This window comes from Marinoscillum sp., from assembly GCF_040222955.1.
Classification (GTDB): domain Bacteria; phylum Bacteroidota; class Bacteroidia; order Cytophagales; family Cyclobacteriaceae; genus Marinoscillum.
In genome coordinates, this window is sequence record NZ_JAVKCA010000010.1 from 1 (window position 1) to 57,671 (window position 57,671).

Annotated in this window: 56 protein-coding genes (1 of these 56 running past the window's edge); 32 read left to right on the forward strand and 24 right to left on the reverse strand. The window is 45.3% G+C overall.

Features of this window, described 5'->3' with window-relative positions:
• The first annotated feature begins 906 nt into the window (after nucleotides 1-906).
• From RIH33_RS09135 to RIH33_RS09160, 6 genes are all read left to right on the forward strand, one after another.
• Nucleotides 907-1,314 (forward strand): hypothetical protein, encoded by a 408-nt coding sequence (locus tag RIH33_RS09135; RefSeq protein WP_406652190.1) that lies wholly within the window; start codon nucleotides 907-909, stop codon nucleotides 1,312-1,314.
• Nucleotides 1,315-1,638: 324 nt separating this feature from the next.
• A complete protein-coding gene (locus RIH33_RS09140) occupies nucleotides 1,639-2,094 on the forward strand; it encodes a hypothetical protein (protein WP_406652191.1) in 456 nt (151 codons plus the stop codon).
• 716 nt (nucleotides 2,095-2,810) lie between these two features.
• Nucleotides 2,811-3,371, forward strand: coding sequence for a hypothetical protein (locus tag RIH33_RS09145; RefSeq protein ID WP_406652192.1), 561 nt, complete (start codon nucleotides 2,811-2,813; stop codon nucleotides 3,369-3,371).
• 354 nt (nucleotides 3,372-3,725) lie between these two features.
• The gene (locus RIH33_RS09150; protein WP_406652194.1) at nucleotides 3,726-3,932 is read left to right on the forward strand and encodes a hypothetical protein; all 207 of its coding nucleotides are present in this window, start codon (nucleotides 3,726-3,728) and stop codon (nucleotides 3,930-3,932) included.
• A gap of 280 nt (nucleotides 3,933-4,212) precedes the next feature.
• Nucleotides 4,213-4,728: a hypothetical protein gene (locus RIH33_RS09155; RefSeq protein ID WP_406652195.1), complete on the forward strand. Its 516-nt coding sequence runs from the start codon at nucleotides 4,213-4,215 to the stop codon at nucleotides 4,726-4,728.
• A 306-nt stretch (nucleotides 4,729-5,034) separates the two neighbouring features.
• Entirely contained in the window at nucleotides 5,035-5,922 is an 888-nt protein-coding gene (locus tag RIH33_RS09160) for a hypothetical protein (RefSeq protein ID WP_406652196.1), read from the forward strand.
• On the opposite strand, the gene RIH33_RS09165 is transcribed toward RIH33_RS09160, so the two are convergent.
• On the reverse strand, nucleotides 5,908-6,987 hold the full coding sequence (locus RIH33_RS09165; protein ID WP_406652197.1) for a DNA methyltransferase: 1,080 nt from the start codon (nucleotides 6,985-6,987) through the stop codon (nucleotides 5,908-5,910). The genes RIH33_RS09160 and RIH33_RS09165 overlap by 15 nt on opposite strands.
• Nucleotides 6,988-7,207: 220 nt before the next feature.
• Between RIH33_RS09165 and RIH33_RS09170 the strand changes: the two genes are divergently transcribed.
• Complete coding sequence (locus RIH33_RS09170) at nucleotides 7,208-7,996, forward strand: hypothetical protein (protein ID WP_406652198.1); 789 nt, start codon at nucleotides 7,208-7,210, stop codon at nucleotides 7,994-7,996.
• Nucleotides 7,997-8,406: 410 nt separating this feature from the next.
• On the opposite strand, the gene RIH33_RS09175 is transcribed toward RIH33_RS09170, so the two are convergent.
• From RIH33_RS09175 to RIH33_RS09225, 11 genes are all read right to left on the reverse strand, one after another.
• Nucleotides 8,407-9,189, reverse strand: coding sequence for an ABC transporter permease (locus RIH33_RS09175; RefSeq protein ID WP_406652199.1), 783 nt, complete (start codon nucleotides 9,187-9,189; stop codon nucleotides 8,407-8,409).
• On the reverse strand, nucleotides 9,186-9,884 hold the full coding sequence (locus RIH33_RS09180) for an ABC transporter ATP-binding protein (RefSeq protein ID WP_406652201.1): 699 nt from the start codon (nucleotides 9,882-9,884) through the stop codon (nucleotides 9,186-9,188). The genes RIH33_RS09175 and RIH33_RS09180 overlap by 4 nt, the downstream gene beginning before the upstream one ends.
• Nucleotides 9,881-11,095, reverse strand: a complete 1,215-nt coding sequence (locus RIH33_RS09185) for a nitrous oxide reductase family maturation protein NosD (protein WP_406652203.1) — start codon at nucleotides 11,093-11,095, stop codon at nucleotides 9,881-9,883. Before RIH33_RS09185 ends, RIH33_RS09180 begins: the two co-directional genes overlap by 4 nt.
• Before the next feature lie 33 nt (nucleotides 11,096-11,128).
• Entirely contained in the window at nucleotides 11,129-12,535 is a 1,407-nt protein-coding gene (locus RIH33_RS09190) for a nitrous oxide reductase accessory protein NosL (RefSeq protein WP_406652204.1), read from the reverse strand.
• Between the two features lie 6 nt (nucleotides 12,536-12,541).
• Nucleotides 12,542-13,609 (reverse strand): nitrous oxide reductase accessory protein NosL, encoded by a 1,068-nt coding sequence (locus tag RIH33_RS09195; protein ID WP_406652206.1) that lies wholly within the window; start codon nucleotides 13,607-13,609, stop codon nucleotides 12,542-12,544.
• 90 nt (nucleotides 13,610-13,699) lie between these two features.
• The gene (gene nosZ, locus RIH33_RS09200; RefSeq protein WP_406652207.1) at nucleotides 13,700-15,658 is read right to left on the reverse strand and encodes a Sec-dependent nitrous-oxide reductase; all 1,959 of its coding nucleotides are present in this window, start codon (nucleotides 15,656-15,658) and stop codon (nucleotides 13,700-13,702) included.
• Nucleotides 15,659-15,672: 14 nt separating this feature from the next.
• Entirely contained in the window at nucleotides 15,673-16,248 is a 576-nt protein-coding gene (locus tag RIH33_RS09205) for a fasciclin domain-containing protein (RefSeq protein ID WP_406652208.1), read from the reverse strand.
• 18 nt (nucleotides 16,249-16,266) lie between these two features.
• On the reverse strand, nucleotides 16,267-16,737 hold the full coding sequence (locus tag RIH33_RS09210) for a c-type cytochrome (protein WP_406652209.1): 471 nt from the start codon (nucleotides 16,735-16,737) through the stop codon (nucleotides 16,267-16,269).
• A 12-nt stretch (nucleotides 16,738-16,749) separates the two neighbouring features.
• Nucleotides 16,750-17,478: an iron-sulfur cluster repair di-iron protein gene (gene ric, locus RIH33_RS09215; RefSeq protein WP_406652211.1), complete on the reverse strand. Its 729-nt coding sequence runs from the start codon at nucleotides 17,476-17,478 to the stop codon at nucleotides 16,750-16,752.
• Nucleotides 17,479-17,522: 44 nt separating this feature from the next.
• The gene (locus tag RIH33_RS09220; protein WP_406652212.1) at nucleotides 17,523-17,948 is read right to left on the reverse strand and encodes an RrF2 family transcriptional regulator; all 426 of its coding nucleotides are present in this window, start codon (nucleotides 17,946-17,948) and stop codon (nucleotides 17,523-17,525) included.
• Between the two features lie 236 nt (nucleotides 17,949-18,184).
• Nucleotides 18,185-20,275, reverse strand: a complete 2,091-nt coding sequence (locus RIH33_RS09225; RefSeq protein WP_406652213.1) for a helix-turn-helix domain-containing protein — start codon at nucleotides 20,273-20,275, stop codon at nucleotides 18,185-18,187.
• A 217-nt stretch (nucleotides 20,276-20,492) separates the two neighbouring features.
• On the opposite strand from RIH33_RS09225, the gene RIH33_RS09230 reads away from it, so the two are divergent.
• The 8 genes from RIH33_RS09230 to RIH33_RS09265 all read left to right on the forward strand — a co-directional run bounded on the left by RIH33_RS09230 (nucleotide 20,493) and on the right by RIH33_RS09265 (nucleotide 27,011).
• Nucleotides 20,493-21,080 carry an ankyrin repeat domain-containing protein gene (locus tag RIH33_RS09230; protein ID WP_406652214.1) on the forward strand — a complete coding sequence of 196 codons (588 nt, stop codon included), beginning with the start codon at nucleotides 20,493-20,495 and terminating at the stop codon, nucleotides 21,078-21,080.
• A gap of 28 nt (nucleotides 21,081-21,108) precedes the next feature.
• Nucleotides 21,109-22,155 (forward strand): acyltransferase family protein, encoded by a 1,047-nt coding sequence (locus tag RIH33_RS09235; protein WP_406652215.1) that lies wholly within the window; start codon nucleotides 21,109-21,111, stop codon nucleotides 22,153-22,155.
• 47 nt (nucleotides 22,156-22,202) lie between these two features.
• Entirely contained in the window at nucleotides 22,203-23,237 is a 1,035-nt protein-coding gene (locus RIH33_RS09240) for a serine hydrolase domain-containing protein (RefSeq protein WP_406652216.1), read from the forward strand.
• 146 nt (nucleotides 23,238-23,383) lie between these two features.
• Complete coding sequence (locus tag RIH33_RS09245; protein WP_406652217.1) at nucleotides 23,384-24,199, forward strand: DUF6503 family protein; 816 nt, start codon at nucleotides 23,384-23,386, stop codon at nucleotides 24,197-24,199.
• Between the two features lie 139 nt (nucleotides 24,200-24,338).
• Entirely contained in the window at nucleotides 24,339-24,716 is a 378-nt protein-coding gene (locus RIH33_RS09250) for a RidA family protein (RefSeq protein WP_406652218.1), read from the forward strand.
• Nucleotides 24,716-25,177, forward strand: coding sequence for a hypothetical protein (locus tag RIH33_RS09255; protein ID WP_406652220.1), 462 nt, complete (start codon nucleotides 24,716-24,718; stop codon nucleotides 25,175-25,177). Before RIH33_RS09250 ends, RIH33_RS09255 begins: the two co-directional genes overlap by 1 nt.
• A 79-nt stretch (nucleotides 25,178-25,256) precedes the next feature.
• Nucleotides 25,257-26,783 carry a glutamate--tRNA ligase gene (gltX, locus tag RIH33_RS09260; RefSeq protein ID WP_406652222.1) on the forward strand — a complete coding sequence of 509 codons (1,527 nt, stop codon included), beginning with the start codon at nucleotides 25,257-25,259 and terminating at the stop codon, nucleotides 26,781-26,783.
• A gap of 21 nt (nucleotides 26,784-26,804) precedes the next feature.
• Entirely contained in the window at nucleotides 26,805-27,011 is a 207-nt protein-coding gene (locus RIH33_RS09265) for a hypothetical protein (RefSeq protein WP_406652223.1), read from the forward strand.
• On the opposite strand, the gene RIH33_RS09270 is transcribed toward RIH33_RS09265, so the two are convergent.
• Complete coding sequence (locus RIH33_RS09270; RefSeq protein ID WP_406652224.1) at nucleotides 27,008-27,580, reverse strand: NnrU family protein; 573 nt, start codon at nucleotides 27,578-27,580, stop codon at nucleotides 27,008-27,010. The genes RIH33_RS09265 and RIH33_RS09270 overlap by 4 nt on opposite strands.
• 52 nt (nucleotides 27,581-27,632) lie before the next feature.
• Here RIH33_RS09270 and RIH33_RS09275 point away from each other — a divergent pair, with 52 nt between their 5' ends.
• Together RIH33_RS09275 and rfbD are read left to right on the forward strand one after the other, a co-directional pair.
• Nucleotides 27,633-28,853: an NAD(P)-dependent oxidoreductase gene (locus RIH33_RS09275; protein WP_406652225.1), complete on the forward strand. Its 1,221-nt coding sequence runs from the start codon at nucleotides 27,633-27,635 to the stop codon at nucleotides 28,851-28,853.
• Complete coding sequence (gene rfbD, locus RIH33_RS09280; RefSeq protein ID WP_406652226.1) at nucleotides 28,850-29,698, forward strand: dTDP-4-dehydrorhamnose reductase; 849 nt, start codon at nucleotides 28,850-28,852, stop codon at nucleotides 29,696-29,698. Before RIH33_RS09275 ends, rfbD begins: the two co-directional genes overlap by 4 nt.
• Nucleotides 29,699-29,751: 53 nt before the next feature.
• Here rfbD and RIH33_RS09285 read toward each other — a convergent pair whose 3' ends face one another.
• Together RIH33_RS09285 and rho are read right to left on the reverse strand one after the other, a co-directional pair.
• The gene (locus RIH33_RS09285; protein ID WP_406652228.1) at nucleotides 29,752-30,858 is read right to left on the reverse strand and encodes a DUF2911 domain-containing protein; all 1,107 of its coding nucleotides are present in this window, start codon (nucleotides 30,856-30,858) and stop codon (nucleotides 29,752-29,754) included.
• A 164-nt stretch (nucleotides 30,859-31,022) separates the two neighbouring features.
• A complete protein-coding gene (rho, locus tag RIH33_RS09290) occupies nucleotides 31,023-32,714 on the reverse strand; it encodes a transcription termination factor Rho (RefSeq protein WP_406652229.1) in 1,692 nt (563 codons plus the stop codon).
• 248 nt (nucleotides 32,715-32,962) lie between these two features.
• On the opposite strand from rho, the gene serS reads away from it, so the two are divergent.
• Nucleotides 32,963-34,249 (forward strand): serine--tRNA ligase, encoded by a 1,287-nt coding sequence (serS, locus tag RIH33_RS09295; RefSeq protein WP_406652231.1) that lies wholly within the window; start codon nucleotides 32,963-32,965, stop codon nucleotides 34,247-34,249.
• 15 nt (nucleotides 34,250-34,264) lie between these two features.
• On the opposite strand, the gene RIH33_RS09300 is transcribed toward serS, so the two are convergent.
• Nucleotides 34,265-36,553 (reverse strand): response regulator, encoded by a 2,289-nt coding sequence (locus RIH33_RS09300; protein WP_406652232.1) that lies wholly within the window; start codon nucleotides 36,551-36,553, stop codon nucleotides 34,265-34,267.
• 184 nt (nucleotides 36,554-36,737) lie between these two features.
• Between RIH33_RS09300 and RIH33_RS09305 the strand changes: the two genes are divergently transcribed.
• The gene (locus RIH33_RS09305; protein WP_406652234.1) at nucleotides 36,738-37,181 is read left to right on the forward strand and encodes an N-acetyltransferase family protein; all 444 of its coding nucleotides are present in this window, start codon (nucleotides 36,738-36,740) and stop codon (nucleotides 37,179-37,181) included.
• On the opposite strand, the gene RIH33_RS09310 is transcribed toward RIH33_RS09305, so the two are convergent.
• Nucleotides 37,178-37,483 (reverse strand): DUF4286 family protein, encoded by a 306-nt coding sequence (locus RIH33_RS09310; RefSeq protein WP_406652235.1) that lies wholly within the window; start codon nucleotides 37,481-37,483, stop codon nucleotides 37,178-37,180. The genes RIH33_RS09305 and RIH33_RS09310 overlap by 4 nt on opposite strands.
• Before the next feature lie 55 nt (nucleotides 37,484-37,538).
• Here RIH33_RS09310 and RIH33_RS09315 point away from each other — a divergent pair, with 55 nt between their 5' ends.
• The 9 genes from RIH33_RS09315 to RIH33_RS09355 all read left to right on the forward strand — a co-directional run bounded on the left by RIH33_RS09315 (nucleotide 37,539) and on the right by RIH33_RS09355 (nucleotide 44,906).
• Nucleotides 37,539-38,174 (forward strand): carotenoid biosynthesis protein, encoded by a 636-nt coding sequence (locus RIH33_RS09315; RefSeq protein ID WP_406652236.1) that lies wholly within the window; start codon nucleotides 37,539-37,541, stop codon nucleotides 38,172-38,174.
• 71 nt (nucleotides 38,175-38,245) lie between these two features.
• Nucleotides 38,246-39,148 carry a MerR family transcriptional regulator gene (locus tag RIH33_RS09320; RefSeq protein WP_406652237.1) on the forward strand — a complete coding sequence of 301 codons (903 nt, stop codon included), beginning with the start codon at nucleotides 38,246-38,248 and terminating at the stop codon, nucleotides 39,146-39,148.
• A 237-nt stretch (nucleotides 39,149-39,385) separates the two neighbouring features.
• Nucleotides 39,386-39,898, forward strand: coding sequence for an RNA polymerase sigma factor (locus RIH33_RS09325; protein ID WP_406652239.1), 513 nt, complete (start codon nucleotides 39,386-39,388; stop codon nucleotides 39,896-39,898).
• Nucleotides 39,898-41,367: a phytoene desaturase family protein gene (locus tag RIH33_RS09330; protein ID WP_406652240.1), complete on the forward strand. Its 1,470-nt coding sequence runs from the start codon at nucleotides 39,898-39,900 to the stop codon at nucleotides 41,365-41,367. The genes RIH33_RS09325 and RIH33_RS09330 overlap by 1 nt, the downstream gene beginning before the upstream one ends.
• 7 nt (nucleotides 41,368-41,374) lie before the next feature.
• Nucleotides 41,375-42,214 carry a phytoene/squalene synthase family protein gene (locus RIH33_RS09335; protein ID WP_406652242.1) on the forward strand — a complete coding sequence of 280 codons (840 nt, stop codon included), beginning with the start codon at nucleotides 41,375-41,377 and terminating at the stop codon, nucleotides 42,212-42,214.
• Complete coding sequence (locus RIH33_RS09340) at nucleotides 42,211-42,903, forward strand: lycopene cyclase domain-containing protein (RefSeq protein ID WP_406652244.1); 693 nt, start codon at nucleotides 42,211-42,213, stop codon at nucleotides 42,901-42,903. Before RIH33_RS09335 ends, RIH33_RS09340 begins: the two co-directional genes overlap by 4 nt.
• A gap of 25 nt (nucleotides 42,904-42,928) precedes the next feature.
• Nucleotides 42,929-43,774 carry a 4-hydroxy-3-methylbut-2-enyl diphosphate reductase gene (locus RIH33_RS09345; RefSeq protein ID WP_406652245.1) on the forward strand — a complete coding sequence of 282 codons (846 nt, stop codon included), beginning with the start codon at nucleotides 42,929-42,931 and terminating at the stop codon, nucleotides 43,772-43,774.
• A 1-nt stretch (nucleotide 43,775) separates the two neighbouring features.
• A complete protein-coding gene (locus RIH33_RS09350; protein ID WP_406652247.1) occupies nucleotides 43,776-44,252 on the forward strand; it encodes a beta-carotene hydroxylase in 477 nt (158 codons plus the stop codon).
• Between the two features lie 147 nt (nucleotides 44,253-44,399).
• Nucleotides 44,400-44,906, forward strand: a complete 507-nt coding sequence (locus RIH33_RS09355) for an NUMOD4 domain-containing protein (RefSeq protein ID WP_159582345.1) — start codon at nucleotides 44,400-44,402, stop codon at nucleotides 44,904-44,906.
• A 364-nt stretch (nucleotides 44,907-45,270) separates the two neighbouring features.
• On the opposite strand, the gene RIH33_RS09360 is transcribed toward RIH33_RS09355, so the two are convergent.
• The 4 genes from RIH33_RS09360 to rplU all read right to left on the reverse strand — a co-directional run bounded on the left by RIH33_RS09360 (nucleotide 45,271) and on the right by rplU (nucleotide 47,991).
• Complete coding sequence (locus RIH33_RS09360) at nucleotides 45,271-45,906, reverse strand: hypothetical protein (RefSeq protein ID WP_406652248.1); 636 nt, start codon at nucleotides 45,904-45,906, stop codon at nucleotides 45,271-45,273.
• A gap of 395 nt (nucleotides 45,907-46,301) precedes the next feature.
• Nucleotides 46,302-47,105: a hypothetical protein gene (locus RIH33_RS09365; RefSeq protein ID WP_406650023.1), complete on the reverse strand. Its 804-nt coding sequence runs from the start codon at nucleotides 47,103-47,105 to the stop codon at nucleotides 46,302-46,304.
• 301 nt (nucleotides 47,106-47,406) lie between these two features.
• Nucleotides 47,407-47,673, reverse strand: coding sequence for a 50S ribosomal protein L27 (gene rpmA, locus RIH33_RS09370; RefSeq protein ID WP_159582344.1), 267 nt, complete (start codon nucleotides 47,671-47,673; stop codon nucleotides 47,407-47,409).
• A 6-nt stretch (nucleotides 47,674-47,679) separates the two neighbouring features.
• Nucleotides 47,680-47,991 carry a 50S ribosomal protein L21 gene (rplU, locus tag RIH33_RS09375; RefSeq protein WP_159582343.1) on the reverse strand — a complete coding sequence of 104 codons (312 nt, stop codon included), beginning with the start codon at nucleotides 47,989-47,991 and terminating at the stop codon, nucleotides 47,680-47,682.
• A 474-nt stretch (nucleotides 47,992-48,465) separates the two neighbouring features.
• On the opposite strand from rplU, the gene RIH33_RS09380 reads away from it, so the two are divergent.
• Nucleotides 48,466-49,455 (forward strand): ribonucleoside-diphosphate reductase small subunit, encoded by a 990-nt coding sequence (locus RIH33_RS09380; RefSeq protein ID WP_159582342.1) that lies wholly within the window; start codon nucleotides 48,466-48,468, stop codon nucleotides 49,453-49,455.
• A 38-nt stretch (nucleotides 49,456-49,493) separates the two neighbouring features.
• Nucleotides 49,494-51,887: a ribonucleoside-diphosphate reductase subunit alpha gene (locus RIH33_RS09385; RefSeq protein WP_406650026.1), complete on the forward strand. Its 2,394-nt coding sequence runs from the start codon at nucleotides 49,494-49,496 to the stop codon at nucleotides 51,885-51,887.
• Nucleotides 51,888-51,945: 58 nt separating this feature from the next.
• Here RIH33_RS09385 and RIH33_RS09390 read toward each other — a convergent pair whose 3' ends face one another.
• Together RIH33_RS09390 and RIH33_RS09395 are read right to left on the reverse strand one after the other, a co-directional pair.
• Complete coding sequence (locus RIH33_RS09390; protein WP_406650027.1) at nucleotides 51,946-52,362, reverse strand: hypothetical protein; 417 nt, start codon at nucleotides 52,360-52,362, stop codon at nucleotides 51,946-51,948.
• A 70-nt stretch (nucleotides 52,363-52,432) separates the two neighbouring features.
• A complete protein-coding gene (locus tag RIH33_RS09395) occupies nucleotides 52,433-53,926 on the reverse strand; it encodes a helix-turn-helix domain-containing protein (RefSeq protein WP_406650029.1) in 1,494 nt (497 codons plus the stop codon).
• A gap of 105 nt (nucleotides 53,927-54,031) precedes the next feature.
• On the opposite strand from RIH33_RS09395, the gene aceB reads away from it, so the two are divergent.
• Both aceB and aceA read left to right on the forward strand, forming a co-directional pair.
• The gene (aceB, locus tag RIH33_RS09400) at nucleotides 54,032-55,645 is read left to right on the forward strand and encodes a malate synthase A (RefSeq protein ID WP_406650031.1); all 1,614 of its coding nucleotides are present in this window, start codon (nucleotides 54,032-54,034) and stop codon (nucleotides 55,643-55,645) included.
• 7 nt (nucleotides 55,646-55,652) lie between these two features.
• Nucleotides 55,653-56,924 carry an isocitrate lyase gene (aceA, locus tag RIH33_RS09405; protein WP_406650032.1) on the forward strand — a complete coding sequence of 424 codons (1,272 nt, stop codon included), beginning with the start codon at nucleotides 55,653-55,655 and terminating at the stop codon, nucleotides 56,922-56,924.
• A gap of 49 nt (nucleotides 56,925-56,973) precedes the next feature.
• Here the strand turns inward: aceA and RIH33_RS09410 are convergent, their stop codons facing one another.
• Nucleotides 56,974-57,671 carry the 3' portion of an aldo/keto reductase gene (locus RIH33_RS09410; protein WP_406650034.1) on the reverse strand. It continues 280 nt past the right edge of the window, so only the last 698 of its 978 coding nucleotides appear in the window; its start codon lies beyond the right edge, outside the window — the gene reads right to left on this strand; it ends in the stop codon at nucleotides 56,974-56,976.

Genomic DNA, 57,671 nt, shown 5'->3' on the forward strand with positions numbered 1-57,671 from the left:
CAACTCGACCGTGATATCTGCCGCTGAGATACGGCAGTGCTTTCTACTGACTTTCGCTCGCAGGGTTTTGGACTTACAGAACGCAGTGCCACTCTGAACCGTTGTGAGCTTCCCCTTGCCGGGCGCGGCAGATTTCACTACATTAGTGCCATTCACTAGCTTTGGGACATACGCCCGATAGCTGGTCGTTATCTACAAGGATCTGCTGGACGTAGATTCGAACGAACAATGAAATCAACTCTCACCATATTAACAACCATCATACTTACCAACATTTGTGTTGCGCAGACACGAACAATTTCAGGAACGATAGTTAGCGCAGATATGGAACTGTTGCCTAGAGTTGACATCTATAGCATGGACACGGTTGTCTTGGGAACAACTGAAATGAACGGAACATTTGAATTCGAAGTGCCATCAAAAACAACCAAGATTCTTGTCGGATGGCTTGGAATGGAGTGGCAAACGGTCGAACTACAACCTAACTGCAATACAGTTAACGTTCTCCTAATGTACGCAGGCAACTACTGTCATCGGTCGTACAGGAAGAACCAACGGAGACGAAGAAAGTACCTCGCCAAACAGCCCGAACTACTTCAACAAGCATACGAACAAGGAATCTTCGGAACGGAAAAACCCTGTAGATAACAGACGCTGATCGGGCATATGTCTTGGTGCTTTCTGGCCAGTTTCAGTGTAACTCGTCCGTGAATCTGCCGCTGAGATACGGTGGTGCTTTCTACTTACTTCTGCTCGCAGGAGTTTTTGACTTTCGGAACGCAGTGCAATTTGGAACCGTTGTGAGCTTCCCCTTGCCGGGCGCGGCAGATTTCACTACTTTAGTGCTATTCACCAGCTGTGGGACATACGCCCGATAGCTGGTCGTTGGCATCCATTGCGCAGAGCATGAAAACTATCAATACAGGTAACTACATCGAATATCTCAATGATAGAGCAAAGAAGAGACTTCAAGACGTTTCAACTTACTTATACTTGGGATTGATTTTAATTGCTGAAGCTATTTTTTTCTATAACGGAGGCTGGGAACGTGCAACAAGTATTTCTTTACTCTTAACTACTGGATTCATGTTTGTTTGGATGGCAATTGAACTAATTTTTGTACTGATCCGAAATAAAACATTTAACAGAAATCTCTGGCTAACATACATTCTGGTAGGTATTGTTCTAATTCCGCTGAACTATCTCGTATTTGACGAACGTCAACGATACTGGTCATTTGTGAGTGGAGTAATCTTCCTAATTCCAGTATTAGTATCTGTTGTAGTATCGAAAATTGCATCTTGGTTAGACTAACCGAACGGACAAACAAATGACGGATGCCAACAAACGATATGGACGCATGGCCTTACTTAGTTATCTGCCAAGAGTCTGCAAAACATCCCGCTTATCTACCGCCAAGAACCTGTGGTGCTTTCTACCTGCTTCTGCTCGTGGGAGATTTTAATCTTCATAACTCAGTGCCAGTCTGATACTTTGATCACACCGGCAGATAAGCTACTTTTATCGGTATTAAAATAGCTCGGAGGCCACAGCGTCATATCTGGGCGTTAGTTTTCATTATCTGCATATCGCACAATTCTCACAACTATGACATTTGGACCGAAGAAACTACTTAACATGGCAGCTATTTTCATTGTCATGGTGGTTGCTACTGTCATGATTTACTCTAACGATATGCTTAAACGGACAAGGCTCGAACTTGAGACTTTCTATCAAGCCGAACTCTCTAACTGCGAAATCACTAGAGTAGTTGAACGACAATATTCAGGCAAAGGAACCTACAACCTTTTTCAAACGAACTGCTCAACTGAGTACTATCCAATACTTCTGGACAAGGAATCAAAATATGAAGATTATTATCTCTTTGAAGAAGGTTTGATTGTCAACAAGAAAGCTAACTCAGTTGACCTATCACTAACGGGATTAACATCTGAACTCAAACTGAAGATTCGACATCCATCTGATGAAGACGATCGATTTTTCAGCTTGAAAATCGTTTTAATATTCTTTGGAACTGTACTTGTAGTAATGGTTTTTATCCCAAATAGTTTCTGGGAACGCAAACGAAATTAAAACGAAAACTAACAGACGATATGGGCGCATGGCCTTACTTAGCCATCTGCCAAGAGTCTGCTTAACATTCCGCTTATCAGCCGCCAAGAAACTGATGTGCTTTCTACTACCTTCTGCTCGTGGGAGATTTTGATCTTCATGGCGCAGTGCGTATCTGAAACTTTGAATGCACCGGCAGATAAGCTACTTTTATCGGAATTAATTAAGCTCGGAGGCCACAGCGCCATATCTGATCGTTGTGGAGCATAGCATGAACGCAGGTAACTTTCAAATAGGACAATGTCGCGTTTTTGTAGAAGTCGACAGAACAATCGACTTTTACAGAGAACTCCCTCGAATATCAGAGAATTGCAACTGCGAAGAGTGTAAACATTTTGAGAACGTTGTTACAAATATGGATCTACGACTTTTCAAAATTCTCGAAGGGATGGGAGTTGACTTAAAACGACAACCGAACATTAACCCAGACGGTGTTTGTAGCACGGGTGATACTGAAAAATTCCAACGAACATATATGGGATATTACAAACTTTTTGGAAAAATTGGTAAGACTCAACGAACTCATAAACAGACTAACTCTAATGGAGAAACAACAGCGGTTGAATTTAGAGAGTCTGAGGAAGATGCATTTGTCCAATACACAATAAAGCAGGAGTCAACGGATGAACTAACTGTTGACTTTTTCATCGAATGCGAACGGAAGTAGAAAAATGCTCATGAGAAAATTCATCATACTTTTAATTGTTTTAGCAGCCTGTGAAGAACCAAGTAAGACGGTACAACAACAAGTTTTTGACGACTACCTTCTACTACATTTCAACTCTTGGGGAGATGCCATAGGTAAAAACTATGTTCCTGAATTTTATTACGAACCTGGAGATACGGTCAGACTGAAATCTGAATTGCCTTTGCTAGTTTTTCCTTCTGACACAACAACAGTTATTGAACTTGATGATCGAGATAGATTCATCACGCTTGACTCTGGAACACTTATTAACGTTACCTCCGAACACAAGAAATACTCGTTTCGTGCTGAAGTACTCTTAAACGACACAACCTATAAAGGAGCAATATTCACAGACAGGTTTTTGAATGCTCAATGGAGCGAAGATTTTTTGAACGAACAACGAAAGAATCTGCTTGAACAACTATTTAGACTAAAGAGCAGTGGGCTTTCAGAGTTATCAACTGAGTACGAACTTAGTGAGGATTCAATACTCACTTTGATCAGCTATGAGTATTTCGAGCGAACAGGAAGACGAGGAATAAACTACTAAACGCTCCACAACAAACGCTGATGAATGAATGGGGTTTTATCGGTCAAGATATTTTTGTGGGGATTGGAAAGTCCGCCACAAGTTTTAAATTTAAATCAAGGCGTGGCTATGTGCGGGACGAAAGGTTAGTGCTTTATAATCCCCACTCATCATAGCTAGACGTTATGGCTCATATCTGCAAGCATGAAATTTTTCCGAATCCTCTACTTCCACATCTACAACACCTACTATAAGGACGGTAATTACTCGAACGATATCCCTCATTTAACTGCATCTGGATTGGTTGGATGCTCCCTTAGCCTCTTGCTAACAACTGCAATTGTCTTTACGAACTTTCAACTAACGGGTGAACGAATGAACACTGAACTGACAATTGGAATAGCTGGCATTGGAGTGGTGATTACTCTTTTCGGAACTCTTTACCAACAGCAGTACGAAGCAATCTATGAGCAAATCAAAGGAACATCGTGGGACAACACTTTAACCAGGGTTTTCTCTTGGCTTATAATCATCGCTGGCTTTCTAACAGTTGGTTTATACGCATATATCTTCAACCGCTGAACTGAGAACAAAATAACAGAGCCATAACATTATGTATGAAGGCATGTGCATACGTGCTTTCTACAAACTGCATCGGGACTTGACCGTGAGTCTGCCGCCGGGCAAGATTTGTGCTGTTTAGAATCTTAAGAGTGCGGGATTTTTTCACTTTCTGAACGCACTGCTTTCTACAAACTTTGGAAGCACCGGCAGACTTCACTATTTTGCAGGTATTAGCCAAGTGTGAGCACACGCCTCATACATGGGCGTTATGTACCACTTCTGCAATATGTAGAACCTCATGAACAAACAAAGACAAGAGCGAATCGCAGAATTAAGGTGGACGGCCGAACGAAAATCCAAGAAATCGGACTTCTTAACTCGCATAACCTCAATTATCGATCCTGAAATGGTTGAGGTTCTTGACTTTGAATTATCAGATGAACTCCAGAGCAAACATGACGACTGGCCAGGTTCAACTCCAGACTTTACTTTCCAAACCCCGAAAAAGAACACAAACTCTATCACCGAAATTATCCGAAATCTGGTGGATAAGATTGAAGGTCGATATGCTTTCATTTTTATGATGAATTTGAACTTCGGATTAGTCAAACTTCCTAAGTCAGAACTAGTGGGACACTGGATCGACATCATCGAACTTGATGGTGACGAATTCTTCATTTATGCCCCTAATCACTCATATTTTGTCTGTGTCGAACTAACTGAGGACTTTCTCCCAAACAGCAGCCAGCCCGAATGGATTTACGAACTGACATTCTCAACGAAGGAACTCAAGGATAAGCTAATGGGGAAATAGCAGTACATAACAGTCGCTAGCAGTTATGCGCCAAACTGCTTCTTTGTTGGCTTTTGTGTGAACTTCACCATGAATCTGCCGCTGGGAAAGTCAGTTCTTTCTGCTGAGTGCAGTTCGCAGGATTTTTCTCTTTCTTGACGCAGTGCTTTGTGGATACTTTGTGAGCACCGGCAGATTCATTAGTTTAGTGCTTTTTGCCAAGGGTGGGCGCACACCTGCTAGCTTGGCGTTAGTCATAATGCCTTTTTATTTGGAACGATTGGCTTTCCAAATGACAAAACCTTAGATTAGCGACAAAAAGGACAAATGGCACTTGACGCAGATTTACAAGAGAAGAAAAACAACCTTTCTGAGTTCGTATTTCTAACCAAGAGCATCTTGAATTATCTGCCAGCAGTTATAACTAACCAAAAAGATAAAGGAGATTACAGAATTTACCTTAACGAACAAGCTGGTGTCCGAAAATTCATTAGACCAATCAATCTCAAATTTTTCGTTCATGACTCTAATGATTTTGAAGTCAAGTATCAGGCATTTTTGACCATTCTTCTACGCATAAAAAATGGGGAACGAAATTTCTCAAATGATGAGTTACTTGTCATAGACCAAACCCTCTATACCATTCAACAATCAATAGGTGCTGGATTAGATTTATTAGTTAATCCAAATAGTGCAAGAAAACATGTTGGCAACAGGTTTGAGGAATTGATTAAATGCGTTTTCACCGAAATTGGTGTTTCCAACAAGAAAACTGTCCTTCAAATTCCATATGAAACAGATGAAGGACAGAAGGTATATAAATGTGAAAACGATCTTATCCTCTCACCTTTTGACAAGGTAAAATCAACCTCAAAATCATTGGACAAAAAGGAAATTGTTGTTTCTGTCAAAACCACCTCTAAAGATAGAATGGGAAAGATGTTCATCGACAAAATTTTACTTGAACGCTTTGTCAAACATGATCAAAAAGTGATTGGTATTTTCCTTAACGATGTTCAGAGAAAGGAAGAGGATAACATCAGCTTCACTCTAGTTTCCGGTCTTTTCATGGTGTACAGTAACTTTTTGACCGAACTGGAGGGTGTTTACTATCTAGACCCTCCACCTAATGCTAAAAAGGAACCTTACAATAAATACATGAAATCCTTTTCAAATTTGATCACTCAGGATGTTTGGAGATTACTCGCCTCTTAATTTCTTTCTTCTTTTTTGAGACTCCCTTGTATCAACCTCACTTCTAATTCTGGTAATGTGATCTGAATTTGAAAGTCTCTCTGAGATAATATCACAATAAGAGGTTTCCTTTTCAATTCCAATCCACTTTCTTTCATAAGCCTCAGCAACAGCAAAAGTTGAACCTGATCCCCCAAAAGGATCTAAAACCAAATCCCCCTTATCCGTTGAGGATAGAATGGCTTTTCTTAACAGTTCAACTGGTTTTTGAGTCTCATGTTCATAGCGCTCCCATGACCCATTCGATATGGTTGGGATTTCAAGCACATCCTTTGGTTTTGCACCTAATGGATGTGGCTCCCAAACATATTTTTTGACATTTTTCTTTCCTCTTGAATATTGAGAAGATTCCGCCTGAGGTCTAACAGGATATTTCAGGGTGTGTTCATTGTAAGGTATTCTAACTTCATCAATCCTAAATTTGAATTCTTTGGATTTTCTTAAGTGCAAAATACTTTCGTGAGACCTGCCCCAATCATTCCCCAAATTTGCCTTATTACGATAGAACCATACCAACCACTTACATCCTTTGAACAAGTGCGCTGATGCCCATTTGATATCAGCCAAAATCTCAGAGAATCCACAGATGTAAAGTGAACCAGTACTCTTTAGAATTCTACTTGATTCAGTTATCCATTCTAAACTCCACTCCACATATTCCTTTTGAGAAGAAAACGAATCCCATTCAGCTTTTTTAATGTTGTATGGTGGGTCTGCAAATATGAGATCAACAGAAGCCGGCTCTAAAGTTTGCAAAAATTCTAAAGAATCAGCATTGTAAAGCCTTCCAAGTCCCGTTTGAAAATATGCCTCATACTTATTTGCGGAAACATCCTTCTTGCGGTAGGTAATTTCCATTTGCATCTCTTCAACTAGGGAAATAACCTGATCTTCACTGTAAACTCTATAATTGTTAATTGGATGCCTAGAACTTTTAAATTTGCCTGACTTATCCCAGCGTCTCAACGTTTCGGAATTAACGTTTAACTTCTCAGCGGCTTCACTAACGGATAGGTATTTTGACATAGCTAAAGATTACACAACCTTATACAACATTACGCATCAATATTAACAAGATTAATGAAAATAAAAAAGCACAATGACTAACAAATGCTAAAATCCATAGGCTTACCAAGGTACTTGCCAAGGTTGGTGGGATAAGATACTTTCCCGATATTTACAGATGTCCAGCCTACGGATTTTAGCTGGTCGTTATCGGCAATAAAGGTCAACAGACTAAAGCGATATGATATCAGAATTACGTCAGTCAATCAATGCCACTCTTTATGAACGAGTAAGTAGTCCTTTATATGGAACGCTAATAATCTCATGGATAATTTGGAACTGGGAGATTGTTTATTTGACGTTTTTCGTAAGCGAATCCAGCTTGGAAGTAACGAAGCTTAAATTCATTTCTGACAACTACCTAAATATTCATGATCTAATTACATTTCCAATTCTAACATCTATTTTTTTATTAACAGTAATGCCATTCGCATCAAATGGAGCGTACTATCTAAGCTTATTGTTTAAAAAATGGAGAACAGACAAGAGAAATCTAATTGAAAACAAACAGCTTCTTTCAATAGAAAAATCAATTGCGTTGAGAGAGGAAATTAGAAGCCAAGAAGAGAAATTTGACAAGTTGCTCGATACAAAAAATGAAGAAATAAAAATATTAACTCAAGAGGTTGAAAATTATAGGGCAGCTGCACAACAGGCACAAGAGAAAGTTCTGGAACCTGCGAAGGAACTAGTTCAACGCGAACGAAAAAAAGCAACTAAATCAACTGATAACGAGGAGTTTGAACAATTATCAAAATCGGGAAAAATAAATTCATTCATCAAAACTGGTTTTCGACTTCTAGAAGAAGAACTCATTTTAAAGCGAGACCTGGGTAATGTCCCTGAAGCTCAGGCGTTCGGATTAATTGAATCTGCACCAAATAATATCAAGGTAGCTCGGTTAACATCTAAAGGAAAGGATTTTTTCCGATGGTTAATTTTAAATGAGAAAAAAGCCGATAACAAATGATATGGCGCATGGCCTTACTTAGCCATCTGCAAAGTGCCTGCACAACATCCCGCTTATCTGCCGCCAAGAACTTGAAGTGCTTTCTACTATCTTCTGCTCGCCGGAGTTTTTAATCAGCATGGCGCAGTGCGTATCTAATACTTTGAATGCACCCCTTAGTCAGGCACGGCAGATAAGCTACTTTTATCAGAATTAATTAAGCTCGGAGGCCACAGCGCCATAGCTGGGCGATATCTCTGGTAAAATCAAGCCATTTCGCCTTTTTTTAGTACAATTCTATCCTGATAAGGTGCTCCTCTCTTTACTACTGCTACTATACCCTGCAAAAACCAAAACCAAAGTAGGTTTAGAAACCATCAAGGAGTACTCAACCGTTGCTGATCTACACAAAAGTGTGGAAATTAAGAACTTCAAAAATTCTTCCTTTGAGCTTTCTGTATCAACAGAACCGTAGGAGCTATGATCCAAATCAAAAGCATGCACCAGGACGCAATTAGCCCCAGATGAGTGCCAAAAAACCGCTGAAACAAAGCCCCCGTGTAACCCAGCAATGCCGAAATATCTAACTTCAGCAAAATCATGATTCTGGACAGATCAATTGGATTCAGAAAGCTCGCAATCAGCGCAAAATTGTCCAGAGGGTAGTCTGCAAAAACCATCATCGATAGCAGCACCAAACCATCATAAATCACCGCAAAAAACAACCACATCAGTATGGCATAGCCAAACCCCTTTATCTTATTAGAATTGAACAAAGCAATACAAATAGCAAGGGCCACGAAGATGAAGGTCAGGAAGGTACCGGAAATGAGTAACAGTATAAAGTTGGCTATTTCGCCAGAGCGAAAAAGGCCGTAGGCCAAAAAAGGAACCCCCAACCCTATAATCAGGCTTAATGACAATGAAATGGAAATCCCCAAATACTGCCCCAGAAAGATAACCGAACGCTTCACAGGCTGAGCAAGCAAAAGCTCCGTAAACTCTCTGGAATTATAAAAATACATCACCCCGAAGATGGTCCCTATCATCGGAGTAAGCACCACGATCACGTTCATCAAAGTGATGATGCCCTTGGACAAATCATTGTTGAGAAAAAGGAGCACAACCCCAAGTAGCAGGTAAAAACCCAGGTAGATAAAACTCCACCTGCTCCGCGTCAAATCCGAAAAACTATATTTTAAAATCTTGATCATGGTTCCAGAATTCTTGCTATCGCGTGTTCTAAATCCTCACTGTCCGTTTCGGATTTGAGGTCCGCGACGGTTCCTTTGAAGTAGATACTGCCTTCCAGCAAAAACACCACTTCATCGGCCAGCTCCTCTACCAAACTCATAATGTGAGAAGTGATCAAAATGAGCTTACCCCTGGCCTTTTCCTTGTTGATCAGTTCCTTCAATTTGATCAGTGAGACCGGATCAAGACCCGCCGTGGGTTCGTCCAGTATGATCACCGGGGAATCAAACATAAAGGTCAATACTATATTAACCTTCTGCCTGGTACCTCCCGACAAATCTCCCAGCTTCTTATCCATAAATTTCTCCATCCCAAAGAGTTCAATCAGTGGTTCCGGGCTGGCCGGTTCATTGCGTATATCAGCGATCATCCCAAGTATCTCCCGCACCTTCAGGTTATCCGGGAAACGGGCAATCTGTGGCAGGTAGCCGATATGCTTTCTATAGGCATGAGACCTGGCAATGTCTTGTTGCTGATAAGAAATATTGCCTCCATCAGGAATCACCATCCCCAGCAAAATCTTCAAAAATGTGGTTTTTCCCGAACCATTTGGCCCCAGAATGGCAACTATGCCACCCCCGCGGATCTCAAAAGTGAGGTCTTTCAGCACCTGAAGGCTGCCAAAGGATTTCCTAATATTTGTCACTGCAATCATCTGAATTTGCTCATTGAAGGTGTTTGATCTACCAGGTCGGCTGGCGTAAAAGCCGGAGAAACTTTCTCCGAAAAATTGATGAGGTCCACAAAAAGGCTTCTGAGTAAAACTATGGTCTCCGGAGTTTTATTTACCACATAGGAGAACAGCTTCACCGGGCGGTAGGGTACATCTCCATTCCCATCCTTGTCCAGGTCATAGCCACTATAGTCACTCCAAAAGTTACCGTTGAAGGTGTTGTCGTTCATTTTGGAGTTGTAAGACACATCAAAGGAGTTGCCAATAAAGTTGTTGAGTGTAAATGAATTGGCATAGCATCCTCCCGAAACCTTTACGGCCCATCCATTTTGTTTGAAGGTATTTCCAGAGTATGTTACCCTGGACGATCCATCCACATATACCCCGATGGTATTTTCCTGAAAAATATTGTTACGCACCTCACCATCATAAATCTCTTTGAGCAGCAGCCCATAAGAGGCTGCCCCCCAGTTGTCAATGAACCGGTTTTGCTCCATTCTGATCCATTTGGAAAACATTACCGCCACCCCGGCTCCATTGTTCTGAAAAGTGTTGCCCCTATACTCATCATGATTTGAAAACATAAAGTGCAAACCATACCGAACGTTAAAATGTGTATGGTTATCAATTACATGGCTCTCATCTACAAACTCCAGATAAATTCCATCTCGCATACCACTTACTTCATTTGACTCAATGTACATGTGATCACAATTCCAGAGATGAATTCCATTGCCGGACTGATCTTCCTGACTGGCCGTGCCTGTCACTTTGTTGCCTCGTATGGTTGCGCCAGTGGATTTCTCTATCAGCAGCCCAAAAAATGACAAACTCACTTGATTGTTTTCTATCCTGATGCCAGAAGTATTATAAGCATATACCGCAGCAAAATCTTTAGTGTAGCTCCTGCCTGAGTTGGTGATGATGAAGCCGGACACCACAATGCTATCCGCCATTAACCTGAGCACATAGCTTTCATTGTCACCATCGAGGATAGCTCCCGGATCTCCAATCAATGTGATGGGTTTGTCGATCGTCAGGTTCTTACAGATGTATTTACCACGCTGAACCCTCACCGTATCTTTTGCGCCAGCAGATCTTATCGCCTCTGCTACACTGGTGATCTCACAATCACCACAAACCGACGTTACAGAGGCACGGCTCACCAGAGAAGTGAATAAGATAACTAGCATTACACACCGTTTTAGTCTCATGTGGTTTTGTGATTAAAGCATGTACCTGATCCCGGAGTTGAAGGTAAAGGATTCCTTCATTTGAATCCCCCTAACACTTCGATAAATCGGAGTTCCCAGTTCCAGGCCTAGTTTTAGCTTTTTTAAAGAGTTGACAGCCGTGGGGAAACCAATATTGACGCCTGCGAAAGCATTGACTTGCTCACTGCCATAATTCTCCACATTGGCCGGTGGAGACATCATCGGGTTCAACTCAGGATCGATCCCTGATAAGCTCTGTTGGAGGATAAGCTCTGTCCGACCCACCAAGGCTAACCAACTCGCCGGAGTATAAGAAAACCAGCCGTTCAGGCGATACTGATGACCCAACCGGCATGAAGATCTATTTTCTCCGATTCTTAGCAGCGCCATGGGCTGAACGCCCACACTGGTCTTGTCAAAGGCCACTTTATACGTTGCTCCAAGATTCAGATCCGGGGTCCCTGAGCCAATTTGCATGGCATAGGGCAGCCTCATATGGTCAGACATTGGTGTGTCATCCGACTGATCGTAAGCACCTGTAGGCAGGCTTATCCCAATATTGAGGTGAAAGGACGATCCAGCCTTAGCAATCAGGCTGTATAGTGCCGAAAGCTTAAGATCTCCCAACCCAAAGCTTTTGGTTTGATAGCTCATTTCTGACATGGACATCATCTCATGGTCCATGGCATTCATGTCCATCTCGCGGCATATCAGCGATTGCATCACAGCGAGGGTCAATTGATCCGTAGGGGCGTACATCACACCCAGCATGTACATGCTCATCCACATCTGCTGCGGGGCGGCATGGTATTGCGCATAAACTTCCTCATTGCTTATTGATTTCGTTCCTGCCTGATTTCCGCTCATCTGCATTTGCATCGACCGTACACTGACCATCCAGCCTCCACTATGATGCACATGATCGCCCATTATGCCAATGGGACCATAGGCATCTCCGCGATGATGGTGGTCCGGATGATTGAGCACACCAAATCTCGAACCTTCAAACCTCTGCAGGAGCTCAGTCCATGTGAAAATATCCCCTCCTTTCTGTTTCTGGATTTTTTGCGCCTCCTGCCGATCCGGATAGGCAGACAAGTAAGCACCCATTGGGCTAGGTATGGCACTACTCTCCAGGTAGAAAGCCTCTTTTGCGGCTATCCACTCATTGGATCTGGAGTAGTCCGCAACCCAAAGTTGGCTGAAAGACACTTCATCATGCACTTTCAAATAATTCACCAGACATTCGATCGCATCGAAGGTTTGTGTTTCCTTTTCAGCATCCACTGCCAGCGCCACAAAGCGCCCATCTCTGATCAGCATACCACAGTGTTTGCACAAATCCTTATCAATATTCACCCTTTGAGCAAAACCCACAGTGCCCATCAGATACATCAGTAAAACCAAGTAACGAATCATGACTTTTTAGTTTGATATTTCAAATTTGTTTTGAAGAAGAGGCCATTCCAGGGTCTGTCCACCAACCGAATCATGGATTTTAGCTCTGGATTGGGTGGTTGCAAAAGCAGTTAAATATGCACCCATAGGACTTGGAATCTTATCCGTAATAAGGTAGCTGGCTTTTAACGCATCGGTGAGTTGGCCGGGATTCTGATAGTCCGCTACAAGGTGATATTTTATGGCCGGTCGGTCCCAATCCTTCAGATCATTGAGCATACACTCAATAGCATCATACTTATAAACGCGACCTTTCTCCGTCACCACTTGCGCGGCGTGCTGTTTATCCACAATGGTCATCCTGCAAAAATCACAAGCGTCCTCACCGTAATGAATTGGTTCCGGACCTGAGTGGCAAGAAGTGACAAATAGCGAAACAAGGAAAATCATCAGGGCAATTCCCGGGTTTTTCATTGCCCTTGAATTGTTTTTAGATTGTGATTTTTTACCGATAAAGTAAGCCACAGCAGTCAGCATCATACCTATTCCCAGTAGTATTCCGCCCATTCTGGGATAGGAAAAAGCATCGAAATTGAGCAGTTTTTTGTGTCCAATCAACGGTGGATTGTATTGCATGGGTGTCCCGTCAGGGTTGACCAGTTTTAAGATGGCATTGGGGTCCAGGTCAGTACCATATGCCACCAGCCACAGGTTAAAATCGTAGATACCAAGCGCTCCCAGTGTGCCCATGAGGAGAAACCAAATGAAAAACCAAATCGGCCGTATTTTACCGAGGTAGCCCAGCACTCCTATCAATACTCCGAGAGCGGCCATAGCCAATACCACTTTCGGAAAGACAGAAAACTCCCACATCTCTTCGGGTTTGGGCAGCGTTTTCATACCGATATAGTGGTTCAGACCATCAATATTCTGGATATCAAACTCACTTTCACCCTTCAGTCCATTCACATGAATGTCTATGCCCAGCGGATCAGGATATTGTGGTGCTCCCAGTCGGATGTTCCACATGGGAAAAATGAACAGCCCCAACAACATCATGCTGCCAATAATCATTAATATGCTTGCCTTTTTCATTTTGCTTATCTTTTTGCAAGTACTTATGGTATGCTGAAAAGAAGTGGTTAAAACCAACGGAATTGTTGATTTTAACCACTAGCTCTTTAATCAATCATCTAAAGACCAGCTCAATTCCAGATTGGAATCTGCCGGAGAAACTCGCACGTAACCTTGCATTTCCTGGTGCAGTGCAGAGCAAAAATCTGTACAGTAGAATGGCCATACGCCTACACGCTTAGGCTCCCACAGCGAGGTTTTGGTTTGACCAGGCATGATCAGTATCTCTGAGGTCCCCTGACCGATCATAGAAAAACCGTGTGGCACATCAAAGTCTTGCTCGTGATTGGTGATGTGGAAGTAGACCTTATCACCGACTTTGATACCTTCAATATTGTCAGGTGTAAAATGGCTTCTGATGGTAGACATGTAAATGTGCACCTCATTTCCCGTTCTTTCCACCCTCGCTTCGGCAGGGCTCTTTATGGCATAAGGGTGATTGTTTTCATCCAGTCGATAGATTTTCCTGGAGTTGTTCACCAAAAGCTCAGCATCACACCCTGCTGCATAGTGAGGTTCACCGTGAGTGGGAAAATCATACAACAGCTCCATTTTCTCTCCGGTGATATCGTATATCTGCGCAGAGTGTTCCATTTCAGGCCCTGTAGGCAGGTATCGATCTTTCGTGATCTTGTTCATGGCTACCAGGTACTTGCCATGCGGTTTTCGGGAGTTTCCTCCTGGTATCATCAAGTGCCCCACAGAGTAGTAGGTAGGTTTTCTGTCAATAACCTCCCAGGTTCCCAATTTCCACTTTACCACTTCTGAAGAGATAAAGAAGGTAGTATAGGCGTTGCCCCGACCATCAAACTCGGTGTGCAATGGGCCCAGGCCACCACTGCTTACTGTACCCGCCAGCACATCCTGGTAATTCAAAATCGGAATGCCGTAGGCGTCGCCATCAAACTTTTTGGCTTCAATAGCCGCGAGCATTTTATCAAATGAGTGAACGGTGAGATCCGCTGAAAGCTTACCTGAGCCAATAATGTACTGGCCTGTAGGATCCACGTCGCACCCGTGTGGTGATTTAGGTGTTGGCAATAAATATACCGCTCCAGGCACCTCTGAGGGGTCTACAGTCAACACCTCCGTTTTCATAGTAGAAGTGGCTGTGTGTGTAGATTCATCATACACATTATGAGCATACCGGGCGGGCATTTTCTTGCCTCCTCCGTTGTTGACGTAAGCTTCTATCATTTTCCAGTTTACCGCCGCTATAAAATCCTTATCATTTTGCGAAGCGTTTACTTCCAGCAGGGTGTTTGCCTCCTCTGTGTTGTAGGTAGAAAAGAAAAACCAGCCGTGAGATTTATCCCTTCCCGGGTGGGATAAGTCATAGTTGAATCCCGGCATTAAGAGTTGAAATTTTATATCCATGTGCCCATGCTCTGGCTCCACAGATATGAAAGTCAGGGCGCCTTTGAAATTACTCTTGTACTCACTTATGGGCATGTCCCTTTGAGGTACCGGAACAGAAAAACGTGTTCCTGCCACTACATACTCGGTATTCTCAGTGATAAAAGAAGAACTGTGGTTACCTGCACTGTTAGGTACTTCTATGATTTCCTCAGTTTCAAACGTACTCAGACTGATTCTTGCAATTCGTGGTGTGTTGTTGCCATTGGCAAAAATCCACCTGCCGTCCAGTTCACCATTTGTCTGTGAGATGTCCGGGTGGTGCAGATCATCCCATGGTACAAAACCAAACGAAGTGTTTAACATTGGTTTGGTCTCCTCTGAATACCCGTATCCTGAGGTGGGAAACTGAGAAAAGACAGGGATTTCTTTGAACATCCTGCCTGATGGCAGCCCATACACGGTCAGGTTGCCACTGTATCCGCCAGATAAAAAGGCATACTGCGCATCCCTTTCGCCCGGCGCTATATATACTTTCTCAGCCATATTGCTGCTCAGCGCACTCTTGCCATTACTGCCTGATTGGCCACACGAGGTGATCAACAGGAGGGCACCAATGACAAAAACATTGAATAATATTGATATAGTTTTCATTTTAATCTCTTGTTTTAGTTAGACGCAATCACTTTATCAACGACATGTATGATTCCATTGGAGGTCGGTATAGTGGCCAGAATATTGGCACCTCCTACTGATACATTATCACCGTCAACCTTCACCTCCAGATAATCTCCGGTGGCCATATAAATTTTCCTTCCCTTGCCAGCTTCCCTTTTGAGCGCTTCCAGATCAAATGACCCTGGCGCGGCGTGCCGGGTGAGGGTAGTGGCCAGATCAGTTTTATTTTCAGGCTTCAGCAGGTTTTCCACCACCCCTTCTGGCAGTGAGCCGAAGGCCTCATTGGTAGGTGCAAATACTGTAAGCGGACCGGCATTTACCAAAACGTGCTCGATTTGGGCTGCCTCTACGGCGGCTACCAGCGTGGTATGAGCATCTGAAGTCACGGCCACCTGCAGGATGTTCCTTTCTGACACATTATCAGAGACAGAGGCTTGTCCTTTCGGATGACTAGTTGCTGCGGGAGTTTCCTGGCCATTTGTACCCTCAGTATTACCTGATGAACAAGCGCACATCACTCCTATGGCCAGTATAGCCACCATTGACATAATTGTTTTCGTTTTCATAATCGTATGATTTAACTGTTACAATGTTCTGAAGTACTCCAGCACGGCTCTCGCCTCTTCCTCTGTGAGGTTTTGATTCGCCATAGGCGACCCGTTGAAATCGATCAATAACTTCTTGGCGATGGGGTCTTCCTGAACCATTTTTCCAGGTGCCAGGATCATGTTCATCACCCAGGCCGGGTTCCTTCTGGACAAAATGTCATTAGGTGCTGGACCGATAAACTTTTTATCTACTTTGTGGCAGGCTGTACATTTAGTATCAAATATCTCCTGACCTTTGGCAACCAGCTGCTGATCCAACTCTGCAGGCAGTGTAAACGCCTTCACCGGACCTACTCCATGGAATTGCTTCCAGTTTTCGTATGGGTCGGATGGCTCCACTTTCGATTGCTCTTTGATTTGCTCAATGCGGCTTTTGCCTCCGCCTCCGCAGGCTGAAAGCAACACAATGAATGAAGCAGCAATAAGGTATTTATTTAGCGTTTTCATGGTTATTGATGTTTATGAATTACTGAATGAAAATTCGTTGAATAGTATTCGGGCCTCCGGAAATAAGATGTTGTTTTCCAGATGAATGTGTTTATGTAAATCTTCTTCAAACTCCTTGAGCATCGCGTAGGCCACCTTGTATGTTTGACACCCATCTGGAGGGCATTCATAATCACCGGTCAATTCCGCTATCTGATGAAACCTCAAGCCCTCTTCCTCATGCTCCTGCTCCATCATCTGAATGGGGTTTTCAATATCTCCGAAATGAGGCTTTGACAGGGGAAACCCTTTTTCCCTTGACTGGACCATCGCCTTGATATAGGGAAAGAGTATCTGCTCTTCCTTTTGCATGTGATCCAGTAATGCCCGGGAGCCTGCTCCAAACAACTCATTGACCGCATACAGCTCTGGGTGGCGATCACCATGCACTCTGCACAATTTCTCCAGATAAGCCCTGAGCGCCGGTACCGTAGCCAAAACATAACTGTGATGCATGTTCACAATGGTGTCAATGAGCTCATCCAGGGCTAATCCCTGATAGTTCAATGTATCTGGCGTCTGGAAGGTAGCTTCCAGCTCCTCCAGCACCTTCTGCAAATCCACATTGTTTCTGGAGCATGCCTCCTCCAGAGAGATGCCACCACCACAGCAAAAATCTATGTGATGCGAGGTGAATACCCGGGAGGTTCTGAAGTTAGATGCTACGATGACTCCCACTTTTGATTTTGCTAAATTTTCCATATTAAAGATTTAAAGATCTTTTTATCCTTTATTAATATAAATTTTTACACTCTTAAAAACCGGTTTCCTTCTATTACGCCACCTTTCAGATCAGACAGGTAAGTGGTTGTCAGTACGCCTTTCAGGTGATCCCGCATGGCGATAAACTTATCATGTGCGGGACATGGGTACTCTCCCGAGCATTCCTTTAGTCCCAGTACACAGTTTTTCACCAGGCCCTCACCGTCTATAGCCACTACCACTTCCAATAGTGTAATGTCCCGGCCCACTACCTTGAAACCCCCACTTGGCCCTCTCAGTGACTCCAATAAGTCAGCTCTTACCAGCTGCTGTAATATCTTGGCGGTATAAGCCTCAGGAGAATCTATCGCTCCTGCAATATCTTTCAGACCAGCCAATTTGCCCCTTTCCTTCACAGAACAGAGGTAAATCATGATTTTTAGCGCATATTCGCAAGCTTTCGAAAACATATTCTCAACTGACTTTTAAGCAAAAGTAATTCCCAAAAGTATTTCGGACAATGATATCCGAAATAAAAATAAATGACTTTTATCAGGTAGAAATAACATGACTACCCCGAAGCCTGCAACCAAAACACAGGAACTTGTAACGTTTGAAAAGATGGGAACATCGACTTGATACATGTGCGCATGGGTGGAGCGTTTTGTCAGTACCCGCCCTCAAAACCCAGCGTCTTACTCACCTCCTACAGATTACTACTCACCGGCACTATAATCCCCTCCGCCTCGAGCATCTTTCTGATCTGCTTATGCTTTGCCCAGAATTTATCATTGATCTTCTTCAGCGTGCTTTCATAATCAGGATGATTTTTCATTAATTGATTAATCGGGTCCTTATCCAGAAACAGTATGATCCAATACTGATAATTGTCCTTCTGAGAAAACGCCTTGAGGTATCGAACACCCTCTTCGATATTGCCAGTCAGCACAAAGTAGGAGGAGTAAAGCAGGTCCTTGTAAAGTGACTGATCGGTTTCTGCGTACTCAAGAAAGCTTTCATAGTATTTCTTCGCTTCCTCTTCTCTCCCCAGCTGCTCCAGTACAAAGCCTATCCTGGCATCCTCGCTTTGGTAGATGTCAAGTTTCAATGCTTCCTTCATATGGAGCATCTTCTCATAATACACCCATGCCTGCTCGTAGTTTCCCATGGTATAGCACACCTTGGCCACTTCCTGGATCACATCTATTCTGGTAGTATCCTTTTGCAAAATTTCTATCAGCGATGCCCGCGTACGGTTCAGATCAAACCGCTGGGCCGTTCTGATGTACACGTACAAATACTGTGAGTACAAATTGTCAGGATTGTATGCCAATGATTTCTGCACGTAGGTTTCCGACTCATTGATAAAGCCAGTTTGCGCCAGCGCATTGCTCAAATGCAAATAGGTATAACTGGAAGTAACAGAGTCAGCTTCTGCCACAGCAGCCTGAATGCCCTGCAGGGCATGTGTAAGATATTTTTCTGTATCCGGCAGGATCACACCATAGATGTTCGACAGGAAATTATGCACCCACGCAGTATTTGGGTAGTACTCCAGCACCTCCTCAAAGGACTCAACAGCCTTTTTGAAATCCCGGATCTGCATAAAATACAAAGACCTGGCAATCAGGCTTTCGCCCGATTCTCCATCCAGCATCATGGCTTTGTTGGCATAATCCTTCAGCTCCTGCGTATACTTCGGCTCAGCCATGAAAATATCCAGGTAATAGTAGGAAATGGCGATGTAGGCGTAGGCATTGGCAAACTGACCGTCTTCCTGAATGGCCTTTTTGAATTGCTCGACACCCTCCTCCAGACCTGCTCCCGTTTTATCGTTCAGCAAGGCCATGCCTTTCAGGTAATAATCATAAGCCACGAGGTTCTGAGTTGGTATTTTTTCAATGCGCTCTTGCTCCTCCGGGGTGATAATGGCATTGATCTCTTTGGCAATACTCTTGGCCACGTCTGATTGCAGCTCAAAAACATCCTTAAGTTCACGCCTATACCTCCGCGACCACAAATGCTTATCCCCTGGTGCCTCTATCAGCTGAATGGTCAGAAGAATCTCGTTGCCAATCTTTTGCCCACTCCCCTCTATGAAATAACGCACATTAAGCTCCTTTGACAGTTCGGGAATGGTTTTGGACAGGGTGCGATACTTCTCCACGGTGGTTCTGCTCGTCACCCTGATGTCCTCGATCTTTTGGAAATTATCCAAAATGGCCTCCATCAGTCCATTCATGAAATAGACATTGGTGCTATCGGCACTGTCGTTTTTGAAGGGCAATACCGCTATGGATTTACTAAGACTTTTTGGAATGCTCTCCTCCTCAGACCACCTGAAAAAGACAATGGCCAATACCACCACAATGGCCACGGCCACCAGTCCCAGGACTCTGCCTCTTCCCCTGGCTTCAGTGCCCGACACTTCTGTCACTCCCTGCTCTGCCTCCAGCTGAGCTCTACTGCCAGCCTCACCCGGAGTATAACCGTACAGTTCTCTGAAGCATTTGGTAAAATACGACGTGCTGCTAAAACCTACTTTGTAAGCAATCTCAGAAACCGTCAGGGAGCCATCCTTCAACAGCAGTGTGGCATGGTGCAACCTTACATTTCTGATCAATACGCTTACGGATTCCCCTGTTTCCTGCTTCACCTTTCTGAGCAGGTTGGATCGGCTCATGCTGATGCTTTCGGCTAACTCTGTCACTCCGAAGTGCTCATCTGCCAGATTTTCTTCAATTACCGCAACTATTTTCTGAAGAAATGCACTTTTAGGGGGTTGGAAATCTGACATATCATAAGGTGAATAGGATGCAATAATCGGCAAATTAAATACCACTCGCAACAAGCCCATTTCAGTCCTTTGCGTCATAGTTTATAGCCAATCGTCATAGTTTCCATACAAAACGCATAACTGACAGCAGTTGCAGCATGGCTGTTTAGTGGCGCACTGGCCTTCTTCTCACCTTTGTATCGTCGAAATAAATATTCAAACACTAAACAATAACAAGATGAAATCTCTACAATTGAAAACAGTACAAAAATGGTTTGTTTTAAGTCTTACCGTTATCATTTTGGGCGCTGCTTCCTGCAATCAGACGGCAGAGCAAGCTTCCAATGAAGGCCAAACAGAAGCGCCGAGCACTACGATCCAGGAAGCCACATTTTTTGGGAATATAGAGGCCGTCAAAGGGCACATTGCAGCTAAAACTGACCTCAACCAAAAAGATGCTTATGGATCCACACCCCTACACATTGCGGCCACATTTGGAAAAACCAATGTCGCCCTGTTATTGATCTCGGGCGGTGCCAACCTGAATGAAAAGAGTGCCGATGGATCCACACCTTTGCACACAGCCGCCTTCTTTGGACGAACAGACATTGTAAAAGCCCTGCTCGAAAATAAGGCCGATGTGACCATCAGAAACACTTACAATGCCACGGCCCTGGAGTCTGTCTCCGCTCCATTTGCTGACATGAAACCTATCTATGATCAAATGAGCAAAGACCTGGGCCCCTTTGGATTAAAACTGGACTATAAGCAGCTGGAAGCGGCTCGTCCGGTCATTGCGGAAATGATTCAGACTTACAGCAATTAATCAGTAGATAACAATTAATCAATAGACAATGCTCAGCAATAGAAGATACGACATTGATTGGTTGCGCGTGATCGCTATCGGCTTGTTGGTTATATACCACATAGCCGTTGGATTTCAGCCCTGGGGGGTGTTCCTGGGGTTCATTCAGAATAATGAAACACTGGAATGGATTTGGACACCCATGGCCATGCTGAATGTCTGGCGCATTCCCCTGCTGTTTTTTGTTTCTGGTATGGGGGTGTATTTTGCCATCCAAAGGCGCGACTGGAAAGCACTCTTAGTGGAACGAACCAAGCGCATTCTAATTCCTTACATTTTTGGTATTCTCGCTGTTGTGCCGCTGCATGTATGGCTTTGGAAGCATTACTACCATCAGGACATGGAGTTCGTCTTTAGCCCGATGCACCTTTGGTTTCTTGGCAACATCTTCGTGTATGTACTGATCTTCTTCCCTTTGTTTTTCTATTTGAAAAAACATCCTGAAGGAAGGTTCCATGTGATCATGAGTAAGCTACTGAGCAATCCTGCGGGTTTGTTGGTATTAATGCTCCCTTTTATTGCCGAAGCGGAACTGGTACGCCCCGACAGCTTTGAATACTATGCCATGAATGCCCATGGATTCTGGATGGGCATGCTGGCATTCCTCACAGGGTTTCTGTGTGTCTATAGCGGGCAGACATTTTGGGATACCGTGACCAAATGGAGATGGCTGCTGCTGGTCATTGCCACCACATTATACACGCTTCGGCTGCTGGAGGGTGAGTTTAACGCGCCACTCTACTTAAAGTCTATCGAGTCCAGCCTCTGGATATTCACCGTCTTTGGTTTTGGCCATCGCTACCTCAACAAATCGAGTAAAGCGCTGACCTACTTAAGTCAGTCGGCCTACCCGATCTATATCCTGCACATGGTCTTCCTCTACCTGGCCTCATGGCTTCTGTTTCCACTAGACATCCCCGCTCCGTTTAAGCTGGCGCTGGTGATATTACTTACCTTTATCGGTTGCTTTGCAGCCTACGAGTTTTTAGTACGGAAAATCCGGTTTGTGCGGCCGCTTTTTGGCCTAAAGGTATGACCCAACATTTGTAGTCATTATTTTGAATTAGAAATCGCCATTTGACCATGAAACTAACAAAAAAGATACTCAGAATCGTCTTTATCCTGGCCAGCATAGGCTCCCTGTATTTTGTGCCATGGATACTGGTAAAGGCATGGATATTACCATTACCAGATACGGTTCAGGAGCAACTAGATGAAGCCATTGGGTATGGCTTTGATGGCATGATTGTGTACGTGGATCAGGGGGGCAAGCCCCCGGAGTTTTATGCCGCCGGCTGGCACGACCGAAAAAAGAAAATACCTGCCTACCCGCAGGCTTTATTCAAGATTGCCAGCATTACCAAGCTATATGTGGCAGTGGCCACCGCTAAACTGGTCAAAGCCGAACGGTTGTCTTTGGATAAAACCCTTGCTGAATACTTTCCGGAACTGGCAGAAAGAATAGAAAATGCCGACAAGATCACCCTGAGAATGATGGTACAGCATAGGAGTGGCATTCCCAATTTTGTAGACCATCCTGACTATTGGATAAAACCACCAAAAAACAAGCAGGAAACGCTCGAATACGCATTGGATTTGCCCGCTGACTTTGAACCGGGTGAAGATTACGGTTATTCCAACACCAATTATATGTTGATCTCTGACCTCATAGATAAAGTGGTGGGCACTAGCCATCAACAATACATTAAAGAGGAGATTTTGGTCCCGCTCGGGCTGAAAAACACGTTTGGTTCACTGAGTGAAGTGAATATAGATGAGGTGATGAGTGGCTACTATGTGGGCTTTGAGGAAGATTTTAAAACAGAAGATACCGGCTTAATGCTGGCCACCGCTGAAGATGTGGGCATATTCCTGCGGGCTTTAAACGATGGCTCGGTGTTTAACGAAGGCGAACAGGAAATCTATTCCTCCATCTACGAATACGAGCATACGGGTCTGCTGGTGGGGTATCAGAGTATTGCCAAATACCACAAAGACATGGATGCGGTGGTGATTCAATTTAATAACACCACCAACTTTGATGGATACGACTGGAGTTTGGCGGAGATCTTTTACAGCCGCATCGTGAAAATAGTGCAACGGGAAAACGGCTCGTAAAATTAGGATTGAGCAAATAGATTTGGAGTTTGCGGAACTCCGTTCTTTGTGAGGGTGTTGACAGTCTTTTCTAACCATGGGGTGCCCTATCACCAGCTGTGTATAGTCACCTCCAATCAATCCACTCAACTTCGAAATCAATCAGCATGAAATACCATCAATTAATCATGATATTCATCAGTGCCCTTGTTATGTCCTGTGGCGGCAAAGATCAAACAGCCAGGCAGGAAAAGGCTCCGCCGCAATTTCAAAACAAGGGCCACGAACTGATCTACATCATGACCCAAAAGGCGGGAGATTATGCAACGCTTTGGAACAAAAGAGATGTGGTTTACACCTATACCTACCGCACTCCCGACAACAAAGCCGACATTTCCACTGAAAAGTTGCTGTTTGATGGTGAACTGTCCTATGGCTTGTATCAAATCCATGAGCGAACCTTCCCAGACCTGGAAGGGCCTATTGAGCAGGGCTACGATGGCAAAGAATACTGGCTCAAACACAATGGCCATATTCAAAGCGATACCACCCGCTTAAAAAGAGTTGCTTTCAATCGCCCTACTAATTTTTACTGGTTTGCCATGTTCCAAAAATTATTGGATCCGGGGCTGAATTATGAATACCTGGGAGAAGAAACCATCGATAACACGCCCTACGATGTGGTAAAAATCACCTTCACTTCTACAGACGAAAAGCCTACGGATGTTTATCAGCTGTACATCAATCAAAAAACGGCGCTGGTGGATCAGTTTCTCTTTACCGTGGCAGATTTTGGAGTGATGGAAACCCCCAACCTGATGAAGGTGGAGTATGAGCAAATAGAGGACCTGCTGATCCCCACCAAAAGGCGATACAAAAAATCGACCTGGGAAGCAGCGGTGAGTGATGCCCCCTGGATCACCGTCACCTGGACAAACATTCAGTTTAACACCGGATTGAGCACAAAGGACTTTTTGAAATAGGTTGGATTGATTGGAGAGGATGGCTAAAGTTCGCTCAGGAGACAATGCCTTCCACTTTTCTCTCCTCCTCTTCACCCATCTCCGCCATTATCCCATTAAATTGCAGGGTACATTATAGAACCCCGAAATCCGTAATCCAATGAAAAAAATCATCAACTCCCCGCAGGCTCCCGCTCCCATAGGCCCGTACAGTCAGGCAGTGGTGGCGAATAATGTCCTTTATATCTCCGGGCAAATCGCCATTAATCAAGCGACAGGAGAAATCGTCAGGACGACCATCGAAGAGGAAACCAAGCAGGTCATGATCAATCTTGGTTATATTCTGAAAGAAGCAGGTGCCGACTATTCCAACATCCTTAAATGCAGCATCTTCATCAAAGACATGGGGCAGTTTGGGCAGATCAATGCGGTATATGGAGAGTTCTTCCCCGAAAACCCACCTGCCCGTGAAACGGTGGAGGTGAGCCGCCTGCCAAAGGATGTCAGCGTGGAGATCAGCTGCATCGCTCAGCTCTGATGTCCCTCTGGCCTTTTCTACGGCAAACACTGGTATCGGGTCATTCCAAAGACGAAGTATTAAGGAGGATTGCACTCAAAACCAGGTTGATTGATTCGGATGTGGTGGTTGATCAGCCCATATTCAATGGCTCCATTTTCCCGGAAGGATTCAGGATTTCGCTGATCATCCGCACCGCACAAAATGCCCTCCCTTTGGCCATTGGCAAGGTGGAAAACACCTCTCGGGGGTCCCTGATATTTCTCCGGCTCTGCCTGTTTCCCGGAGCCAGACTATATCTGTGGTTTTCCTCCATTCTATGCGTGTTTGTAGCGGCCGTTTTTCTGACCCTTTCACACCTCACCCTCGCCGTAATTACCGCGCTGCTCATTGCCCTGGCCAACTATGGGGTGCTCACACTCAGTTTTCATCAGAAAGCCCGGCAAACCATCCGCCAAATTCAGGGGATTCTGGCGGAATAAAGGGAATAAAAACACTTGTCCTTCACATTAGTATTGGGTATTTGATAGCTTTGCACACCAAAAAAATATCCCCCAATAAATGGATTCAGTAAGAGTAAGATTTGCCCCCAGCCCAACAGGCGCTTTGCACATAGGAGGAGTCAGAACAGCCCTGTTCAACTACCTTTTTGCCAAAAAAAATAACGGCACTTTCATCTTAAGAATAGAAGACACTGACCAGAGCCGGTTTGTGGCCGGAGCTGAAGAATACATTCGCCAGTCGCTGGAGTGGTGCGGCATATCTCCTGAGGAAAGCCCCTGGACCGGGGGTGAGTATGGCCCCTACAGACAGTCTGAGCGCAAAGAAATCTATCAGTCCTACGCACAAAAGCTGATCAATGAAGGCAATGCCTACTACGCTTTTGATACGCCTGAGGAACTGGATGCGATGCGTGACCGACTCAAGGCCGCTGGGGTAGCTACACCACATTACAATGCCGCAGTGAGGCTCACCATGAAAAACTCCCTCACCATGTCGGCAGAGGAAGTAGCTGGCAAGATTGCCAGTGGAGAACCTTATGTGATCCGTTTCAAAATAGACCCTAAAGAGGAAGTGCGGCTCAATGACGTCATCCGGGGCTGGGTACACGTGCATGGCTCCACACTCGATGACAAAGTACTGATGAAGTCCGATGGCCTGCCTACCTATCACCTGGCCAATATTGTGGATGACCACCTCATGAAAATCACCCATGTGATCCGTGGTGAAGAATGGCTCCCCTCCGCGCCGCTGCATGTGCTGCTCTACAAATACCTCGGATTTGAAGCCACCATGCCTCAGTTTGCGCACCTGCCACTGATCCTTAAGCCGGATGGCAACGGAAAGCTGAGCAAGCGGGCCGCTGATCAGGCTGGTTTCCCCATATTCCCGCTCGACTGGCAAGATCCCGAAACCGGTGAAACCTCCAAAGGCTTCAGAGAAGAAGGCTTTATTCCCGAAGCCCTGGTCAACTTTCTGGCATTCCTGGGATGGAATCCCGGCACCGAGCAGGAAATTTTCAGCTTAGAAGAATTGTCAGACGTATTCAGCCTGGAAAAAGTCAACAAAGCCGGCACCAAATTCGACCTGGACAAAATCAAATGGTTTAATCAACAGTACCTGAAGTCCACCAATCCGGCAGATCTGGCGGAAACGGTGCGCACAGACCTCAAAAATCATTATGATATAGACAGCTCCCTGGAAACAGCCCTGGTGATCGTGGATCTGCTGAAAGAGCGCGTGACCTTTCCCCACGAGATGGCTCCCAATGCGCTATTTATTTTCAGAAACCCAACTGAGTACGACCAGAGTGTGACCAGCAAAAAATGGAATGAGGAAGCCGAACAAGCTGTATCACTCTATGCCGATGCGATCTCCTCTAAGGAGGATATCAGTGCTGAAGAGGCCAAAGACCTGTTCTTTTCGCTGATGGAAGCCAATGGAATCAAAGCCGGCAAAAACATGCAGGCATTGAGAATGGTCATCACCGGAGCCGGTTCAGGTCCTGATTTGATGGCCATCATCGCACTCATGGGTGGAAAAGCAGTGGCCGAGCGAATCAAATACTCCGTAGATCAGTTAAAGTAGTATACACTTAACTGAGGTACCATGACAAAGAAAAAATCGGAAGACGATCACAAGCCAAAAGTGAACAAAGAGCTGGAAGGATTTGACATCAGAATTGACCCTTTCGGGGAAATCAAATCATCCATAGACATTGATAAGATCAATCAGTTTCTCAACAACTCAGTGGACGACAAAAAGCTCCGCGACCGGGAGGACCTGGAGGAGCTGAAGAAAGGGAAGAAGAATTAGAAAATTTTGGGGAAAATAGCCGGCACCTCTGCCTGGTAAATCCGGTACGCGTCCCCAAACTCTTCGATCAGTTTTTGCTCTTCGAAATAGATACCTACAGGCAGGTACACCAGTATACACGCAGAGGACAATACGACAATATCCGTGGACGTATATAATGCCATGCCGATGACGATCAGGATGATTCCCGAATAAATTGGATGCCGCACATAGGCATGCGTGCCCTTTCTGATCAGCCCCTTGTTCTCCTCTTTTTTCAGCCCTAAAAAGGCCCATCCGGAAAGGTGTCTGAACGAAGTAACCACCAAAATAACCCCCCAGGAGGCCAGAATCATGGCTATGTACCGCAAATAGCCCGGTGGATCAAATAGAGAAGCCGAAGGAGTGATGGCCATGAGGTATATCAGCCATAGCAGCCCCACAGTGCTAATGAGTGAGTAAAAAAAACGATAGCCTCGGGCGATGACCGGTGCGCTGCTTTGCACACTTCTTTTCACCCGCCCCGATGCCAAAAAGCTATGGAGCGCAAAATATAAAGCCCAGCTTCCACCAATGATCAGATAATCCATGATACCTCGTCAAAAAGTTTAAATTTGCGCCCATCAAGTTAACACCAAAAAAATGGGGAAAATCAAAATAGCACTGATCAAAGAGGGGAAGGTACCAAAAGACAAGCGCGTGGCGCTCACTCCTTATCAGGCCAGACAGGTAATGGAAAGGTTTCCTGACGTGGACCTGGTAGCCCAAACCTCAGACATCCGATGTTTTACCGATCAGGACTACCTCAATGAGGGCATTCGGGTAGTAGATACTGTAGACGATTGTGATATCTTATTGGGTGTAAAAGAGGTCCCTATCCCCAACCTCATTGCCAATAAAACTTATTTCTTCTTTTCTCACACCATCAAAAAGCAGCCTTACAATCGGCCTCTCATCAGGGAGGTGATCTCCAAAAAAATCCGCTTGATCGACTATGAGACCCTCACAGACGAAACCGGCAAGCGAATCATCGCATTCGGCAGATGGGCGGGTATTGTGGGTGCCTACAATGGCATCTGGACGTTTGGCAAACGGTACAATCTTTTCGATATCCGACGTGCTTCAGAGTGCTTCGATCTGGAAGACCTCAAGACTGAGTTTGACAAAGTGAAATTGCCTGCCATCAAAATCGCCCTGACGGGTGGTGGCAGAGTGGCCAAAGGAGCCATGGAAGTCCTGCATGGGATGAACATTCGCAAGGTCACCCCGGCAGCTTTCGTAGAAGAGCAATTTGATTACCCGGTTTTCGCTCAGCTCAACACCCGGGATTACCACGTACGGAAAGATGGCGGAGATTTTAGCAGACATGAGTTTTACGACAACCCGGAGCTCTATGATGCCGACTTCCTGAAATATGCAAAGGTGACCGACCTTTTGATTGCGGCAGCCTTCTGGGACCCCAACTCCCCGGTGCTCTTCAAGCGCGAGGACATCCTGAAAAATGATTTTAAAATCAACATTGTGGCCGATATCACTTGCGATATAGAGGGTTCTATCCCCTCTACTAAGAAGCCAAGCACTATTGAAGACCCGGTATACGATTATAACCCGAGTGACAATGACGTGGAAAGCGCTTTTACAGATGAAGGTAATATCACCGTAATGGCCGTGGACAACCTGCCCTGTGAGCTTCCCAGAGATGCGTCAGAAAGCTTTGGCAATGAATTGCTCCACAATGTGCTCCCCGAGCTTTTGGGTGATGACAGCAGAGGGGTGATCAGGCGTGCCACCATCACGGCAGACGGAGACCTCACGCCCGTATATGAGTATCTGAGAGGCTATGTAAACGGGGAACTCAAATGAAAATTCTTGTCACCGGATCGGGCGGGCAGTTGGGATCAGAGATTCAGGAGCTCGCGAGTGAATTTCCCGAGCTCCAATTTGATTTTACAGATTACCCGGAGTTAGATATTACCAACGCAAGTCTGGTCAGCGACCTGTTCAAACAAAATAAATACGACTATTGTATCAACTGTGCGGCATATACCGCCGTGGATAAAGCCGAAACGGAACGTGAGGCCTCGGATAGAATCAACCTCACAGGCAGTCTGAACCTGGCGAAGGCCTGTAAGCCCTATGATGTCACACTCATCCATATTTCTACCGATTTTGTGTTTAATGGCGGGGGTTCGACGCCACTGAAGGAAACCCACCTGACCGATCCGGTCAATTACTATGGCGTATCCAAGCTGAAAGGCGAGCGGGCCATACAAAACACCCTGAAGAAGCATTTCATCTTCAGGACTTCATGGCTCTACTCCAGCCACGGGGAAAATTTTGTAAAAACCATGCTCAGACTTTCCCAAACGAGAGATGAGCTGAACATCATTGCCGATCAGATCGGCACGCCCACCTATGCCAGAGACCTGGCCTGGGCCATTCTCCTGATCATCTCCAGTAAATCCACCTCATACGGACTCTATCACTACAGCAATGAGGGCGTGGCCTCCTGGTACGATTTCACCAAAGCCATTTTTGAGTATCGAAAGGTCAATACCAAAGTGAACCCGATCCCAACAGAGAAATACCCCACTCCGGCCAAAAGGCCGCATTACAGCGTGATGGACAAGAGTAAATTCAGAGAAACTTTTGAAATAGAGATCCCCTACTGGCGGGAGAGCCTCAAGGCGTGTTTGGATAGGGCATAAAAAAAACCTTGGAAAAATCCCAAGGCCTTTTCAACCTAATTCAAACTCTTAAATCACTCGGAGTAGTCTACCCCCAACCTCTTCAGGTTGGCAATGGAATTCAACTTCACGTTTGGTGGAGGATCCATTGAAAGTGATTTTTTAAATAATTTTATAGCCTCGTCATTCTTGCCCATCGCCACATAGCATTCCCCCAGACTATCGTAGCCATTGGCTACTTTTGGATTTCTTTTGATATTCAGTTTAAAAAACTCCTCGGCTTTCTCAAACTGGTTGGCCCCAACCAGCTGATAACCCAGGGTATTCAATTCATTCATTGTGGCAATCTCCTTCGCTTCATCAGCGGTCTTTACTGCTGCTTCTGTATCTCCCTTCTGAAACAGTAAGGCTGCCTTCATCCCGAGTGTCTGCCCCGTTCTGTTTGCGGCGATTGCCTGATCAGCCCATTTAACGGCCTCCTCATGGTTAATGTTGTTCTGTAAGCAATAATTTGCTGCAGAAAGTGGCCCTTGCCAGCCAAATCCCTGCACTCCCCTCAAATCATCTCTGAATTTGGCCATAATCGTCTCCTGACTGACCGCAAGCTTTACGGGAATCTGCTGCTTCTCCCACATCAGGGCCAGGGTGCCGGAGGTGAGGCCCACCTCAGTAAACTGATAGGTCAAAACATTGGTGAATGGTGCATCCTTCATCTGTACCTTCACCCTCAGGGCATCTTCCGATTGCTCGTACCAGAAACTTCCCCATGAAGACGTGTTGTTCGAAAAGATGACCGTAACTGTCCCGTTTTCTTCCGGGATCATGTGCAATCCATAGGTGCCTGCACTAAGTGGCTCGCCCTCTATAAGTACCGGTGTGGAGAACGAAATGGTTGTGTTTTCATTGGCTCCTGCCCGCCAGGGCATTGGCTTTTGATTGCCGAAAGCATTGGGCGCAAGCCCCCAGGGCACCTGTGTGCCCCATATCTGACCTGTACGGTCGTTGTTCCCCCTGATCACTGATGGGCGTGAATAGTTCACAGTGATGCTAGTCAGCGCGATGGTTTGATTGAGCTCGGCCGCCGGACTGGGCCTGGGCGTAGTGAGCTGAGCCGCAGCCACGCTCACCAGTAGTAATGACAAACCCAAAAAAAGTAACGGTTGATTAATTAGCCTGTTCATGATTGTAAAGGTTTGGTTGATTATAGATACGGAACAAGCCAAATAGCAGCGAACACTATTTGATGAGCGGCATTTTATGTAATCGGTCACTGAGGACTTTAAAGGGCAAGAAAAAAGCCAAAGGAGAAATCCTTTGGCTCATTTTTTTAAGTATGAAGGGCCTGTTAGCCATTCATGGAAATCAGAAACTCGTCGTTGTTTCTGGTTCCTTTCATTTTGCTCAGTAGGAATTCCATTGCTTCGTTGCTGTTCATGTCAGACATGAACTTACGAAGGATCCATACACGCTTAAGCTCTTCTGCATCCATGAGGAGATCCTCACGTCTGGTACCAGAGGCCGGCACGTCAATGGCAGGGTATACCCGCTTGTTGGAAAGTTTTCTATCCAGCTGAAGCTCCATGTTACCCGTTCCTTTGAATTCTTCAAAGATTACTTCATCCATCTTAGATCCGGTTTCGATCAGTGCCGTAGCGATGATGGTCAATGAACCACCATTCTCCACATTTCTGGCCGCTCCGAAGAATCTTTTAGGCTTATGCAGTGCATTGGCATCCACACCACCTGAAAGAATTTTACCTGAAGAAGGTACCACGGTATTGTATGCGCGAGCCAATCTGGTGATAGAATCCAACAGGATGACCACATCATGACCGCATTCCACCATTCTCTTGGCTTTCTCCAGCACGATGCTTGATACTTTCACATGCTTATCTGCCTGCTCATCGAAAGTAGAAGCAATTACCTCTGCCTTTACTGAACGTGCCATGTCTGTAACTTCTTCCGGACGCTCATCGATCAGGAGGATCATCAGATAAACCTCAGGATGATTTTCAGCAATTGCATTCGCGATTTGCTTCAACAATACCGTCTTACCTGTTTTAGGCTGCGCCACGATCATTCCCCTTTGTCCTTTTCCTATTGGTGCGAAAAGGTCAAGAATACGGGTAGAGTAATTATCTGCCTTGGTACACAGGTTAAGTTTTTCTTCCGGAAACAAAGGTGTCAGGTATTCGAAGGCAATCCTATCCCGGATCTCTTCGGTGGTTTTTCCATTGACACTGGATACACGCAGCAGGGCAAAGTACTTCTCACCATCCTTTGGCGGTCTGATCTGACCTTTCACAGTATCTCCGGTTTTAAGACCAAATAGTTTGATCTGAGAAGGGGACACATAGATATCATCAGGACTGGCCAGATAATGATAGTCACTTGACCTCAGGAAGCCATAGCCATCCTGCATGATCTCAAGTACGCCTTCATTTTCTATTACTCCATCAAATTCCTTGATGTCTTCATTGAATTGCGCTTTTCTTCCTTTGTGCTCGTTGCGCTGCTCTTTTCTTTCTTTGGACTCACGGTCCTCAGACTTAGGTCGGTCCTCAGATCGCTCGTTTTCTCTTCGCTTATTTGGCTTATTGTGGCCCTCTGATTTTCCTTCTCTTGGCTTTTGCTCTTTGGCTTCGCCTTCTTTGGCTGCCGGAGCTTCCGCTGATGCATCAGATTCTATCTCGATGTCCAAAGATTTCAACAAATCTTCCGGGCTCTTTGCCTCGGCCTTTTCGGTGGGCTTGTTTTCCTTCACATTCTCGCGCTTTTTATTCGCGGGTCTTGCAGGCCGGCTTTCGGGTTTGCTTTCGGATTTACCTCCGGGTTTGCTCTCAGGTTTGCTTTCCGGCTTTTTTTCTTCTTTCTTGATTTTTTGGATTTCGCTGTCCGGCAAAGTAGCCTGTTTGTCAAGAATTTCGTAAATAAGGTCTTTTTTAGCAGTTTTTTTGGCGTTTTTAACGCCCAGATTTTCGGCTATCTCTCTTAGTTCAGAAAGGAGCCTTACACTCAAATCGTCTAAAGTGTACATAAATAAGTTGTGGGTTTAATAACTGGATCCGCTGCATAGAAACGCGCGGAATTTTTTGAAATAAATATCGAAATGGATAAAAATTAAGTGGAGACCACTTGAATTGCTCCACAAGTATATGCTAACGGTGAATATTTCACAAATATACGCATATAATTCTGGCTATGGGGCTGTTAATAAATAATGGATGCTTTTCCTTTTATTGGCACAATGCCTTTTAAATTTGCCACTTCAAAAATCAAGCACCGATGTTACAAGTAACTGCAGTAAAGGAAAATTTTGAGAATTTCGTCAATGGACTGAAAAAACGTGGCATTCAGAATGCCGAGGAGCAGCTCAATGAGCTCATTCAGCTGGATGACGAGCGCAAAAAAACCCAACAGTCCCTTGATGACATTCTGGCCAATTCAAACCTACTGGCAAAGAAAATCGGACAGCTTTACAAAGAAGGAAAAAAAGAAGAAGCGGATGCTGCCAAGGCAGAAACCAGCCAGCTGAAAGAAGAAAGTAAGCAGCTGGGTGAGGTGCTCAGCTCTATCGAAAACCAACTGCTGGAGAAACTCTATAGCATCCCCAACATACCGAACCCACTGGTACCTGCCGGCAAAAGTGAGGCTGACAATGAAGTGGTAAAGCTGGAGGATAAAAACCTGCCTGCCCTGTATGCTGGTGCCAAACCACACTGGGACCTCATCACCGAGTATGACATCATAGACTTTGACCTTGGCAATAAAGTAACAGGCGCGGGCTTCCCTTTTTACAAAAGAGAAGGCGCACGCATGGTACGCTCATTAGTCAACTATTTTCTGGACGAAGCTCAGCAAGCCGGCTACATGGAAGTGCAGCCCCCTATACTGATCAACGAAGAATCCGGATATGGCACCGGACAGCTGCCCGATAAAGAAGGGCAGATGTATGGCATCACCGGAACCAACCTCTATCTGATCCCTACAGCTGAAGTACCGATCACCAATATCTACCGCGATGTGATTCTGGATGCAGGCAGTCTGCCCGTTAAAAATGTGGGTTATACACCCTGCTTCAGAAGAGAGGCCGGTTCATGGGGTGCTCATGTCAGGGGCCTGAATCGTTTGCACCAATTTGACAAAGTAGAGATTGTGCAGATCGCTCACCCGGATCAATCTTATGAAATACTGGACGGCATGGTCGCTCATGTGGAGCACCTGGTGAAAAGTCTGGGACTGCCTTACAGGATTTTAAGACTGTGCGGTGGAGACCTGGGCTTCACATCAGCCATCACCTATGACTTTGAAGTGTATTCAGCAGCTCAGGAAAAATGGCTGGAAGTAAGTTCTGTTTCCAACTTTGAAACGTATCAGGCCAACAGGTTGAAACTTAGATTCAAGGATAAGGATGGCAAGAAGGTACTGGCTCACACACTGAATGGATCCGCCCTTGCGGTACCAAGAATTTTGGCAGCCTTGCTGGAAAATAATCAAACTGAAGTGGGTATCCTCATCCCTGAAGTACTCCGGCAGTACACAGGGTTTGATATGATTAAGAGCCTTAAATAATCGAAGAAGGATTATTTACTTCTCTACCATATACTTGATCAGCTTCTGATAGAGGTGGTCCGGGTGAAATGGTTTCACCACAAAATCATCCAGACCAGCCTCCAGAATGTTCTTCTCCACATCGCTCAGCGCTGCGGCGGTTAATGCAATAATCGGAAGTACAGCGCCCCTTGCCCTTAGTTGGCGGGTGGCCTCATAGCCATCCATCTCTGGCATCTGCAGGTCCATCAGGATCAGGTCATACTTATCCTCTTCAAACTGATTGAGCGCCTCCAGGCCATTCTCCGCTACATCAATGGCACAGTGCCACTTTTCCAGAAATCGCCTGGCCACCATCACGTTCACAGAATTGTCCTCCACCAGCAATACCCGCTTATCCTTGAGTGGGTCCATCAGTATGCTGGGACGTACCACCTCTTTTCTAAAACCCTTGGCTATTTTGAAGTACTGTGTGAAATAGAAGGTAGACCCCTTACCCAGCTCGCTGATGAGTTGAATCTTTACATTTTGCAACTCGAGTATTTTTTTGGTGATGGCCAGTCCCAAACCCGTGCCCCCATACTTACGCGTGATCGAGGTATTGGCCTGATTGAACTTTTCAAAAATCTTCCCCTTGTCGTTATTGGAAATACCGATTCCGGTATCCTCCACTGCAAACCTGATGAAAATGCCTTCAGGTTGCCTTTCCTCCTGAGTCATGCTCAGCGTTACTTTCCCCTCCGTGGTAAACTTGATGGCATTGTTGAGCAAATTAGAAAGCACCTGGGTCAGGCGTCCGCCATCTCCCAAAAACATGGTGGGAAGTTCCGGATCATACTTAAAAATCACCTGGCTCTTTTTCTCTTCCGCAATGGTGGCAAAGCCATCCACCAGATTGTTGCCCAAACTTTTCAAGTCAACCAGTGATTCCTCGAGAATCAGGTTTCCGGATTCAAGTTTGCTGTAGTCCAGAACGTCATTAATCAATCGCAACAAGTTCTCCGACGAAAACTTAAGGATGTCCAGGGTGCTCTTTTGGTCATTTCTCGGGTGGCTGTCCAGCAAGTGATGTGTGAGGCCGATGACGGCATTCATTGGGGTGCGAATTTCATGGGACATCGTGGACAAAAAATCTGACTTCACCTGAAGTGAGGCTTCGGCGTTTTCCTTGGCCCTTCTCCACGACAGTGCCACCTGCTGCGAAGTGGTAACTGACTGCAAAAAGAAAAAAACCATGTACCCCGCAGGCAATACGAATAGCGGTAAATCCACAATCTCAAACTGATGCAGGTTTTTCAGGGTTAAAACCACCAGGATCATACTGGCACTGATGAAGGCATAAACGGCACCTATGCGCTTGTTGAGCAAGGCGGTGAGGTAGATATAGAAGCCCAGAGCAATACCACCAAAAATGAAGATCAGAAAATACTGATTGAAACGGGTAAACACAGCCGGTGGCAGGATAATGGTGATGACAAGAAAAAAGAGACAGACACCCACAATGATCTTATCGCCCTGCCTGGGTGCATCCAAAGGATACGAATGATAGGTGTACTTGGCAAACAGTATGCACACCAGATACAGGGTAGCATACTCCAGCTTAATGGTAATGATCCAGGGGATCTCCGGAAACAGCCAGTGCATGATGTAATTGCCACTGCCAAAAATGTAATAGCTGAAGGCCATACAGAAAAGTGAGAAGTAGAGTATGCTCTTATGATTTCGCCCAAAGAGAAACAGGCCAAGAAAAAACAGCCCACCCATGATCAAAGCCCCGGTAAGCAAGGCATCAATGGTAAACAGGTAGTTTCTATACGCCAGTAAAGCTGATTTTTTGCCAAATACAATGCTATCTATAGGCCCGCCCCTGGAATGACGGAAATTTGAAATCTGGAGTGTGAACACGTTGGTATCCCTGAGAATGCCCCGTTCTATAGGCTCTACAAACTGAATCCAGTGCGGAGATGTAGTGTCCTCAGTTTCACCCACCACACCATTGCTGGTAATTAGTTCATTGTTGATATAAAAGTGATAGGCATTGTAAACCGCAGGGGTATATATGGCATACTTTCGGTCAGGATCGATCAGTACCTTGAGCTGGTAGGTGGCATATCCTTCTGCGGAATACCCCGTTTCCTCCATGTGGTTCCACAGTTGTGGAAATTTCACCAATCTGGCCTTTGAGAAATTGGTGTTCTCGGGCGATACCAGTTCGTTCCAGTAAAAAAACCAGTCGCCGTCCAGTTTGACTTCTGAAAAATCATCCTGAACCTGGCGGAGATCAAGTATGCCGTTTTGTACCGACTGTGCCTCTAATCCAAGCATACAGCACAGTAAGACCAGCCCCGAAAAACATCTAAATTGAATCAATTGGCGGTGTTTAGATTATTTCTGAAGGTAATTCGATTGACGAATTTTGACAAATGTATAATTTATCCACAAATAACCTATTCCGGATGATCAAATCAGGAAAGCCCGTTCTCTCCTCAGACTTTTATAATTTAGGGCCATGATCATACGAAAAGGCACCAAAGAAGACCTACCAAGAGCCCTGGAGCTGATCCGGGAGCTGGCTGTTTATGAAAAAGCGCCTGATGAAGTAACCAACACACTGGAAATGATGGAAAATGATGGCTTTGGCGAGCATCCGGTTTTTGGATATATAGTCGCCGAAGAAGCCGGAATCATCCATGGGATGTCCATGTACTACTGGCGATACTCCACCTGGAAAGGAAAGCGCATCTACCTGGAAGACCTCATTGTCACGGAGGCCAAACGAGGTTCCGGAATCGGAAAACTGCTTTTCGAGGAGACCATCGCCATAGGGAAAGCTGCCGGAGCCACCGGCATGATGTGGCAGGTACTGGACTGGAACGAGCCCGCCATCAACTTCTATAAGAAGTACCAGGCTCACATAGAAGACGGCTGGCTCAATTGTAATCTGAATTTTTAAACCTCTTCCAGGAAGGTACGGAAGGCCACAAACTTATTACTGTATCGGTCTATGACCTTCTTTTGGAGTCCCGGAGCAAAGTTATCCAGGTAGTTATTGAGGCTGGTAATTCCCGGGGCGAAGTATTGCACGGCGTAGGTGGTGCCGGTAGCCTCCGGGTCATCATTCAGTAATTTCAGAAAACGATGCTCCGTGAAACAGCCCGTCTGTAACACCTCAGGAATATGCGTCTGCTTCATCCAGGAAAGCCAATCAGCCTCTACTTCGGTTTCAATATTTACTGTAACATTATAAACGATCATATATTTTCATTTACTTGACCAAACCATCTCCAAAGTAAACGGGTTTTCTACGCCAATGCCAGTGCTATCTAAAAAGTTTCTGCCTCATTTCATCATCGTTATACTCCATGTAGTAGGTGTGGTGGGTACGCTCAGCCCCCTGACCCGCGAATTGGTCATCGCCCTCACCCCTCTCAACCTGATCCTTTCTGCAGGAATCCTGCTGGCCTGCCATCAGGGCACCTTCAGATCCGTCATGCCACCCCTGCTTTTCTGTGTTTTGGTCGGTTTCGGTGTGGAGGTGATAGGGATACATACCGGTTTCCCATTTGGTCAGTATACTTACGGGGAGGTTCTGGGCTGGAAACTACTGGACGTTCCTTTGGTCATTGGGGTCAATTGGTTCCTTCTCATCTATGCTTTTTTTTCTGCAAGTAACTTCCTTAAGAAACCAGCCTTTAGAGTCCTTTTTACGGCGCTGGCGATGCTTTTAATAGACCTGCTCATTGAACCAGTGGCCATTCAGCTGGGCTATTGGTCCTGGGCCGGGGGAGACATCCCCCTACAAAACTATGGGGCGTGGTTTGTGATCGCTCTGGTGATGGCCCTGGTGATGCACAGGTATCAGCCGAAGCTTTATAACCCGGTGTCCGTCACATTAATCCTGTCACAAATTCTGTATTTTTCCGCCATCTTTTTTATTAAAATTTAAACACTTTGGAAAAGACCGGGGTTATCTGATCAAGCCCGTATCTATTTTGATCAGGGAAAAATTATTACTGAATGAGTACATTTTCTATCAGGGATTTAGAGCATTTATCTGGAATTAAAGCCCATACCATCCGGATTTGGGAGCAGAGATATGAGCTCATCAAGCCCAAAAGGACGGATACAAATATCCGCTTCTACGATGATCAGGATCTGAAACTCATTCTGAATGTAGCCCTGCTCAAAGAAAATGGTGTCAAGATCTCCAAGATAGCAGAGATGACCCATGGAGACATGCAGCGGGAAGTACTGAAGCTCACAGAGCTCAACCTTCGCTACCCGGAGCAAATCCATGCGCTCACCATCTCCATGGTGGACATTGATGAAGAGAGATTCGAAAAGATCATTTCTACCAATATCCTGAAACTTGGATTTGAGAAAACGATGATGAACATCATCTTCCCCTTTCTAACCAAAATAGGGATCCTCTGGCAAACAGGTGCCATCAATCCGGCTCAGGAACATTTCATCTCCAACCTGGTCAGGCAAAAACTCATTGTGGCCATTGATGGTCAGTATAGCGCGCCAGTGGATAAAGCCAAAAAATATGTGCTCTATCTGCCTGAAGGAGAGCTTCATGAGCTCAGCCTGCTTTTTGCAGATTACCTCATCAAATCGCGTAATCACAAAACCATCTATCTGGGGCATTCGCTCCCTATAATGGATTTGGAAGCTGTTTGTGACATTCACAAGCCCGACTTCCTGCTGTCTGTACTCACCACCGTTCCGGGGCCCAGTGACGTACAGGGCTATGTAGACCACCTGTCAGAAAAATTTCCTGACTGCCAAATCTTACTTACGGGCTATCAGGTGATTGGCCAGGATGTACAAGCCCCTTCAAATGTCACTTTCTTTACCAGATTTGATCAGATGATCGATTTTGTGGAAATACACAACCTAACAATGTCAAATCACTAAAAAAGATTCACATTTTTAAGGAAATCTTAAACAATAATTTAGCGCAAAATTCGTTTACCCTGCCTCAACAAAAAGCGCCCTTCACATCCATGAAGGGTTTTTTTATGTGATTTTCGGTAACCATTGGATGTCTATACACGTAATAATGTTTATGTATTTATAGAAAAAACTTAAACAAAACCATTAAATTCTGTTTAACTTTTTGTATTTTTGGATTAAACAAAACGAAAGACGACTATGACAGCTCTCGAATTCAGTTATAAAGTAGATCAACTAACCAGCTCATTAAAGCCATTTGCTCTGAAGCTTACCAGAGACATGGAGGATGCCAATGATCTCCTTCAGGAAACGATTCTGAAGGCTTTCACCAATCGGGACAAATTTGCCGAAGGGACTAACCTGAAGGCCTGGATGTATACCATCATGAAGAATACGTTCATTACCAACTATCAAAGAATGGTAAGGAGAAACACTTTCATTGATACCACACAGAACCTGCATTATATCAACTCCACCAGCAGCACGATTCAGAACAACGCCTATACTGATTTTGCCATGCGTGACATCAATGGGGCCATAGATAAGCTGCAAGATTCCTACAAAGTGCCGTTCATGATGCACTTCAGAGGATTTAAATACCACGAAATAGCAGATAAGTTGAATATCCCCATTGGAACTGTCAAAAACAGAATCCATATTGCCAGAAAAGAATTGAAAACCAAACTGAAGGTTTACGGCAACAAAAACTAATGGGTAAAAAGATAGGTGTTATTGGTTCAGGTTTTGCGGGTTTATCAGCCGCCTGCCATCTGGCCAAAGCCGGAAATGAAGTTATCGTTCTGGAGAAAAACAGTACTCCGGGAGGCAGAGCCAGGCAATTGAAAATGTCTGGCTTTACTTTTGATATGGGGCCCTCCTGGTATTGGATGCCCGATGTATTTGAGCACTTTTTTGAGCAATTCCAGAAAACACCTTCTGATTATTATGAACTCGAGCGACTGGACCCATCTTATCGGGTAAGGTTCGCAGATGAATCGATAGACCTCCCCGCCTCCATGGCTGAGATGGAGGTGCTGTTCGAGGAAATAGAGCCCGGCAGCAGCCTGGCCCTGAGGAAATTTTTAAAACAGGCCGCCTTTAAATACGAAGTGGGCATTAATGACCTGGTGTATAAACCCAGCCGGTCTCTCACAGAATTTGCAGACATGCGGCTGCTCACCGGATTGATGAAAATGGATGTGCTCACCTCCATGAGTACGCACATCCGAAAATTCTTCAAAAACGAAAAGCTTATCCAATTGATGGAGTTTCCCGTGCTTTTCCTGGGGAGTACACCGGAGAATACTCCCGCACTGTACAGCCTGATGAACTATGCCGACATTCAACTGGGTACCTGGTACCCCAAGGGTGGCATATATCAGGTAGTGGAAGGCATGGTCGCTTTGGCAGAAAGCCTGGGGGTAAAATTTCATTATGACGAAGCGGTGACGGGTGTGGGCATAGCGGGCAAAAACATCACTCACCTGAACACCACTAAGGGATCGCATCCTGTAGATGTGGTGGTAGGAGGAGCCGATTATCACCACCTGGATCAGCACATTCTACCTGAAGGCTACAGAAATTACTCACCCAAATATTGGGATACCCGCACCATGGCCCCTTCTTCCCTGCTGTTTTATATCGGCGTAGACAAGCCGCTGCCCAACATGAAACACCACGTGCTCTTCTTTGATGAAGACTTCAAACAACACGCCCACGAAATATACAATGACCCCAAATGGCCTTCAAAACCTCTGCTCTACGCGTCTGTGACTTCCAAAACGGATGACACTGTGGCCCCGGCAGGACATGAAAATCTGGTCATCCTCATTCCTGTAGCTCCGGACCTTGAGGACACTGAGGCCATCAGAGAAAAATACTTTCACCTCGCCATGGATCGCCTGGAAGCGTTCACCGGAACCAACATCCGAAACCACATCGTGGTGAAAAAAAGTTATGCGCACAATGATTTTATAGCTGACTACCATTCATTCAAAGGCAATGCCTACGGGCTGGCCAATACCCTGCTGCAAACTGCATTTCTCAAGCCTGCCCTGAAAAGTAAAAAACTGAGCAACCTGTATTTCACCGGTCAGCTCACTGTGCCAGGGCCGGGTGTACCTCCCAGCATCATTTCAGGCGAAGTAGTGGCCCGGGAAATAGCTAAAGATTTTAAGTAATTTTAGCATGATGGATCTCTACACCCACACCGCCCTCCAATGCAGCAAGGTGATCACCCGACACTACAGCACTTCGTTCACTTTGGGCATACAGACACTTCACAAGAAATTTCACCTGCCCATTTATGCCATTTATGGTTTTGTGAGGTATGCCGATGAGATCGTGGATACCTTTCATGACTTTGATAAAGCACAACTCCTGGCCCGGTTTAAAATGGATACTTACCAGGCCATTGACGAAAGAATAAGCCTGAACCCGGTACTGCATTCATTTCAGCTGGTCGTCAATCAATATCACATCGGGCATGACCTCATCGAAGCCTTTCTGCACAGCATGGAGATGGACCTGCAAGGCGAGTCCTACAACCAGGCCGGGTATGAAGAATACATCTATGGCTCAGCGGAGGTGGTAGGCCTCATGTGCCTGCGGGTATTTTGTGAGGGCGATGAGGCGGAGTATCAGCGCCTGCAACCCTCTGCCAAGCACCTGGGCGCGGCATTTCAGAAGGTGAACTTCCTGAGGGACATCAAAAGCGATTTCAAGGAGCGTGGGAGAATTTACTTTCCGGGGGTGGACTTTTCCAATTTCAGTCAGGAGGATAAGAAGAAAATCGAAACGGATATTGAACAGGATTTCAAAGCTGCACTGACCGGCATCAAACAACTGCCAGCACCTGCCCGTGCCGGTGTGTACCTGGCCTATATCTATTATTTGCAGCTCTTTAAAAAAATCAGAAAGCTATCAGCCTCCCGAATCCTCTCCGAGCGGATCAGGGTACCTGATTTCAAAAAAATCGTGCTGCTGAGCAAAACCCTCCTTTTGAGCCGCCTCAACCTGCTAAGATGAAATCGCTCTACCTCCTGCTGCACATTTTCACCATTGCCTTTCCGCTCATTCGTTCATTTGAGCCTCGCATCCGGTATGCCAAAAAATGGCCGACATTATTTCCAGCCATAGTCATCACAGCCGCCTTCTTCATCACCTGGGACATCATCTTCACTCAAAATGGTGTCTGGGGGTTCAATGAAAAGTATTTGGTTGGCGTATTTCTCTTTGGCCTGCCTCTGGAAGAATGGCTCTTTTTCGTCAGTGTGCCCTTCGCCAGTGTGTTTATTTATGAGTGTGTCAGGTATTTCATGCCTCAAATCAAAACAGGAAGAAACCTCCAGGTTTTCACCGTCGCATTGGCAATCCTTATCATGGTGGTAGCCACGCTCAACACCCAGAAGTCCTATACCTTTTGGAATTTCACCTTTTCGGGTTCTTTTCTCATCTTCATTGCGTTCCTGAACCCAGGCTGGCTGGGGAAATTCTGGGTGGCCTATGCCTTACACCTTATCCCATTTCTATTCATCAATGGTATCCTTACCGGGAGCTTTCTTCAGGAGCCTATCGTCTGGTATAATGACGCGGAAAACCTCAACATCCGGATCTTCACCATTCCTATTGAAGATTCCATTTATGCACTGTTACTATTGTTAATGAATGTCACCTTCTATGAAGGGCTAAATAAATACTATGGCCTCAGAACATAAGTCATCACTCAAAGGTTGTAATTAAGTGCTCGGTCTTAAGGTACATATTGATGAAAATTCTGGATTCTGCTTCGGAGTGGTTTATGCCATAGAAATGGCCGAGGACCTGCTGGAGGCAGAGGGGCATCTGTACTGCCTTGGGGACATTGTGCACAATGATGAAGAAGTCAAACGACTGGAAGCGAAAGGGCTGAAAATTATTAGCCATGAGGAACTCAAGAGCCTGCGCGATGCAAATGTGCTGATCAGAGCCCACGGGGAGCCACCCAGTACCTATCAGCTGGCTATTGAAAACAACCTCACCCTTATCGATGCTTCCTGCCCCGTGGTACTGAAGCTTCAAAACAGGATCAAAAACTCCTTTGACAAAAAAGACAAGATCTACATCTACGGCAAGCATGGCCATGCCGAAGTGATCGGGCTCCTGGGCCAGACCGATGATGAGGCTGTGGTGTTTCAGAGCCTGGATGAGCTCGACCTGAACACCCTCCCAAAGTCCATTACCCTCTATAGCCAGACCACCAAAAGCACTGATTCGTTCTACGAAATCAAGGACAAACTGATCGCCGCAGGGATTACCGTCAATGCCCACGATACCATCTGCAGACAGGTATCTAACCGGGATAAAGAACTCCGATCCTTTGCGCAGAGGTTTGATCACATCATATTTGTATCCGGCACCAAATCTTCCAACGGAAAAGTGCTGTACAACATCTGCAAGGAAAACAACCCGCAGACTTATTTCATCAGCAACAAAACTGAATTGAAAAAAGAATGGTTTACTCAGCACAGCAGCATCGGCATTTGTGGAGCCACCTCCACTCCCATGTGGCTGATGGAAGACGTTCGCGACGAGCTAAATACCTATTAAAATGAGTTATTTCATCCATACTGTCCTGGTCATTGGCACTTTTCTACTCATGGAAGGTGTGGCCTGGGCCACTCATAAGTATGTGATGCATGGCCCACTGTGGAGCTGGCACCGGTCACATCACAAAAAACATCCGCACGTATTGGAGCGGAATGACCTCTTCGCCCTGGTCTTTAGCCTCCCATCCATACTGCTCATAGTACTGGGCTTTGAGCTCTCAGGCTGGGCGTGGCTGAAGTATGTGGGGTTTGGCATCATGGGTTACGGCCTGTTTTATTTTATTTTTCACGATATCATTGTACACCGCCGCATTCATATCCCTTACAAAACCAAAAACAAGTATATGAAGCGCATCATGAAGGCACACTACGTACATCACGAGACCCACACCAAAGAAGACGCTGAAGCTTTTGGGTTCCTATACGCTCCCAAAAAATACGCAGTGGGGGAGGATCAAACCATTAGAAGGAAATATTAGCAGTTTCCTCAGTAAATATCGACCATTCACCGAAAAGACACTCACTTCTCATTACAGTTATCAGAAAAGAATTATTTTTACAATTCATTAAGCGAAAAATCTCACTAAGAACCAGCTTGTTTTTAACACATTTTACTAACAAGCACCATGGCAAACCAAACAGACGAAATCTGGAATCCTATTGATGGTTTCAGTAATTATGAGATTTCCAACAAAGGAAAGATTAGAAGTAAGACGCGCAAAACCTGGCACAAGGGTAGTAAAACCAACATGACCATCAAAGGCAAATTGATGAAGCAGCGTTGGAACAAAATGTGCAAATGTTACTTCCTGGATCTGATCGATGACGAAAAAAGAAGACGCACGGTCTATCCTCACAAAGAAGTAGCCAAAGCATTTTTGGAAAACAACGATCCCGAAACCCTCAACATGATCATTCACGAGGACAACAACCCTCGCAATAACAAAGCAGACAACCTGAAATGGGTCAGTGCTTCGGATCATATGAAATGGCAGTTTGAAGTGGGCAACAAAGACAACTTCAAAGTATGGAAAACCAGAAAGAAGAGATACAAAAACGGCTTCAAGCCGGATACTGTGTTGCCTGGCAGACCTAAGAAAGCAAAAGAGGAAAAAGAACTCGTTGCCGGTTAAGAAACACATGGTCCTTTATGCAGATAAGGGACCATTTTTTTTGGCTTGGGGCTATTTCAAAGAATTGATCTCCCTGGACTGAGTGGCGGCTTTCATTTACTATCAAGAGTTTGTCACAAGACCATCAAGAGCGGAGGTATTTCATAGCATTTGGCACGAGCTACAAGCTCGCGCTCGCTGGGGCATCCGGGCGATCCGATCAGCGTTTGTGCCTGTTGCACAATCCATAAAGACGAGCATTTATGGCCCTTCAACTTTTCAAAACCCTCATAAACTCCAAATTTCAACTGTTTTTGAATCGTCAAATCTGCGATTCTCACTGAAGATTGAGTTGCGAAACAGCTACGCTTGTTAAAGCCGTTATTCAGATTTCCTTTTTAGATGGAGTTATCATGATGGGTGATTTCCCCCTTTGCAGTTGAACTGCCTCATCAAATTGCAATCCCTGATCCAAAAGTCTGAGGAGTTCATAAGATCCTCCCATACTTGGGAAGCATTCGAATACTGTTGAGGACTTACAAAAATGCCGTTCGATTTGATTGAAAATTTTTTGAATTTGATTCAATGCATCTTCAATTTCAGTGTATTTAACTACAACTATTGAATCTGATCGGTTTTGAAAAAGATGATCAAAGTCAATATGCGAGATATTCTTGTTCCGTTTTTCTCGTATGGTTTTAACTGTTGTTTCCAAAGAATCTAATTGGGAGGTTAACTTTTCCCTAGTTGCTTCATCGGATATTTCAGGCAATGCGCGTCTTAGTGAGGCGTTTTTAAATTTTCCTGACTTTAGTGGATCGGTTAATCTAGAAATAGACAAAAGAATATCATTTTCTAGTGAGTCCTTAATTATTGAGAAAAAGAGTGGTGCAGATTGATTGACAATCTTAATTCGTTCAGAGTTGGTCGTAAATAAGTCTTGGTATTCTTCCCATTTTTTTGATGTCCAAATGAGTTCCTGGTACATGGCAAAAAACGATGTTCCAAGTTCGTTACCCATGCAGTTCAAGAAGTTTCTCTTAATCTCAGTCTCCGTCATTCCATATAGCTTACAACCAGCTATGATGAGTGGGGATGAGAAAGCACTAACCTTTCGTCACCCACATAGCCACGCCTTGATTTAAATTTAAAACTTGTGGCGGATCTTCCAATCCCCACCAAAATATCCTGACCGATAAAACCCCATTCATTCATAGCATTTGTAGGCAAATCGTCTTTCTTTAAAAGCAGCCCGGATCTGCCCCGGGACCTTCCGCTAAGTTGGCGGATGTGCTATCTAAATTACACTACAGAAGCGCTTTTAATACCCTGAAGGTAGTTCTAGACTACCCGCCACCTCGACCTCCCCAAATTGATTTAATTATAAAATTTGTGGAGAGTCAGGGAGTTGCCTCTTTATGAAGGCTGTCTCTGTGCACCTTCAAGTATTTTTAAAGTATCTGGGTTCACCCGTTCAAAGTTCTCGTTTCGCCACTCGATACTTCTTGAGTTAATATCCTCAGTACTTTGCTTTCCATAAATATATTTTTTCGCATCTTCTACAATTCCAAAAAGCCTCATGTTTTCTATTCTATACAATCCAACTATTTGTGGTAATCCACCAGTTCTGGGGTCTTTGATTTCTTTTAGAGTTTCTGTTAAGCAGTGGTATACAGCTCTGCTAGTTCGGTAGTTATTATGCTTTTCGTCTTCCCATTTTTGGCAATTCGTATCAAATTCGGACTTTCCTGAACCACCGCTAAACACTCTAGTTGATTCTTTTGGCAAGGTTATTTCTTCGTTTTTTATCCCTTTATTACCATCGTAGGAAGTCTTAAAAAGCTTAAATTCTTTTTTGAATCGTGAGGCATGTAGAATAGTAAATGAATTGCCTAAAAAGTCTTTCGGATAAGTGGATAGGGAAGATTTGATGAAATCGAAGACTTTGTTGTTCTTCTCATTCAAATTGTCATCATCATTAAGTAAGATTCCATTGTCAATTTGTGGAATGATTTGCCCAAGAATTGTTGAAGGGAATAAAACATCTCCACAAAACCCAAAGATTTCAGGGTGCTTAGTTGAACCAAAAACTTTGATTCCATAGTCAAACTTACCTGCATTTCCCCAAGTATATCTACTGTCTGACGCTATGTAGATAGATGAAATTTCTTTTCCATCTTTTTTGTCGTCAACTCCAATCCATGATATTATTAAGGTCATGCAGTTCTTATAATGTTTGCCAACAACCACCAAAGACTGTACCCGCTGACGTATGCATTTGATTTATTTATCCGACCTGAGTATCTACATGCCGGAGTAAGCGGTTACCATCGGTGCAGACCTTTCAGTTTGGTACAACAAACTAACACTTCTTACCATCTTTCGCAATAGGTCACCGGGGCGAGAGGGCAGTCGTCCAGGCTCGGCAGAGCTCAGGCTCACGAAGCCCCCAACCAAAGCGCACAAAAAAACCCGTTTCGATGAGATCGAAACGGGTTCTTAGATTTCTTTGAAGTAGTGCTTACTCAGCTGCTGCAGCCGGGTCTACATGTACGTAAGATCGATCCTGTCTTCCTTTGCGGAATCTAACAGTACCGTCGATCAGCGCAAACAAAGTATGGTCTCTACCGATGCCCACGTTTTCACCTGGGTGGTGCTTGGTGCCTCTCTGGCGCACAAGGATGTTCCCTGCGATTGCTTTCTGGCCACCGTATATTTTTACACCAAGTCGTTTACTTTCTGACTCTCTTCCGTTTTTCGAACTACCTACACCTTTCTTGTGTGCCATGATTCTTTAACCTTTAATGTCTTCTATTAATACTTTAGAGAAATTCTGACGATGACCATTTTTCTTCTGGTATCCCTTTCTTCTCTTTTTCTTGAATACGATTACCTTATCGCCTTTCACGTGTCCCAGGATAGTACCGGATACTTTGGCACCTTTAACTGTAGGGGCTCCTACTTTTACTTTACCGTCATTGTCTACCAACAGCACTTGATCAAAGTCAACCTTCGTTCCTTCTTCTCCTTCAAGTAACGGTGCGTACACAAAGTTGTCTTTCTCAACTTTGAATTGTTTTCCGGCTATGTCTACTATTGCGTACATGTTTTTTGTTTGCTTTTTCAAAAAGGAATGCAAAGATATGGGTTTGTATATTAATAATCAAACTATCCTTTAGCATAAATAAAGGTTAAAAAAAAATTCACTTTTTTTTCACTTTTCTAAATGCCCCTTTGCAGCGTTTTTTAATGAAGTTTTGATTGGCCAAAGATAACTTAAACATCTTTTTCACAGCCAGTTATCATTAATTTTATCTTTTTTTTCACCCCACTTTTCAGCGCCCCGGGCCGCTTGATTTTTCCACGGACTTTTTACACATTTGTAAACGCAGCTAGAAAAAAATAAACCACTTTTCGCTTCGGGCTGTATCCCAAACCTTAGCAAAACACTCAAAAAGGGCGATTTCGATAAATCGACCCCCAAATGTTTTGTCGGTGTGGATAACTAGTTTTGATTGTGGATAACATTGTGTGTATTCAACTTGTCTAGTGGATAAACATTGAATAACTTAAGTGACCTATGAGCCAAGCAGTAGAACCATTACTTAAAGAAAACCCTAATCGCTTCGTCTTATTCCCCATACAGCACAATGATATATGGCAATTTTATAAACGAGCCGAAGCAAGTTTCTGGACGGCCGAAGAAATCGACCTGAGCCAGGATCCTAAAGATTGGGCTTCTCTTAATGATGGTGAAAGGCATTTTATCAAGCACGTGTTGGCATTCTTTGCGGCCAGCGATGGCATTGTCAATGAAAACCTTGCCGAGCACATGGTCTCAGATGTACAGTATACAGAGGCCAAGTTTTTCTACGGCTTCCAGATAGCCATAGAAAACATCCACTCTGAAACCTATTCCTTATTAATAGATACCTACGTAAAAGACCCTAAAGAAAAAGACTCACTTTTCCACGCCATAGATACCATGGACTGTGTGAAGAAAAAAGCAGACTGGGCCCTGCGCTGGATCGATAAAGGAAACTTTCAGGAACGACTGATCGCATTTGCAGCAGTAGAAGGAATCTTCTTCTCAGGGAGTTTTTGTTCCATTTTCTGGTTAAAGAAGCGTGGCCTTATGCCCGGCCTTACTTTTTCAAACGAGCTGATCTCAAGAGACGAAGGTCTTCACTGCGATTTTGCTTGTCTGTTGTATAATAATCACATCAAACACAAGTTACCTAAAGAGACCGTCACAGCCATTATAGAAGATGCTGTGATCATCGAAAAGGAATTTGTAACCGACGCACTTCCCGTGAAACTGATCGGGATGAACGCTGACCTCATGTGTCAGTATATAGAGTTTGTAGCCGACAGACTTTTGATGGAGCTCGGATGCTCCAAAGTCTATAACTCCACCAATCCATTTGATTTTATGGATATGATCTCCCTACAGGGTAAAACCAATTTCTTTGAGAAAAGAGTAGGTGAATACCAGAAAGCCGGAGTAATGGACAGTGGTACTGGCAACAATGACGATAAAGCCAAATTCAGTTTAGACGAAGATTTTTAATGAACCGTAATTTTCCATCCCAAATCGCCTTATAAGAAATGTTAGTAATTAAGAGAGACGGAAGACGTGAATCCGTGAAATTTGACAAAATCACCGCCAGAATTGAAAAACTCTGCGATGGTTTAAATTCAGACTTTGTAAAACCAGTGGAAATCGCCAAGAAGGTGATTGACGGTCTGTATGATGGAGTGACCACCATTGAGTTGGATAACCTGGCTGCCGAGATCGCTGCTACGATGACCACCCGTCATCCGGATTTTGCGAAGCTTGCCGCCCGTATATCTATTTCTAACCTGCACAAGGTGACAGAAGAGTCTTTTTCAAACACCATGAAAAGACTTTATACCTACGTCAATCCCAAAACTGATGAAAATGCTGCTTTGGTGTCTACCGAAGTATATGGCATCATCCGGGCCAATGCCAAGCGATTGGATGAAGCTGTGGACTACACCAGGGATTACAATTACGACTTCTTTGGGTACAAAACCCTCGAAAGATCATACCTGATCAAGCTGGATGGAAAAATTGTAGAAAGACCTCAGCACATGCTGATGCGGGTTTCGGTGGGTATCCACATGGATGATATCGACGCGGCGATCGAAACTTACAACCTCATGTCTGAAAAGTGGTTTACACACGCCACACCTACACTCTTCAATGCGGGTACACCCAAGCCGCAGTTGTCTTCATGTTTCCTGCTCACCATGCAGGATGACAGCATAGACGGCATTTATGATACCCTGAAGCAGTGTGCTAAGATTTCACAGTCTGCAGGTGGTATTGGCCTCAGCATTCACAACGTAAGAGCTACCGGCGCTTACATCAAAGGCACCAATGGTACTTCCAATGGCATCGTGCCCATGCTCAGAAACTTTGACATGACCGCCCGATACGTGGATCAGGGAGGCGGAAAGCGCAAAGGAAGCTTTGCCATCTATCTGGAGCCCTGGCACGCAGACATTTTTGACTTCCTGGAGCTGAAGAAAAACCACGGAAAAGAAGAATTGCGCGCAAGAGACCTGTTCTACGCCCTCTGGATTCCGGACCTCTTCATGAAACGAGTGGAAGAAAATGGCGACTGGTCGCTCTTTAGCCCGGATGAAGCTCCCAACCTGTATGAATCATACGGAGATGAGTTCGAAAAACTTTACGAAAAATACGAGAAGGAAGGCAGAGCCAGAAGAACCATCAAAGCACAGGAGCTTTGGTTCGAAATTCTGGAATCTCAGATAGAGACTGGTACCCCTTACATTCTTTACAAAGACGCAGCCAACAAAAAGTCAAACCAGAAGAATCTTGGCACCATCAGGTCAAGTAACCTTTGTACTGAGATCATGGAGTACACCTCCAAAGATGAAGTAGCGGTTTGTAACCTGGCTTCTATTGCGTTGAACAAATTCGTGAATAAGAAAGGTGAGTTTGATCATCAAAAACTCTATGAAATCACTAAAGTAGCTACACGTAACCTGAACAAGGTGATCGATGTAAACTACTATCCGGTGCCGGAAGCCAAAACCTCCAACATGCGACACAGACCTATCGGGATCGGTGTACAGGGGTTGGCTGATGCTTTCATGCTCATGAAGCTTCCGTTTGACTCCCCGGAGTCCAGAAAACTGAACAAAGAAATCTTCGAGACCATCTACTATGCGGCCATGGAGACTTCTATGGAACTGGCTCAGAAAGAAGGTCCGTACGAGACATTCAAAGGATCACCGGTATCCAAAGGCATCTTCCAGTTTGACATGTGGGGAGTCACTCCCGACTCTGGCAGATGGGACTGGTATGACCTGAAACAAAAAGTAAGAAAGCATGGCGTGAGAAACTCACTGCTCCTGGCTCCTATGCCTACCGCTTCTACTTCGCAGATCCTTGGAAACAACGAGTGCTTTGAGCCTTATACTTCCAACATCTACACAAGAAGAACCTTGTCTGGCGAGTTTATCGTGGTGAACAAGCACCTGATGACCGACCTCATCAACCTGGGCTTGTGGGATGACAGAATGAAAAACCGCATCATGACGGCCAATGGATCTGTACAGGGTATTCCTGAGATCCCCGAAGAGATCAGAGAACGCTACAAGACCGTATGGGAGATTTCACAGAAATCCATCATCGACATGTCTGCAGATAGAGGCGCATTCATTTGCCAGAGTCAGAGTCTGAACATCCACTTGCTGGATGCCAACTTCGGCAAAATGACTTCTATGCACTTCTATGCCTGGAAGAAAGGTCTGAAGACCGGAATGTACTACCTGAGAACCAAGGCAGCTACAGATGCCATCAAGTTCACAATAGAAAAGGAAAGTGCAGAACAGCCAGAAGGTAAAACCAAACCTGCTGTGGACCCTGACGCTGATAAAACGCAAAATCAGGCAGCTATGCAGTGCTCGCTCGATGATCCGGAAGGATGCGAGATGTGCGGAAGCTAAGATTAAAATTTGCTATTTTGATAATCGAAGCCTCACTGAAAAGTGGGGCTTTTTTTATTTACGGTCGCTTCTGATAGAAATAAGTTGAATCAGTATTCATCGTCAGGAGGTCTCCATTCATCCACACCTGATCCAGTACAGTGCGTGTACACCCGGACTTTTCCTCATGTGTAACGACCATCAGCGTATCTACATCAGCATTTCCATAATCCAAGTACAACTCCCCGCTTTCACTGACATGATGTACTTCTACCTGAAACAATGCCTTTCCAGAAACAGTAAGGGGCCTGATCTCATAAGAATAATATGCTACTCCCTCAGCAGTAGTCACCTCCCAATTGAGAGACTCCAGATAGGATGAATCCAGGCCGGTCATGTCCAGCTGCACAAAAACATCTGGTGGTGGTACTTCGCACTTATAAGGATGGCAGGCATTAATCCAAAGTACCAAAATGATCAAACAGCTCTGTCGCATAGGTCAAACAAAAGATAGCCTCTGCAAAAATAGATTCAAGCTGATCTAATAATATCTGACCCCACAAAGATTATTTTTCTGAACCTCCCAGCAGTGCCGCAATGTCTTCCTGAATCAGGTGCTCCTCTGCACTGGCAGCATGCACATAAGGATCTACCGCACGCTCTTTACAGTCCATGATCGGGCAGCGCTCACAGGTAGTATTGACTTCACGCTTCACGATATTGGGGTCCCTCAAAAATTTAATTCTCCGCTCCAAAGCCCCATCCACCAGGAAACCAATGGTCACACTCACGGCCTCTTCAGGGTTGGATACATTGGGAAAGGCTATGGACAGGCACAGGTATTCATTGGTGGTGCCATGGTAATAGGATCGCTGAATACCCGCCAGGTATTTCAGATTCGGGTCAGATTTTCGAGCTTCATATAAATCCCGAATAACATCCAATGAAATCCACCGCCTGCAATAATGTTCGTTCAGCTCATTGCCGTGCGGATTGTGCAACCGAGTCAGGTGCAGCTCCTTCGTGAGGGTAAAATAGTCCGGGCCCTTCCCCACAAACCGCAGGAAGAACAAGTTCTCATAACCAAACACTGCAGGAAGGATGTTGGTAAGTCGCTGCATAATCATCTCTGGTGTCACATCGTACTTATCCAGAAAACTCAGCAGCATCTGTGGGTCCCACGTTTTCATATCCCCCACGGCCCTGATGTCCCGCACCACCTCCTCCTGTGGCATCATGAGTGCCGCTGAAAAATAGGAAGCCCTGTAGTTGTTAAGGATTTCCTCAAAGGTATGGTCACCATAAGGTGGGGTGCTCAGGGGTCTGTTCTTCACCCTGGTCCACTGAAAGGCGATTTCCCGACCCAGAAGAAAGTTCATCTGCCCGGAGTTGAGCCCCTGGTTGATATGCAGGAGTCGTTGCTTTTCATCATACAGAGAGCGTACGTTGCGCAGTGAGGGGTATTTCTGCAGCTCATCCAGCCCCGTGCGTACACCTATTTCGAGCAATATGCCGGTCAGGAGCTTTTCATTAAACGGGATTTCCTTTAATTCAGGAAATTCCAGATGAAGTTCTTCGACAGCCTCTTCCAAATCCGCGAAGTAATTCTGATGGAGCTCCTGATAAGATCGAAGGGCTGCGTAGTAGAAGCTTTCCTGCTTCAGCTCAAAATTACGTGACACCTGGAGTACCGTATTGACGAAAGCATTGATTTTCTCAGGGTCGTAAGAAATGATTTCAACCAGTTTTTGAGGATTCAGTCCAAATTGTTCCAGTGGAAAGGCCTTAAAAAAATCTGACTGGATCAGGTTCACAATAGGTTCCAGTTTTCTGGGCACCTTCAGCGACACCAATTCATCATAGCTCACCCCGAGGGCTTTGGCCAGAATCATGATTTTATCTCCTTTGGGGTATTTTTTTCCATTTTCAATCTCACTCAGGTAAGACAGTGACAGGCCAGTCTTCTCACGCAGTTCCTGATAGGATATCCCTTTTTCATTACGTATTTCCTTGAGTTTGAGACCGAAAATGAGCTTGAATTCAAATATCTCTTTGGGCATTCGCCAAAAATAATTCAAAAAAGCGAAATAAAAGTATTAGCGAAATTTCGCTGTTTAATATATTTCGCTATATTTGACCATGTTTAATCAGATAATCACCTTATTATGATCACAGAAGCACACATCCCGGAAACCCAAACACCCCTGGGAATCCAGATCAAAGGAGCCACACCGGCCCCTTACATGGAGATCCTCACTCCTGAGGCACTCGAGTTTTTACAGGCACTCCACGTGCGTTTCAATGAGCGACGCAAGAAGCTCCTTCGGGATAGGGTCATTCGTCAGGAAGCTTTTGATGCCGGCATTATGCCCAACTTCCTGCCGGAAACCCAGGACATCAGAGAGTCTGACTGGACAGTCGCTCCCATCCCCGAGGACATCTGGGACCGACGTGTGGAGATCACCGGCCCTGTGGATCGTAAAATGGTCATTAATGCCCTGAACTCCGGAGCCAAAGTATTCATGGCAGATTTTGAGGATAGCAACGCCCCCTATTGGTCCACTAATATGGAAGGGCAGATCAATCTCAGAGATGCCATTCGCAGAACAATTGAATTCTCAAATCCAAATGGGAAGACTTACCAGCTCAACAAAGAAACGGCCACTCTATTTGTGCGGCCCAGAGGCTGGCACCTGGAGGAAAAGCACCTCCAGATAGAAGAACAACCCGCTAGCGGAGCACTGGTAGACTTTGGGCTTTACTTTTTTCATAATGTGCGCGAACTCCTCAAAAGGGGATCCGGTCCATACTTCTATCTACCCAAGCTGGAAAGTCACCTGGAAGCACGCCTTTGGAATGAAGTATTTGTCTTTGCACAAAACTATCTGGGCATTCCTCAGGGGACTATCAAAGCTACGGTGCTGATAGAAACGCTCCCTGCTGCCTTTGAGCTGCATGAAATCCTGCATGAATTGCAGCACCATTCTGCCGGATTGAATTGTGGTCGCTGGGATTACATTTTCTCCTACATCAAGAAATTCAGAAACAACCGGCATAAAATACTGCCGAACAGAGATCAGGTCAATATGACTGTGCCTTTTATGAAAGCCTATTCAGACCTGGTGATCCAGACCTGTCACAAGCGTGGAGCCCATGCCATGGGCGGAATGGCCGCACAAATTCCGATCAAAGATGATCCGGAGGCCAATGCTGCCGCACTCGAAAAAGTGCGCCTGGATAAACTCCGAGAAGTGATGAACGGGCATGATGGCACCTGGGTGGCGCATCCGGGACTGGTATCAGTGGCCAAAGAAGTCTTTGACCGGCACATGCCCTGGCCCAATCAGTTTCACAACCTGCGTCGCGATGTGGATGTGACAGCCAGGGACCTGGTGCAAACCCCTACGGGCACCATCACTGAGGAAGGCATTCGCACCAACATCAACGTGGGCATTCTCTACGTGGAGAGCTGGCTCAGGGGAGTGGGTGCCGCAGCACTGTATCACCTGATGGAGGATGCCGCCACCGCTGAGATTTCACGCTCTCAGCTCTGGCAGTGGATTCACCGCAGCTGCTATACCGTCAGCGGTGTGGCCATCACAGTGGACCTGTATGAAAAACTCAAACGAGAGGAGTTGGTCAAGATAAAGGCGATGCTGGGAGAAGAAACCTATGCATCCGGCCGATTCGAAGAAGCCATAGAGATTTTCGACCGTCTCGTGAAGAATGACACCCTTGAAGAATTTTTAACCATAAACGCCTATACCTATTTAAACTAAGATGATCATGAAAACCGAAAGAATCCAAAAAATCCAAAAAGACTGGGACGAGAACCCCAGATGGAAAAACATCAATCGCCCATACACCGCGGAGGAAGTGGTCAACTTACAGGGATCTGTCCCAATAGAGCATTCCATTGCCAGAATCACGGCCGAAAAACTATGGAAAAAGCTGAATGATAAACCCTTTGTGGCAGGACTCGGTGCCCTCACCGGCAACCAGGCGGTACAGGAAATTGCTGCCGGGCTGGAGGCCATCTACCTCAGTGGATGGCAGGTGGCAGCGGATGCCAACCTGGCAGGAGCCATGTATCCCGATCAGTCCCTCTACCCTGCGGATTCCGTTCCCAGCGTGGTTAAGCGCATCAACAATGCCCTGCTCCGCAGGGACCAGATTGAAAACCTGAGTGGCGAAAGCAGTATTGACTGGCTGGCGCCCATCGTAGCTGATGCAGAAGCCGGGTTCGGAGGAAACCTGAATGCTTTTGAACTGATGAAAGCGATGATAGAAGCCGGAGCCGCTGGTGTACACTTTGAGGATCAGCTGAGCTCTGCCAAGAAGTGTGGCCACCTGGGAGGAAAGGTACTCGTGCCTACCCAGGAAGCCATCGACAAGCTGGTAGCCGCTCGTCTGGCCGCAGATGTGATGAACACGCCTACGCTGCTCATTGCCAGAACCGATGCTGATGCCGCTACGCTCATTACTTCTGACATTGACAAGCGTGACCACCGCTTTCTGACCGGAGGTCGTACCAATGAAGGTTTCTTTGAGGTGACCAATGGTGTGGAAGCCGGAATCGCAAGAGGACTGGCTTACGCACCCTACTCAGACCTGCTGTGGATGGAAACATCCAACCCGGACCTGGGACTGGCCAGAGAATTTGCGCAAGCCATCAAAGCAGAGTTTCCGGATCAGATGCTGGCCTATAACTGCTCGCCTTCCTTCAACTGGGCGGCACACCTCACCAAATCTGAGATGTTCACCTTCAGGGAAAACCTTGCGGAAATGGGATATAAGTTTCAGTTCATTACGCTGGCTGGTTTCCATGCCCTCAACACTTCCATGTTTGAGCTTTCCAAAGCTTACAAAGAACGAGGCATGGCTGGCTATTCAGAACTGCAGGAGCGGGAGTTTGCGCTGCTGGACTCCGGCTTCAAAGCCGTGAAACATCAGGCCTTTGTGGGTACAGGTTATTTTGACGCCATTCAAAATACTGTACAGCAAGGAAGGGCTTCCACCGTAGCCATGGCCGGAAGCACTGAAGTGGAGCAATTTTAAAACAATGTGTTCCTGAGTTTGTAAAAACCGGCCCCCTGGGTCGGTTTTTCTAGTTCCAGGCCAATCCGGCACGCTCCTCCCAATAGTGAGCCGGCTTCATCCTCAGGCCATCCAATTGACAGAGGTCCTGTGGGGATAATTTGATTTCTGAGCCACTTACATTGGAGAGCAGGTGAGCAGGAACTGCCGCACCACTCAGCACCAGCGATACAAATGGTTTGCTCAGGATATAGGCTAAAGCAATGGCATCTTCTGTAGTTTGATACCTCCCGGCTATTTCCGAGATCACCGGCAGGTAGGTGGCCTTATTTCTGCTGGTTAATCTGCCATTGGCCAGTCCTTCTTTGATAATCACTCCCAATCCCCGGTCAAAGGCCTTTTGCAATGCTTCACCCACTGACTGCTCCAAACAATTGTAGGTGGCCTGCACCGAGCCAAAAAGTGGTTTTTCTCCCACCTTCACGGCAAGGGCCTTCTCGAGCACAACACTTTGCTGAACTCCGCTCAGGGAAAGCCCAATCACATAACCCATCTCGCGAATTTCCTCCAAACGCTCCAATACGGCACTGTTCTCCAACACACCACTCTCCAGCGTAGCGGAGTGAATCTGATAAATCTTCAGCGCGGGATCCAGGCGCTGCCTGCTCTCCGGCCACTGAAGATCCAATCTTTCGAGGGTGTGCTCCTTGATTTCATGTTTGTCTGCATGCACGGACCAGTCGGCAGTGTAGTAGTAGCCCCATTTTG

Coding starts and splice junctions, on each gene's coding strand:
- RIH33_RS09135 (WP_406652190.1), top strand. CDS start 907: ATGAAAACTATCAATACAGGTAACTACATCGAATATCTCAATGATAGA.
- RIH33_RS09140 (WP_406652191.1), top strand. CDS start 1,639: ATGGCAGCTATTTTCATTGTCATGGTGGTTGCTACTGTCATGATTTAC.
- RIH33_RS09145 (WP_406652192.1), top strand. CDS start 2,811: ATGAGAAAATTCATCATACTTTTAATTGTTTTAGCAGCCTGTGAAGAA.
- RIH33_RS09150 (WP_406652194.1), top strand. CDS start 3,726: ATGAACACTGAACTGACAATTGGAATAGCTGGCATTGGAGTGGTGATT.
- RIH33_RS09155 (WP_406652195.1), top strand. CDS start 4,213: ATGAACAAACAAAGACAAGAGCGAATCGCAGAATTAAGGTGGACGGCC.
- RIH33_RS09160 (WP_406652196.1), top strand. CDS start 5,035: ATGGCACTTGACGCAGATTTACAAGAGAAGAAAAACAACCTTTCTGAG.
- RIH33_RS09165 (WP_406652197.1), bottom strand. CDS start 6,987: ATGTCAAAATACCTATCCGTTAGTGAAGCCGCTGAGAAGTTAAACGTT.
- RIH33_RS09170 (WP_406652198.1), top strand. CDS start 7,208: ATGATATCAGAATTACGTCAGTCAATCAATGCCACTCTTTATGAACGA.
- RIH33_RS09175 (WP_406652199.1), bottom strand. CDS start 9,189: ATGATCAAGATTTTAAAATATAGTTTTTCGGATTTGACGCGGAGCAGG.
- RIH33_RS09180 (WP_406652201.1), bottom strand. CDS start 9,884: ATGATTGCAGTGACAAATATTAGGAAATCCTTTGGCAGCCTTCAGGTG.
- RIH33_RS09185 (WP_406652203.1), bottom strand. CDS start 11,095: ATGCTAGTTATCTTATTCACTTCTCTGGTGAGCCGTGCCTCTGTAACG.
- RIH33_RS09190 (WP_406652204.1), bottom strand. CDS start 12,535: ATGATTCGTTACTTGGTTTTACTGATGTATCTGATGGGCACTGTGGGT.
- RIH33_RS09195 (WP_406652206.1), bottom strand. CDS start 13,609: ATGAAAAAGGCAAGCATATTAATGATTATTGGCAGCATGATGTTGTTG.
- nosZ (WP_406652207.1), bottom strand. CDS start 15,658: ATGAAAACTATATCAATATTATTCAATGTTTTTGTCATTGGTGCCCTC.
- RIH33_RS09205 (WP_406652208.1), bottom strand. CDS start 16,248: ATGAAAACGAAAACAATTATGTCAATGGTGGCTATACTGGCCATAGGA.
- RIH33_RS09210 (WP_406652209.1), bottom strand. CDS start 16,737: ATGAAAACGCTAAATAAATACCTTATTGCTGCTTCATTCATTGTGTTG.
- ric (WP_406652211.1), bottom strand. CDS start 17,478: ATGGAAAATTTAGCAAAATCAAAAGTGGGAGTCATCGTAGCATCTAAC.
- RIH33_RS09220 (WP_406652212.1), bottom strand. CDS start 17,948: ATGTTTTCGAAAGCTTGCGAATATGCGCTAAAAATCATGATTTACCTC.
- RIH33_RS09225 (WP_406652213.1), bottom strand. CDS start 20,275: ATGTCAGATTTCCAACCCCCTAAAAGTGCATTTCTTCAGAAAATAGTT.
- RIH33_RS09230 (WP_406652214.1), top strand. CDS start 20,493: ATGAAATCTCTACAATTGAAAACAGTACAAAAATGGTTTGTTTTAAGT.
- RIH33_RS09235 (WP_406652215.1), top strand. CDS start 21,109: ATGCTCAGCAATAGAAGATACGACATTGATTGGTTGCGCGTGATCGCT.
- RIH33_RS09240 (WP_406652216.1), top strand. CDS start 22,203: ATGAAACTAACAAAAAAGATACTCAGAATCGTCTTTATCCTGGCCAGC.
- RIH33_RS09245 (WP_406652217.1), top strand. CDS start 23,384: ATGAAATACCATCAATTAATCATGATATTCATCAGTGCCCTTGTTATG.
- RIH33_RS09250 (WP_406652218.1), top strand. CDS start 24,339: ATGAAAAAAATCATCAACTCCCCGCAGGCTCCCGCTCCCATAGGCCCG.
- RIH33_RS09255 (WP_406652220.1), top strand. CDS start 24,716: ATGTCCCTCTGGCCTTTTCTACGGCAAACACTGGTATCGGGTCATTCC.
- gltX (WP_406652222.1), top strand. CDS start 25,257: ATGGATTCAGTAAGAGTAAGATTTGCCCCCAGCCCAACAGGCGCTTTG.
- RIH33_RS09265 (WP_406652223.1), top strand. CDS start 26,805: ATGACAAAGAAAAAATCGGAAGACGATCACAAGCCAAAAGTGAACAAA.
- RIH33_RS09270 (WP_406652224.1), bottom strand. CDS start 27,580: ATGGATTATCTGATCATTGGTGGAAGCTGGGCTTTATATTTTGCGCTC.
- RIH33_RS09275 (WP_406652225.1), top strand. CDS start 27,633: ATGGGGAAAATCAAAATAGCACTGATCAAAGAGGGGAAGGTACCAAAA.
- rfbD (WP_406652226.1), top strand. CDS start 28,850: ATGAAAATTCTTGTCACCGGATCGGGCGGGCAGTTGGGATCAGAGATT.
- RIH33_RS09285 (WP_406652228.1), bottom strand. CDS start 30,858: ATGAACAGGCTAATTAATCAACCGTTACTTTTTTTGGGTTTGTCATTA.
- rho (WP_406652229.1), bottom strand. CDS start 32,714: ATGTACACTTTAGACGATTTGAGTGTAAGGCTCCTTTCTGAACTAAGA.
- serS (WP_406652231.1), top strand. CDS start 32,963: ATGTTACAAGTAACTGCAGTAAAGGAAAATTTTGAGAATTTCGTCAAT.
- RIH33_RS09300 (WP_406652232.1), bottom strand. CDS start 36,553: ATGCTTGGATTAGAGGCACAGTCGGTACAAAACGGCATACTTGATCTC.
- RIH33_RS09305 (WP_406652234.1), top strand. CDS start 36,738: ATGATCATACGAAAAGGCACCAAAGAAGACCTACCAAGAGCCCTGGAG.
- RIH33_RS09310 (WP_406652235.1), bottom strand. CDS start 37,483: ATGATCGTTTATAATGTTACAGTAAATATTGAAACCGAAGTAGAGGCT.
- RIH33_RS09315 (WP_406652236.1), top strand. CDS start 37,539: ATGCCAGTGCTATCTAAAAAGTTTCTGCCTCATTTCATCATCGTTATA.
- RIH33_RS09320 (WP_406652237.1), top strand. CDS start 38,246: ATGAGTACATTTTCTATCAGGGATTTAGAGCATTTATCTGGAATTAAA.
- RIH33_RS09325 (WP_406652239.1), top strand. CDS start 39,386: ATGACAGCTCTCGAATTCAGTTATAAAGTAGATCAACTAACCAGCTCA.
- RIH33_RS09330 (WP_406652240.1), top strand. CDS start 39,898: ATGGGTAAAAAGATAGGTGTTATTGGTTCAGGTTTTGCGGGTTTATCA.
- RIH33_RS09335 (WP_406652242.1), top strand. CDS start 41,375: ATGATGGATCTCTACACCCACACCGCCCTCCAATGCAGCAAGGTGATC.
- RIH33_RS09340 (WP_406652244.1), top strand. CDS start 42,211: ATGAAATCGCTCTACCTCCTGCTGCACATTTTCACCATTGCCTTTCCG.
- RIH33_RS09350 (WP_406652247.1), top strand. CDS start 43,776: ATGAGTTATTTCATCCATACTGTCCTGGTCATTGGCACTTTTCTACTC.
- RIH33_RS09355 (WP_159582345.1), top strand. CDS start 44,400: ATGGCAAACCAAACAGACGAAATCTGGAATCCTATTGATGGTTTCAGT.
- RIH33_RS09360 (WP_406652248.1), bottom strand. CDS start 45,906: ATGGGTAACGAACTTGGAACATCGTTTTTTGCCATGTACCAGGAACTC.
- RIH33_RS09365 (WP_406650023.1), bottom strand. CDS start 47,105: ATGACCTTAATAATATCATGGATTGGAGTTGACGACAAAAAAGATGGA.
- rpmA (WP_159582344.1), bottom strand. CDS start 47,673: ATGGCACACAAGAAAGGTGTAGGTAGTTCGAAAAACGGAAGAGAGTCA.
- rplU (WP_159582343.1), bottom strand. CDS start 47,991: ATGTACGCAATAGTAGACATAGCCGGAAAACAATTCAAAGTTGAGAAA.
- RIH33_RS09380 (WP_159582342.1), top strand. CDS start 48,466: ATGAGCCAAGCAGTAGAACCATTACTTAAAGAAAACCCTAATCGCTTC.
- RIH33_RS09385 (WP_406650026.1), top strand. CDS start 49,494: ATGTTAGTAATTAAGAGAGACGGAAGACGTGAATCCGTGAAATTTGAC.
- RIH33_RS09390 (WP_406650027.1), bottom strand. CDS start 52,362: ATGCGACAGAGCTGTTTGATCATTTTGGTACTTTGGATTAATGCCTGC.
- RIH33_RS09395 (WP_406650029.1), bottom strand. CDS start 53,926: ATGCCCAAAGAGATATTTGAATTCAAGCTCATTTTCGGTCTCAAACTC.
- aceB (WP_406650031.1), top strand. CDS start 54,032: ATGATCACAGAAGCACACATCCCGGAAACCCAAACACCCCTGGGAATC.
- aceA (WP_406650032.1), top strand. CDS start 55,653: ATGAAAACCGAAAGAATCCAAAAAATCCAAAAAGACTGGGACGAGAAC.